Origin of the sequence: Streptomyces sp. NPDC021356, from assembly GCF_040641015.1 — a bacterium.
Lineage (GTDB): Bacteria > Actinomycetota > Actinomycetes > Streptomycetales > Streptomycetaceae > Streptomyces.
This window is the reverse complement of record NZ_JBFACU010000016.1, coordinates 63,277-116,551: the sequence shown is the minus strand read 5'-3', so window position 1 is coordinate 116,551 and position 53,275 is coordinate 63,277. Positions and strand designations below refer to the sequence as shown.

Genomic DNA, 53,275 nt, shown 5'->3' with positions numbered 1-53,275 from the left:
GCGCGGCGGCTGGCGGCCGACGGCCACGACCTCGTCCTGGTGGCGCGTGACACCGGACGCCTGACGGAGCAGGCGACCGAGCTGCACGACCGGCACGGCATCGAGGCCGAGGTGCTGACGGCCGACCTCGCGACCGACGAGGGCATCGAGACGGTCACCGCCCGGCTGGGCGACCGGAAGAACCCCGTCGACCTCCTGGTCAACAACGCCGGTTTCGGCAACAAGGGCCGCTACCTCGACGTGGACATGGCCGACGAGCTGAGGATGCTCAAGGTGCACGTCGAGGCCGTGTTGCGGCTGACCTCGGCGGCGACCGCGGCGATGCGCGAGCGCGGCCGGGGCGGCGTGGTGAACGTGGCCTCGGTGGCGGCGTTCGTGCCGCGCGGCACCTACGGGGCCTCGAAGGCGTGGGTCGTGCAGTTCACCCAGGGCGCGGCGCGGGACCTGGCGGGCAGCGGCGTACGGCTGATGGCGCTGTGCCCCGGTTTCGTCCGCACCGAGTTCCACCAGCGGGCCGGCATGGGCACGGACAACATCCCCGGCTGGATGTGGCTGGACGCGGACAAGCTGGTCGCGGCGGCCCTCGCGGACCTGGCCCGCGGCCGGACGGTGTCGATCCCGGACCCCCGCTACAAGGCGCTGATGGGCCTGGTCAAGGTCACGCCGCGGGGCCTGCTGGGCGGGGTCGCCTCGAAGACGGGACGCAAGTACGGGCCCCGGTGAGGCGGACCGGTGGGAAAATGGCGGTGACGGAACCGGGCCAGGGGGGCCGGAGGCGGCGCCATGACCTTCGTACAGCTCATCGAGTGCAGGACGAGCCGGCTGGACGAGATGAACCGGCTGCTGGACACCTGGGTCGAACAGGCCGGCGGGAAGCGGGCCGCGACCCACACGCTGGTCGGCAAGGACCGCTCGGACGGCGCGCACATCGTGGAGATGGTGGAGTTCCCGTCGTACGAGGAGGCGATGCGGAACCCGAACCTCCCCGAGACCGACGCGGTCTTCCGCGGCCTGGTCGCGCTCTGCGACGAGCTGCCCGTCTTCACCGATCTGGAGGTCGTACGGGACGAGCAGTTCGCCGCCTCGGCGGTGCGCCGTTTCTTCGACACGCTGACGGCCGCCGGTGAGCTGCCCCCGCTCAACGACCTGATCGACGAGGACTGCCACAGCCACGATCCGGTCAATGCGCAGGACACCATCGGTCTGGACGCGATCCGGCGCGAGTACCGGATGTGGCGGGACGCCTTCGACTTCGCCTTCACCGTCGAGGACGCGATCACGCAGGACGACCGCGCCTGCGCCCGCTGGTCGTGGGACGCCGTCCACCGCGGCGAGTTCCTGGGCATCGCCCCCACCGGGCGGCGGGTCACCATGACCGGCACGACCCTCTTCCGGTGCGGCCCGCACGGCAAGTTCACCGAGCTGTGGTGGCAGCGCGACCAGCTGGGCCTGATGCAGCAGCTGGGGGCGCTGGACGAGCTGGAGAACTGAGCGGGCCGGCCGACCTCGCCGGCGGCGGACACGCCGGTGCCCGGCACCCCTTCCGGGGTGCCGGGCACCGGCGGTTCAGCTCGGCGTGTCGCCTCAGTGGGCGTGGCCGTGGCCGTGGCCCGCGGCGGCCGGCTCTTCCTCTTCCTTCTTCTCGACGACCAGGGTCTCGGTCGTCAGGAGGAGGGAGGCGATGGAAGCCGCGTTCTCCAGGGCGGAGCGGGTGACCTTGACCGGGTCGATGACGCCGGCCTTGACCAGGTCGCCGTACTCGCCGGTGGCGGCGTTGTAGCCGCTGCCCTTGTCCAGCTCGGCGACCTTGGAGACGATGACGTAGCCCTCCAGGCCGGCGTTCTCCGCGATCCAGCGCAGCGGCTCGACGGCGGCGCGGCGGACGACGGAGACACCGGTGGCCTCGTCGCCGGTCTTGTCGAGGTTGCCCTCCAGGACCTTCACGGCGTGGACCAGAGCGGAGCCACCACCGGAGACGATGCCCTCCTCGACCGCGGCGCGGGTCGCGGAGATGGCGTCCTCCAGACGGTGCTTCTTCTCCTTCAGCTCCACCTCGGTGGCGGCGCCGACCTTGATCACGCACACGCCGCCGGCCAGCTTCGCGAGGCGCTCCTGGAGCTTCTCGCGGTCCCAGTCGGAGTCGGTGGACTCGATCTCGGCCTTGATCTGCGCGATGCGGCCCTGGACGTCCGACTTGTCGCCGGCGCCGTCGACGATCGTGGTGTCGTCCTTGGTGACGGTGACGCGGCGGGCGGAACCGAGGACGTCGAGACCGACCTGGTCGAGCTTGAGGCCGACCTCCTCGGAGATGACGGTGGCGCCGGTGAGGACGGCCATGTCCTGGAGCATCGCCTTGCGGCGGTCGCCGAAGCCGGGGGCCTTCACCGCGGTGGCGTTGAAGGTGCCGCGGATCTTGTTGACGACGAGGGTGGAGAGGGCCTCGCCCTCGACGTCCTCGGCGATGATCAGCAGCGGCTTCGAGGCGTTCGCCTGGATGATCTTCTCCAGCAGCGGCAGCAGGTCCGCGATGGAGGAGATCTTGCCCTGGTTGATCAGGATGTACGGGTCGTCGAGGACGGCCTCCATACGCTCCTGGTCGGTGACGAAGTACGGCGAGAGGTAGCCCTTGTCGAAGGCCATGCCCTCGGTGAAGTCCAGCTCCAGACCGAAGGTGTTGGACTCCTCGACGGTGATGACGCCGTCCTTGCCGACCTTGTCCATCGCCTCGGCGATCAGCTCGCCGACCTGCTGGTCCTGGGCGGACAGCGCGGCCACTGCGGCGATGTCGGACTTCTCGTCGATCGGGCGGGCCGAGGCGAGCAGGTCGTCGGAGACGGCCTTGACCGCGGCGTCGATGCCCTTCTTCAGCAGCGCCGGGGAGGCACCCGCGGCGACGTTCTTCAGTCCCTCGCGCACCAGCGCCTGGGCGAGCACGGTGGCGGTGGTGGTGCCGTCACCCGCGATGTCGTTGGTCTTGGTCGCCACCTCCTTGACCAGCTGGGCGCCGAGGTTCTCGTACGGGTCCTCGACCTCGACCTCCCGGGCGATGGTGACGCCGTCGTTGGTGATGGTCGGGGCGCCGAACTTCTTGTCGATGACGACGTTGCGGCCCTTGGGGCCGATCGTCACCTTGACCGTGTCGGCGAGCTTGTTGACGCCGCGCTCGAGGGCGCGACGGGCGTCCTCGTCGAACTTCAGGATCTTCGCCATGGCAGCGGGAGCCCTCTCGGAAATCTTGGGTGAAAAAGAAACTGCGCCCCGGGCGCCCGGCTTCTTATCGGTCGCGGGGGCCAGGGGCGCAGCTCACAGCAGAAACGCTGAGGTGACTTACTTCTCGATGATCGCGAGAACGTCGCGAGCCGAGAGGACGAGGTACTCCTCGTTGTTGTACTTCACCTCGGTGCCGCCGTACTTGCTGTAGAGCACGACGTCGCCGACCTTGACGTCGAGCGGAAGACGGTTGCCGTCCTCGAAGCGGCCCGGGCCCACGGCCAGGACGACGCCCTCCTGGGGCTTCTCCTTGGCGGTGTCCGGGATGACCAGGCCAGAGGCCGTGGTCTGCTCGGCGTCGAGCGGCTGGACCACGATGCGGTCCTCGAGCGGCTTGATGGCAACCTTGGTGCTGGCGGTCGTCACGATCCGACCTCCCCCTTCGGAGATCTCACGGGGTTAACTGTCTGAGGTGGCGACCAGGTCGATCCGTCGTCGCGGGTGCCGGACCTGCCCGTCGCGTTGTTGGCACTCTCCGGTGGGGAGTGCCAGAGCCGAGACTATGACCGCGATTAGCACTCGGTCAAGCGGAGTGCCAATTGCCGTGCGGCGCGTCGGGCCGGGGGACGTTCCCGCGGGGCGGTCGTGCAGGTGCCGTCCGCTTCTGGGAGCGGCCCTGGGGCTGCCGGCCCGGACCCCCGCTCTCGGCCTGGGCGGCCTCGTCCTCGGACGCCGGACAGGCCCACTCACCGCAGGTAGTCCTGCAGCCTTCCGACCGTCAGGCCCTCCGCCTCGATGCCGCGCAGCAGGGCTGTCGTGCGTTCGCGCAGCGTCGGGCCGTCGAGGTCGTCGTCGTCCGAGGTGACCAGGAGGATGTCGCCGGGGCGCAGGCTGCGGCGGCCATGGGTGAAGCGCAGGCGGGTCTCCGTCATCGAGGCGCGCCACAGCACGACGGTGGAGACACCGCAGTCGGCCGCGGCGCGCAGGGTCGTGGTGTCGTAGGAGCCGTAGGGCGGCCTGAAGAGGCGGGAGCGGACGCCGAAGCGGGCGTGGAGCTTGTCGCGCTGGCCGCAGATCTCGGCGCGCTGGCCGGCGTAGGGCAGGCCGCGCAGGGCCGGGTGTTCCAGGGTGTGGTTCTCCAGGGCCGCGCCGACCGACAGCAGGCGCGCGAAGTGCCCGTAGCCCGGCCCGACGACGCTGTCCGTGAGGAACATGCTGACCGGCAGCCGCAGTTCGCGCACCATGTCGACGAAGCGCGGATCGCGCTCGGCGCCGTCGTCGTACGTGAGGAAGACGACCCGGTCGGGGGTGTCGACGCGGTCGATCACCGCGGGCGTCGCGGCGGCCGCCGCACGGGGCGAGGGGCGGGCCGGCGGGCGCGGGGGCGCGGGCAGCGGGGCGGCCAGGCCCCAGCGGCGGTAGGGCCGGCGCGTGGGCGCGGCCTGGCCCGCCGGCCGTACCCGCTGCGCGGCCTTGCGGCCCAGCCGTTCGATCGGGTCCACGGACGAGGCGCAGCCGGCCAGGAGCAGCAGCACGGCCGCGAGCAGCGCCGCGGCCGTGCGCCGCGGCCACGGCCGCGGTCTCACAGGTAGTCCTCCAGCCGGGCCACCGCGTACCCCTTGGCGGTCGCGTAGTTCAGGAAACGGCGCATGTCGTCGGCCATGGTGCCGTTCCACTCCTCGCGTCCGCGGAAGTGGGTGAGCACGATGTCGCCGGGGCGCAGCCGCTTGTCGTCCTCGCGGAACTCCCAGTGGTCGACGTAGACCTCCTCGTTCCAGATCGGCGCGTACCTGATGCCGCAGGACTTGGCGGCGCGCAGGGTGTCCTGGTTGTAGTTGCCGTAGGGCGGGCGCAGGAGCCGGGGGCGCTCGCCGAACTGCTTCTGCATGATGTCCTGCATGTCGCAGATCTCGCGGCGCTGCTCGTCGTAGGACAGGCCGGGCAGGTAGGGGTGGTGCAGGGTGTGGTTGTTCAGGGTGTTGCCCAGGGACTGCGCCTTGCGGAAGTAGCCGTAGTCGTCCTTGACGAGGTAGTTGCTGAGGAAGGCCGTGTAGGGGACCTTCAGGTCGTTCATCATGCGCAGGAAGGCGGGGTCCTTCTCGGCGCCGTCGTCGATGGTGAGGAAGAGGACCTTGTCCTTGGTGGGGACGGTGGTGAAGACCGGGGGCAGGTTCCAGTCCTCCTGGTGGGCCACCTCGAAGCCGGCCCGGGCGTGGATCCTCGGCTTCACGGCCGGTGGCGGCGGGGGCAGGAGCGGGGCCTGGCTCAGGCCCCAGCGCCTGGCCGCGGCGGCGCGGGCGGCGGCGGAGACCTTGAGCCGGGTGGCGTAGGAGTCGAGGGCGCGGGCGGGAGGCGCCTGGAGGCGCTGCTGGCCCGGGGCGGGGCGCACCGGGGCGTCCGGCCGGGCGCAGCCGGAGGCGAGGGCGGCGACGGCGAGGGCACCGAGCCCGGCGCGCAGCACCGCCTTGCGTCCCGGACGGCCTGGGGCGCACAGAGGACCCAGGGGACTATTTTTGTCATTTTGTACTACTGTGCTCATGGCGCCGGATCCTCGCAGGCCCCCGCCCCGAACCCGCGGCGACACCGCGACCGGCGGCGCACCGTCCACCGACTGGCCGACAATGAGCCGGTGACCGACCCACTCGCCCCGCTGCACGCCTTCGCCCCGCTGCTCACCGCCGAGGGCCGCGCCCTCCTGGAGGAAGTGCGCGGCACCGCCCCCGCCGACGAACTCGCCGTCGCCACCCGGCTGCGCCGCGACCATCCCGCCGACCTCGTCTCGGCGGCGCTCGGACAGGCCCGGCTGCGGCAGCGGGCGGCGGCGAAGTTCGGTGCCGCGGACGCGGAGCGAATGTTCTTCACGCCCCACGGCGTGGAGCAGTCCACCCGGGCGAGCGTCGCCGCCCACCGCGCGGCCCGGCTGAAGGAGCTGGGCGTGACCTCCCTGGCCGACCTGTGCTGCGGCATCGGCGGTGACGCGATCGCGCTCGCCCGCGCGGGGATCCGCGTCCTCGCCGTCGACCGGGACCCGGTGACGGCCGCCGCGGCCCGCGCGAACGCGGCGGCGCTCGGGCTCGACGGCCTGATCGAGGTCCGCGAGGCGGACGTCACGGACGTCGACACCTCGTCGTACGACGCCGTTTTCGTCGATCCGGCACGGCGTGGGGGCAGACAAGGAGGTGCCTCGCGAAGCGAGCCGGTGAGGGGTGGTGGCCGGGCGACGGGTGGGCGGATCTTCGATCCGGAGGCCTACTCGCCGCCGCTCTCCTGGGCCGTGGAGGCCGCCCTCAAGGCCCCGCACGCCGCCCTGAAGGTCGCCCCCGGCATCCCGCACGAGGCCGTCCCGCCGCAGGCGGAGGCCGAGTGGATCTCCGACGGCGGGGACGTGAAGGAGGCGGTGCTGTGGTTCGGCACCGAGCCGGGCACGGTGCGGGCGACCCTGCTGCCCGGCCCGCACAGCCTGCGCGGGCGCGGCCTGCCCGACCCGCGGGTGCGGCCCGTGGGCCGCTACCTGTACGAGCCCGACGGCGCCGTCATCCGCTCCCACCTGGTCGCCGAGGTCGCCGAGGCCCTCGACGGCGGCCTCCTCGACGCGACCATCGCCTACGTCACCGCCGACGAGGCACGCCCCACCCCGTACGCCCGCGCCTACGAGATCACCGACCACCTGCCCTTCAACGTCAAGAAGCTGAAGGCGCTGCTGCGCGAGCGCGGGGTCGGCACGCTCACCGTGAAGAAGCGCGGCTCGGCCGTCGAACCGGAGGAGCTGCGCCGCAAGGTGCTGCCGAAGCCGCACGGGCGCGGCGCGGCCACGGTGTTCCTCACCCGCGTCGCGGGCGCCCCGGCGATGCTGCTGGGGCACCCTGTCCGGCCCGCCTAGTGCTGTGGCCGGAAAACTCGCGGCGTCCGGTGCTGAAGGCACCGCCCACGCCGTTCGGGCAGTGGGGGAGCATCGCAAGGCGGAGCATCACCCGCGTACTGGACGTACTCGGGTGATGCGACAACGCGGCTGGGGGTCCCCCTGCTCGAAGAGCTTGGGGGAGCCGTGCCGGACGTCGCGAGCCGGTGAACCCTTCCGGTCACAGCGCCGGCCGGACGCCTCCCTACCGCGGTGACGCCCGCGGCGCGTCGGCCGCCGGCTCCCTCGCCACCACGCGGTCGGGGTCGGACGGTACCGTCACCACCGGCATCGCCACCGTGCGCACCCGCCCACTCGGGCAGGCTCTCCGACACCTTCCGACGCCTGTCTTCGAAAGTTTCGAAGACCCCCGGCCCTCACGCCCCCGGCCGCGCCGTGCTGCTGCGCACCACCAGGCTCGTCGCCAGTTCGACCCGGGTGGCCGCCTGCGACTCCTCCTCCCGCCCGAGGTCCAGCACCAGCCGCGCCGCCGCCTCCGCCATCTCCGTCAGCGGCTGCCGTACGGTCGTCAGCGGCGGCCCCACCCAGCGGGCCACCGGCAGGTCGTCGAAGCCGACCACGCTCAGGTCCTCCGGGATGCGCAGCCCCAGTTCGCGCGCCGCCTCGTACAGACCGAGCGCCTGGAGGTCGTTGCCCGCGAAGACGGCGGTCGGCCGGTCCGGGCGGCGCAGCAGCTTCAGGCCGAGGCGGTAGCCGGCCTCGTGGTGGAAGTCGCCGGTGACGATCAGTGACGGGTCGACCGGCACCCCCGCCGTCTCCAGCGCGGCCCGGTAGCCGTCGACCCGGGCGCGGCTGCACATCATCCGCGACGGTCCGCTGATGGCGCCGATGCGGGTGTGGCCCAGCTCTACGAGGTGCCGGGTGGCGGCGAGGCCCCCCTGCCAGTTGGTCGCGCCGATCGAGGGCACGTCGGTGCCCGGGTCGCCGGCCGGGTCCATCACCACGAACGGGATCGAGCGGCTGGTCAGCAGCGCCCGCTGGGACTCGTCGAGGCCGGACAGGACGAGCACCACGCCGTGCGGGCGGCGGGCGGCGACCTGGTCCGCCCAGGTCCGACCGGGGGTGAGCCGGCCCGCGCTCTCGGAGAGCACGACGCTCAGGCCCGCCTCGCGCGCCACGTTCTCCACACCCCGGATGACCTCCATCGCCCAGGCGCTCTCCAGTTCGTGGAAGACCACGTCGATCAGCGGCGAGCGGGTGGCCTCGGCGCGCCTGCGCCGGTAGCCGTGGGCGCGCAGCAGTTCCTCGACCCTGCTGCGGGTGGCCGGGGCGACGTCCGCACGCCCGTTGAGGACCTTCGAAACAGTCGGAGCCGACACCCCGGCCTCGCGGGCGATCTCGGCGAGGGTGGCAGAGCGGGTTTCACGGGTCTTCGTCGGCTTCATGGTCGGGATCGTATCCCTGCGCGACCCCTTGACGAACCCCCCGGCACACCTTACGTTCCCGGAACATTCGAAGTCACATCCGAAACATTCGGGCTCAGTCGTCCGGCACCACGGGTGCCGTCGGCAGCGCGTCCGGCCCGAGCGATCTCTTCGTGAGAGGTGCCCGTCACATGGAGTCCTACAGCAGGCGCTGGTTCCTCGGCGCCGGCGCCACCACCCTGGTCTCGGCCGCCGGACTCACGGCCTGCGGCTCCGGCGGCGGCTCCGGCGGGTCGGGCGGCACCATCACGGCGATGGTGTACGGCGACGACGCCGTGAAGATCCAGGTCAAGTCGGCCGACCGGTTCAACGCGTCGGCCGCCGCCCGGAAGACCAAGGGCAAGGTCACGCTGCAGAAGGTGCCCGGCGCTGAGTATCCGGCCAAGCTGCGCACCGCCATGGGCTCACCCAACGCCCCCGACGTCTTCTACAACTGGGGCGGCGGATCGATCAAGGCGTACCAGGAGGCCGGTCAGCTGGTCGACCTCACCGCCACCATCAAGTCCGACCCGGTGCTGCGGGACGGCTTCCTGCCCTCCGTCCTCGCCTCCGGCTCCCTGGACGGCAAGATGTACGGCATCCCGATGCGCGGCATGCAGCCGGTGATCCTCTTCTACAACAAGTCGCTCTTCGCCGAGCACAAGCTGCGCCCGCCCACCAGCTGGGACCAGCTGCTCGACAACAACGCGAAGCTGAAGAAGGCCGGGATCACCCCCATCGCGCTGGGCGGCGCCGACATCTGGCCCGAACTGATGTGGCTGGAGTACCTGGTCGACCGCATCGGCGGCCCCGATGTCTTCGACAGGATCAGGAACGGCAGCGCCTCGAACTGGGGCGACCCCGCCGTCCTGAAGGCCGCCGGGACGGTCAAGCAGCTCATCGACGACGGCGCCTTCGGCGACGGCTTCAGCTCGGTGGCGTACACCAACGGCGGCGCCCCCGCGGTCTTCGCCAAGGGCAAGGCCGCGATGCACCTGATGGGCTCCTGGGAGTACTCCACGCAGCTCGGCAAGTTCCCGGACTTCGCCAAGAAGGACCTGGGCTGGTGCGCGTTCCCGAAGTTCGACGGCGGCGCCGGCGACATCCGCAACGTCGTCGGCAACCCCACCAACTACTGGTCGGTGAACGCCCGTACGTCCGACAAGGACGCGGCCGTCGCCTTCCTGCGCGACAGCGCCTCCGAGGCGTACACCAAGGACCTGATCGCCAACGGCGACGTGCCGACCACGACCATCGCGGAGAAGATGCTGGACTCCTCCCCCAACCCGCCCTTCGCGAAGTTCCAGTACCAGATGGTGCGCAGCGCCCCGGCGTTCACCCTCAGCTGGGACCAGGCGGTCGACCCGAACCTGTCGCAGCCGATGCTGACGGAGGTCAACAAGCTGTTCGTGGGCAAGTCCTCGCCGAGCCGGTTCGTCTCCGCCCTCCAGGGGCTGAAGTGAGCCCGTCGGCCGCCGCCCGGGCCCGGACCACGCCCGGAACCCGGGCCCCGCGCAGGCCCGGGGGCCGGACCCCGAGCGGGCCCGGAGAGCGGCCCCGCAGGCCGGGAAAGGGCACGCGGGCCGGCCGTCCGCACGCCGTCTGGGCGCTGCCCGCCGTCCTGTTCTTCACTCTCTTCGCCGTCGCGCCCATGGCGCTGGCCTTCTACCTGTCCTTCACCCGGTGGAACGGCCTCGGCGACCCCCGGCCGGTGGGCCTGGACAACTGGGACAAGCTGATCCACGACCCGCGGCTGAGCCAGTCCCTGACGGTCACCGTGCTGCTGACCGTCGTCAGCTGGGTCTTCCAGACCGCCGTCTCCCTGCTGCTCGGCGTGTGGGCGGCGGGCCGCCAGCGCAACCGCGCGATCCTGTCCGCCGTCTTCTTCGTGCCGTTCCTGCTCTCCTCGACGGCGATCTCGCTGCTTTTCTACGCGCTGCTGGATCCGAACTTCGGCATCGTCCACGGCGACACGCTCGGCTCCACCTCGGGCGCCTTCCTGGCGATCGTCTTCGTCGGCGGCTGGCAGTTCATCCCCTTCCACACCCTGATCTACCAGGGCGGGGCCCGGCAGATCCCCGACGTCCTCTACCAGGCGGCCGCGATGGACGGTGCGGGCCGCCACCGCCAGTTCTTCTCCATCACCCTGCCCCAGCTGCGCAACACGGTCACCACGTCCAGCGTGCTGATGATCGTCGGCTCGCTGACGTACTTCGAGACCGTCCTCATCCTCACCCAGGGCGGCCCGGGCACCGACACCGCGATCCTGCCGTACCTGATGTACCAGGCGGGCTTCAAGAACTACGACTTCGGCTACGCGAGCGCCGTCGCCTCCTTCCTCGTCGTGGCCGCCACCGCGCTCTCGCTGCTGCTGGTGCGGCTCTCCGGCTTCGGCGCCATGCGCAGCACCAGGGAAGGGATGTGACGCCATGTCGCACGACACGTTGCGGCGTCCGCACCCCGTGAACAGCGCCGACCGGCCCGCACCCCGGGCCCCCCGGCGCCGCCGCCGGCACTGGACCAGGCGCCCCGACCCGCTCGCCGGCATCGGATCGGCCCTGTGGCTGGTCGTGGTGGTCGTCCCGATCTACGCGATGATCTCGGCGTCGCTGACCCGCCAGGACCAGGCGCTCGGCAACAACGCGCTGAAGCCGCCCACCCACCCCACGCTGGCCAACTACAACACCGTCCTGCACAACGGCTTCGGCCACTTCCTGCTCAACACGTTGATCGTGGCCGCGGCGGTCGTGGTGATCGTCCTCGTCCTGAGCATCCCGCTGTCCTACGTGGCCGTACGCACCCGCGGCTTCTGGTCGGGCGCCGCCTTCCGGATGTTCCTGCTGGGCATCGCCATCCCCGCCCAGGCGGTGGTCATCCCGCTCTACCTGATGATCGCCAAGCTGAACCTCTACGACAGCCTGCTCGCGGTCGTCCTGCCGACCGCGGCCTTCGCCATGCCCGTGTGCGTGCTGATCCTCACCGGCACCCTGCGCGACATCTCCGAGGAGATGTACGAGGCGATGGCCCTGGACGGCGCCTCGACCACCCGCATGCTGTTCCAGCTGGTCATCCCCATGACCAAGGGCGGCATCGGCACGGTCGTCGTCTACGCCGCCCTCCAGGCCTGGAACGGCTTCCTCTTCCCACTGATCTTCACCCAGTCCGACGGCCCGCGCGTGCTGACCCTCGGCCTGTTCAACTACGTCAGCCAGTTCGGCGTGAACATCCCCGCCCTGCTCGCCTCGGTCGTCCTCTCCGGCATCCCGATCTTCGCCGTCTACCTGGTGGCGCGGCGCGCCCTCGTCGGGGGCCTGATGGGGGTGGGCGGCAAGTGACCTCACCCTCCACCGGCGCCTCCGACAGGAGTTCCATGACCCCCCGTTCCTGGCAGGACCCCGCCCTGCCCGCCGCCGCCCGCGTCGACGACCTCCTGTCCCGGATGACCCTGGAGGAGAAGACCGCCCAGCTGTACGGGGTGTGGGTGGGCGCCGCCACGGACGGCGACGGGGTCGCCCCGCTCCAGCAGCACATGAACACCGACCACGACTGGGACGAGCTGATCACCCGGGGCCTGGGCCAGCTCACCCGCTCCTTCGGCACCGCCCCCGTGGACCCCCGCTCCGGTGCCCGCGCCCTGACCCGCGCCCAGCGCCGCATCGTCCGAGCGGGCAGGTTCGGCATCCCGGCCGTCGCCCACGAGGAGTGCCTGGCCGGCTTCACCGCCTGGGGCGCGACGGCCTACCCGGTCCCCCTGGCCTGGGGCGCGAGCTTCGACGCGCCCCTGGTGGAGGCGATGGCCGAGCGCATCGGCCGGGACATGCGGTCCCTCGGCGTGCACCAGGGACTCGCGCCGGTCCTGGACGTGGTCCGCGACGCGCGCTGGGGCCGGGTCGAGGAGACCATCGGCGAGGACCCCTACCTGGTCGGCACGATCGGCACCGCCTACGTGCGCGGCCTCCAGTCGGCGGGCGTCGTCGCCACGCTGAAGCACTTCGCCGGCTACGCGTCCTCCTCCGGCGCCCGCAACCTCGCCCCGGTCCGCGCGGGCACCCGCGAGTTCGCCGACGTCACGCTGCCCCCCTTCGAGATGGCGCTGCGCGAGGGCGGCGCCCGCTCGGTGATGGCGGCCTACACGGAGACCGACGGCGTGCCCGCCTCGGCCGACCCCGCCCTGCTCACCGGGCTCCTGCGCGAACGGTGGGGGTTCACAGGCACCGTGGTCGCCGACTACTTCGGCATCGACTTCCTGCAGACCCTGCACCGGGTGGCCGCCGGCCCCGCCGAGTCCGCGCACCTGGCGCTCGCCGCCGGCGTCGACGTCGAACTGCCCACGGTGAAGTGCTACGGCGACGACCTGGTCGCCGCCGTGCGCGCGGGCGCCCTCCCCGAGGACCTGGTGGACCGCGCCGCCCGCCGGGTCCTGCTCCAGAAGTGCGAGCTGGGCCTCCTGGACGCGGACTGGGACCCCGGGGTGCCGGACGGGCCCGTCGACCTGGACTCGGCTGAGAACCGGGCCGTGGCCCGCCGCCTGGCCGAGGAGTCGGTGGTGCTCCTGGACGACCCCGGCGGGGTGCTGCCCCTCTCCCCCGGTACGCGGATCGCGGTCGTCGGCCCGCGCGCCGCCGACGCGCTGGCGATGCTGGGCTGCTACTCCTTCCCCTCCCACGTGGGCACCCAGCACCCCGAGGTGCCCCTGGGCATCGAGATCCCCACCGTCCTGGACGCGCTGCGCGCCGAACTGCCCGACGCCAAAGTGACGTTCGCCGAGGGCTGCGGCGTCTCGGGGCCGGACACCTCGGGCTTCGCGGAGGCGGTGGCGCGCGCGGCGGAGGCCGATGTGTGCGTGGCGGTGCTCGGCGACCGCTCCGGCCTGTTCGGCCGCGGCACCTCCGGTGAGGGCTGCGACGTGGCGGACCTCGCGCTGCCCGGCGTGCAGGGGGAACTGCTGGACGCGCTGGCCGCCACGGGCGTCCCCGTCGTCCTGGTCCTGCTCACCGGCCGCCCCTACGCGCTGGGCCGCTGGGACGGCAGACTCGGCGCGGTCGTCCAGGCGTTCTTCCCCGGCGAGGAAGGGGGTCCCGCGGTGGCGGGCGTGCTCTCGGGCCGGGTGAACCCCTCGGGCCGGCTCCCGGTGAGCGTGCCGCGCGGTCCCGGCGGCCAGCCCTGGACCTACCTCCAGCCGCCGCTGGGCCTGGCCGACGAGGTGAGCAGCCTGGACCCGACCCCGCTGTACCCGTTCGGGCACGGCCGCTCGTACACGACGTTCACCTGGGAGGACTTCAGCGGCGACCAGGCCGCCACGATCGGCACGGACGGCACGTACGACCTCTCGCTGACCGTCCGCAACACCGGCGGACGGGCCGGCGCAGAGGTGGTCCAGCTCTACCTGCACGACCCGGTGGCCGCCGTGACCCGCCCCGACGTCCGGCTGATCGGCTACCAGCGGCTGGAGCTGGACGCGGGCGGGTCGGCCCGGGTGACGTTCCGCTTCCACGCCGACCTGTCGGCGTTCACCGACCGCTCCGGCCGCCGGATCGTCGAACCGGGCGACCTGGAACTGCGGCTGGCCGCCTCCAGCACGGACGTCCGCCACACCGCCCGGCTGACCCTGACCGGCCCGGCGCGGGAGGTGGGCCCCGACCGGCGGCTGCGCACCGGGACACGGGTGGCGGAGGAAGGCTGAGCAGCGGTCTCCGGTCCGCCCGGCGGCGGGCGGGCCGGGTTCCGCTGCGCGCGCCGGACACGCACGAGACCCCGCCCCGGAGAACCGGGACGGGGTCTGATCGAGCGCCGGGCAGGCCTTGCACCTGCATCTCCCCGCAGGAAGCGGGACGTCTTTCCTTGGACCACCAACGCACTGCTCGCGGGCCGTTGTTCCGGCCGCTTGCTGTGTGATGATCATAGCCCATCCGCGGGGCCGCGCACCACTCGGCGCCGTGGGCCGCCCGCGCCCCCGCTATCCGGTCGCCGACGCGTCCGCCACCTGCTCGAACCGCCAGCGGTGCACGGTCCGGGTGACCAACGAACGGTCGGGTTCGGGCAGTTCGGGCAGCTCGGCGTCGTAGGCCGCGTCCCACCAGGTGACGACCAGCACCCGGTCCTGCGGGGCGCGGAACGTCTCGCGGCGCAGCGGCTCCTGAGGCAGCGTCTGCCGCCGTGCCCAGTCGAGGAGTTCACCGCCCCGGCCCGCGACCGCGCGGGCCTCCCACATCAACGCGACGGTCACGAGTACAGGTTCTCCTTGCTGACCTCGTGCACGTGGTCGTGGCCGTGCGCGTGCCCGTGACCGTGGGCCTGGCGGTGGGCCTCGCCCGGCACGTGCGGGTCCGTCACCGGCAGGGAGGAGTCCGCCGACAGCTCCCAGTCGGAGGCCGCCCGGTTGCGGGCGACCATCTCCGCGCCGAGGGCCGCCACCATGGCGCCGTTGTCCGTGCACAGCTTGGGGCGGGGCACGCGCAGCCGGACACCGGCCGCCTCGCAGCGTTCCTGGGCGAGCGCGCGCAGCCGGGTGTTGGCGGCCACGCCGCCGCCGATCATCAGGTGGTCCACGCCGGCGTCCTTGCAGGCGCGTACGGCCTTGCGGGTCAGGACGTCCACGACCGCCTCCTGGAAGGAGGCCGCCACGTCGCGCACCGGGACCTCCTCCCCCGCCGCCCGCCTGGCCTCGATCCAGCGGGCCACCGCCGTCTTCAGGCCGGAGAAGGAGAAGTCGTAGGCGGCGTCGCGCGGGCCGGTCAGGCCGCGCGGGAAGGCGATCGCCCGCGGGTCGCCCTCGCGCGCGTACCGGTCGATGACCGGGCCGCCGGGGAAGCCCAGGTTCAGCACCCGGGCGACCTTGTCGAAGGCCTCGCCGGCCGCGTCGTCGATCGTCGCGCCGAGCGGGCGCACGTCCGAGGTGATGTCCGTGGACAGCAGCAGCGAGGAATGGCCGCCGGAGACCAGCAGTGCCATCGTCGGCTCGGGCAGCGGGCCGTGCTCCAGCTGGTCGACGCAGATGTGCGAGGCGAGGTGGTTGACGCCGTAGAGCGGCTTGCCGAGCGCGTAGGCGTACGCCTTGGCCGCCGAGACGCCGACCAGCAGGGCGCCGGCCAGGCCGGGCCCGGCGGTGACCGCGATGCCGTCGAGGTCCTTCGCGCTCACCCCGGCTTCCTTCAGCGCGCGGTCGATGGTGGGCACCATCGCCTCCAGGTGCGCCCGGGAGGCGACCTCGGGGACGACGCCGCCGAAGCGGGCGTGCTCGTCGACGCTGGAGGCGACGGCGTCCGCCAGCAGGGTGGTGCCGCGGACGACGCCGACGCCGGTCTCGTCGCAGGAGGTCTCGATGCCGAGTACGAGAGGCTCGTCGCGTGAGTCAGCCATGGGTCTTCAGGTTCCTTGTACGCAGGCGGAGGGGTCGGACAGGCGCATCACCAGGGCGTCCACGTTCCCCGGCTGGTAGTAGCCCCGTCTGACGCCGATGGGGGCGAAGCCGAAGCGCTCGTAGAGCTTCTGCGCGCGCAGGTTGTCCACACGGCACTCCAGCATCACCTCGGTGCACTCGAAGGCGGTCGCGGCCCGCAGCAGCTCGGTCAGCAGCCGGGCACCGAGCCCGCTGCCCCACAGCTCGCGGGCGACCGCGATGGTCTGGACGTCGCCCTGGTCACCGGAGGCGACCAGACCGGCGTAGCCGACGATCCGTCCGTCGTCCTCGGCCACGACGTACCGCCGGGTCGCCGCCGGGCCGCGCGAGTGGGCCAGCTCGGACCAGAACATGCCCCGTGACCAGGCGTCCTCGGGGAAGAGGGCCTTCTCCAGCTCCAGCACCGGGTCGATGTCCCACCAGCGCATCTCGCGCAGCTGGGGCCCGCCCGCCTGGTTCGTCGTCGTCGGTCCGGTCACTTGGGGGTGACCACCTTGTAGTTCTTGGGCACCTGGGCGTCCGGCCGGCGCAGGTACAGCGGCCGGGGCGCGGGCAGTTCCACGCCGGCGGCCAGCCGCTCCGCCGCCAGCGAGGCGAGCGCGGCGGCCGACACGTGCTCGGGCTCGTGGGTGCGCGGGAACGTGTCGGGGTAGAGCAGGGCGCCCGCGCCGACCGCGGGCAGGCCCGCGACCTGGTCGGCGATGTCGGCGGGCCGGTCGACGGCCGGGTCGGTCAGGCGGGTGCGGGAGTCGGCGTACCGCGCCCAGTAGACCTCCTTGCGCCGGGCGTCGGTCGCCACGACGAAGGGACCGGGGACGTCGGCGGCGTAGGCGAGCCCGTCGAGCGTGCACACGCCGTGCACGGGGACGCCGAGCGCGAGCCCGAAGGTGTCAGCGGTCATCAGGCCGACGCGCAGCCCGGTGTAGGGGCCGGGGCCGATGCCGGCCACGATGCCCGTGACGGCGTCCAGCTTCAGCCCGGCCTCGGTGAGGACCCGGTCGACGGCGGGCAGCAGCAGCTCTCCGTGCCGGCGCGCGTCGACCTGGCTGGAGGAGGCGATGACGGCCGTGCCGTCGTGCAGGGCGACGGTGACGGCGGGGGTGGCGGTATCCAGAGCGAGCAAGAGCACGCGAACAGCCTACGGCGCCGGGTGCCCCTACCGGGCGCCGCGGGCGGCCCGGCGCCCCGGCACACGCCCCGCGGCCCGACACGGGCCCCGGCGTCGGCACGGCCGCCCCCGAACCGAACATTCCGGCTGCTACCGTCCCAAGACAGACATGTGATGGTGCAACCGAGACAAAGGTGGGCGACCGTGGCCAGGAGCAGCTCGGGATTCGTGGCCGGGCTCGCCGCGGCCGCCGTCGCCACCATCGCCTTCCTCGCCTACCGGGCGCATGCGGACGTCCCGCCCGGTCTCGGCGGCAGGCCGGGCGCGTCGGCGACCCCCGCCACCGGCGCGGCCAAGGCACCCCGGGACCGGCGCCACCCGGCCGCGCTGCCCGGCGACTCCGGCACGGGCGAGCGGGTCGTGTACTCGGTCGACGACGACCGGGTGTGGCTGGTCGGCGCGGGCGGCCGGGTCGAGAACACCTTCAAGGTCGCCCCGGGCACCGTCGATCCGGCGCCGGGCACCTACGCGGTCACCTCGCGCTCGAAGGCGGTCACCGGGACCGACGGCGTCCCCGTCGAGCACGTGGTGCGTTTCGCCGACGTGAAGGGGGTCGTCATCGGCTTCAGCGCGGCCGTGGACAGCGCGGAGCCGCAGACGGTACCGGACCCGACCCTGCAGACGGGCGGCATCCGGGAGTCCCGGCCGGACGGCGACACGATGTGGATGTTCGCGACGATCGGCCAGAAGGTCGTCGTCATCCGATAGGGCTACGCCGCCCGCCGGTGCTCCTCCGCCGAACGGGGGGCCGGCCGCGCGGGCACCTGCTCCGGGGCGCGCGGCGGGCGCGAGACGGCCTCCGCCGCCGCGCAGGAGGCCAGCAGGTCACGCATGCTCACACCGGCGACCGGGCACGGCCGTGGCTGGTTCTCGGTAGCCGGCATGGACGCCTCCTGAGGGCCGGGGGCGGGCGTGGTTAGGTAGACCTAACCACGAGCTGGGTACCATGTGACCACGCCCGGGAGGCCAGGCGCAAGGCTTGCCGACAGTCCGTCGGGACGAACGGGTGCGCGCGGGCGCGCACCGGCTACGCCGTGAGGACGCCCAGGTCGACGGCCGACCAGCGCGGGCCGATCCCGGTCACCGTCAGGCGCCGCACCTCGTCCGCGTCCACGCCCCCGTCCGTCTCCGCGTCCGCCTCCGTGGCGGGGGTCTCCGCGTGCGTGGCGGGCGCTCGGTCCGTGGAGGCGGCGCCGCCGACGGTCCGGTGGATGACGATCTGCAGCCGGTCGTCGGTCAGCTCCTCGACCTTGCCCTCGCCCCACTCCACGACGACCACGGAGTCTGGCAGCGAGACGTCGAGGTCCAGGTCCTCCATCTCGTCCAGCCCGCCGCCCAGGCGGTACGCGTCCACGTGGACGAGCGGCGGGCCGTCCCCGAGGGACGGGTGCACGCGCGCGATCACGAAGGTCGGGGAGGTGACCGCGCCGCGCACGCCGAGTCCCTCGCCGAGCCCGCGGGTCAGCGTGGTCTTGCCCGCCCCCAGTTCGCCGCTGAGCATCACGAGGTCGCCCGCGCGCAGCAGCTTGGCGAGACGGCGGCCCCACTCCCGTGTCTGCTCGGCGGAGGTGAGGGTGATCTCGACGGACACGGGGTCAGCCGGGCTGTGCGGTGCTGCTGGTGCTTCCATGTCCACCCACGGTAGCGCCTGCCGGGACCGCGCCCGCGCGCATCAGCAGGTCGGCGAGGCGGTCGGTGACGACCTCCGGGTGCTCCAGCATCACCAGATGCCCGGCGTCCGGGACCAGCACCAGCTCGGCTTCGGGCAGCAGGTCGGCGATGGCCTCGCTGTGCGCGCTGGGCGTGACCAGGTCCTGCACCCCGGCCAGGACCAGCACCGGCAGGTCCGTGAAGAGGGCCAGCGCCTCGGTCTTGTCGTGGTCGGTGAACGCCGGGTAGAACTCGGCGACCACGTCGATCGGGGTGCTCTCGATCATGCGCTCGGCGAACCGGGCGACCGCCGGGTCCACGTCCCGTCCGGCGAAGGAGTACCGCTTGATGATCCCCGCGAACAGGTCGGCGGTGGCCCGGCGCCCCCTCTCCACCAGCTCGGCGCGCTGCCCGAGCGCCTTGAGCACGCCCGGCAGCACCCGCCGCACCGCGTTGACCCCGGCGACCGGCAGCCCGAAGTTGACCTCGCCGAGCCGCCCCGAGGAGGTGCCGACGAAGGCGGTGGCGACGACCCGGTCCCGGATCAGCTCCGGGTACTGGGCGGCCAGGGCCATCACGGTCATGCCGCCCATGGAGTGCCCGACCAGCACGATCGGCCCCTCGGGCGCGGCGGCGTCGAGCACGGCCTTCAGGTCGCGGCCCAGCTGGTCGATGCTCAGCGGCACGTCGTCCCGGCCCTGGGCCACGCCCCGCCCGGAACGGCCGTGGCTGCGCTGGTCCCAGTGCACGGTCCGCACGACCCCGCGCAGCGCGGCGCGCTGGAAGTGCCAGGAGTCCTGGCTGAGGCAGTAGCCATGGCTGAAGACGACGGTGACGGGGGCGGGGTCCTTGCGCCCGAAGAGGCGGCGGCGGCGCGGGGAGAGGTCCGCGGAAGGGTCGGGGTCGAGGTCGTCGACCTCGTAGTACAGCTCGGTGCCGTCGTCGGCGTACGCGCGGCCCGGGGTACCGCGCAGGGTCCCGTACGGGCCGGCGGAGTCCAGGGCGAGGCGGGCCTTCCTGCGCATGCCCCGGCCGACGGTCATCCGCTCGATGGCGACGGTGGCGGCGGCGCCCGCCGCCACGACGCCTATCGCGGCGCCCGCGATGCCGGTCGCCTTGCGCCAGCCGCCGAACGCCCCCGAGGCGGCGGCGGCCGCACTGCTCTCGCTCACGTACCGCTCCTCTGTGTGACTGTGTGACTGTCCGGCCGTATGACTGTGCGGCCGGGTGCCGCGTGCCCCTGTCGTGCCCCTGTGCAGTGTGGCCCTGTGCTCTCCCGGGGGACACGGCGGGGCCGGTCCGCCTCGAACGGCGCCCTGGGGCGCGGCTCAGGCGTCCGCCGACCCGGCGCTCCCCCCGGCCTCGTCCGCCGCGCGGGCCGCGTCGGTCCCGCCGGTCTCGTCCGTCGCGTTCACATGGATGCGGGGAACGCGCGTCCCGATGCGGGTGACGATCTCGTACGCGATGGTGCCCGCGGCCTGCGCCCAGTCCTCGGCGGTGGGCTCGCCCCGGTCGCCCGGCCCGAACAGCACGGCCTCGGACCCGGTCCCGGGCTCGTCGCCGCCGAGGTCGACGACGAACTGGTCCATCGCGATCCGGCCCGCGACCGTACGCCACTTGCCGCCCACCAGCACCGGACCGGTGCCCGAGGCGTGGCGCGGGATGCCGTCGGCGTATCCGACGGGCACGAGGCCGAGGGTGGTCTCGCCCGGGGTGACGTAGTGGTGCCCGTAGCTGACGCCGTGGCCGCCCGGTACGTGCTTCACCAGGGCCAGCGAGGCGGACAGGGTCATCACCGGGCGCAGCCCGAAGTCGGCGGGGGTGCCCAGCTCCGGGCTGGGCGAGATGCCGTAGACGGCGATGCCCGTGCGGACCAGGTCGAAGTGGGCCTCGGGAAGGGTGAGCGTGGCGGGCGAGTTGGCGATGTGCCGCACCTCGGGGCGCACGCCCCGCGCCTCGGCGTACGCGACCATCTCGCGGAACCGGCCGAGCTGGACGGCGATCGAGGGGTGCCCCGGCTCGTCGGCGCAGGCGAAGTGGGACCACAGGCCGGTGATCCGTACCAGCCCCTCGGCCTCGGCGCGCAGCGCCTCGGCGACGAGTGCGGGCCAGTCGTGGGGCTGGCAGCCGTTGCGTCCGAGGCCGGTGTCGGCCTTCAGCTGCACCCGCGCGGGCCGCCCGGCGGCGCGCGCCGCCTCCCGCACCTCCGCCATGGCCCACAGCCCGCTCACGGACACGTCCACGTCGGCCTCGACGGCCTGCCGCCAGGGGCCGCCCGGCGTCCACAGCCAGCACAACACCCGGGCCTTTTCGGGCGACAGCCCGGCCGCGCGCAGCGCCAGCGCCTCCTCGGGCGTGGCGGTGCCGAGCCAGGTGGCCCCGGCGGCGAGCGCCGCGCGGGCGCAGGGGACCGCGCCGTGGCCGTACGCGTCGGACTTGACCACGGCCATCAGGGCCGCGCCGGGCGCCCTCTCGCGCAGGGCCCGCACGTTGGCCCGCAGAGCGGCCAGGTCGATCTCGGCGCGGGCGCGCAGCGGGGCCGTCCGCGGGTGTGCTGTCTTGTTCATGGCGCCCCCAGTCTCTCAGAGGCCGTCGGCGGGGAGGGGAAGTCCCACGGCACAGGCCCGCGCGGGCGGGTGCGCGGGCCGGTGCACGCCGTACTCGGCGCACCGCCCGCCGGTGCGGACCGGATACGCCGCCCCGACGATTCCGGGCATCCGCACCGCGCACACCGCACCTGGCTGCCGAAGCGCACACTGCCCTTGGCTGCCGAACGGCGCCCGCACCGCACCTGGGTGCCGAACGGGGGCGACGGCACGCCGGCCCCCGCGCCCCGCACGGCCCGCCGGGTCCGGACGCCGCAGGCCCGCAGGACGCGCTCAGACCCGCGGGGCCGCACCCCGGCCCCACGGGTCCCGCGGACGCCCCCCCGGTCCCGCAGGACGCCCCCAGACCGTGAAACGCACGCCAGTCCCGCAGGATGCGCGCAGACCGTGAGACGCACCCAGGCCCCCAGAACGCGCGCCCGTCCCCGTGGCCGCGATCAGTCCCGTACGTCCCGCCACGCCCGAGGGATCGCCTCCGCCACGTCGTGGGCGCCGGCCGGGGCGCCGGCCGAGGCGAAGCGGCCGGCCAGGCCGTGCAGGTAGGCGCCGGCGCTGCCCGCGTCCAGGGCGGTCAGCCCGGCCGCCAGCAGCGAGCCCGCCAGCCCGGAGAGCACATCGCCGCTGCCGGCCGTGGCGAGGTACGGGGTGCCGGTCGGGTTGACGCGGACGGGCCCGCCGTCCGGACCGGCGACGAGCGTGGTCGAGCCCTTCAGCAGGACGGTCGCCCGGTAGCGGGCGGCGAGTTCCCTCACGGCCGACAGCCGGGCCGCCTCGACCTCCTCGCGCGCCACCCCCAGCAGGGCGGCGGCCTCGCCCGCGTGCGGGGTCATCAGCGTGGGGGCGGTACGGGCCCGCACGGCCGCCCGCTCGGCGAGGCGCAGCCCGTCGGCGTCGACCAGCACGGGAACGTCCGCCTCCAGCACCTCCGCCACCGTCGCCGCGTCGTCACCGGCGCCCGGGCCCACCACCCACGCCTGCACCCGGCCCGCCTCGCGCGGCCCCCGGTCGGAGACGAGGGTCTCCGGGAAGCGGGCGATGACGGCCCGCCCGGCGGGGCCGACGTACCGTACGGCGCCCGCCCCGCCGCGCAGCGCGCCCGACACGGCGAGGACGGCCGCGCCGGGGTAGCGGGCCGAGCCGGCCGCGATGCCGACGACACCCCGGCGGTACTTGTCGCTCTCGGCGGCGGGCCGCGGCAGCAGCGCGGCCACGTCGGCGTGCTGCAGCGCCTGAAGTTCCGGAGTGGGGGGCAGTTCGGGGCGCAGACCGATGTCGACGAGACGGACCGTACCGGCGTACTCGCGGCCCGGGTCGACGAGCAGCCCCGGCTTGTGCGTGCCGAAGGTGACGGTCAGGTCGGCGCGGACGGCCGCCCCGCGCACCTCGCCGCTGTCCGCCTCGATGCCGCTGGGCAGGTCGACGGCGACGACGACGGCCCCGGAGCGGGCCGCGCGCTCGGCCGACGGCACGGCCTCGGGGCGCAGGCCGCCCTTGCCCCCGATGCCGACGATGCCGTCGACGACCAGGTCGGCCCGGTCGATCGCCGCACCGGCGGCGTCCGGACGGGTGACCGTGCCCCCCGCGCGGCGCAGGGCCGCGAGGCCGCCCGGGTGGGTGCGGTCCGGGGCCAGCGGGACCGCCGTGACACCGGCCCCGCGGCGGGCCAGCCGGGCCCCGGCGTACAGGGCGTCGCCCCCGTTGTCACCGCTGCCCACGAGGAGCACCACCCGGCGGCCGTAGACCCCTGCGAGCAGGTCCGCGCAGGCGGCCGCGAGCCCGGCGGCGGCGCGCTGCATGAGGGCGCCGTCCGGGAGCCGCGCCATGAGGGCTCGCTCGGCCGACCTGACCGTCTCGACGCTGTAGGCGATACGCATGCCGTCGAGTCTGCCCCGCATACGTCCGCTGCCGCACGGGAACCCGGTGGTCCCGGCGGGCCGCTCGGGCCACGCTGGAAGGCGGCGGCCGAACAGGACCGGGCAGACCGAGGGAGAAGGCGCGAGCGGATGGCGGACGAACCGGCGGGCTCCGACCCGCCGCGCCCCTGGACGGCGCCGGGCGACGACGCTCCCCGCCGCGTGCGGCTGCAGGCCCTTGAGCTGCTGCTCACCGAACAGCGGTTCCGGATCGGCCGGCACGTGAGCGCCTGCCGCGACGCCGGGCGTACACCGCGCCCCACCGGCCCGCGCCCGCTTCCCCCCTCCGCCGCCGTGGACGCCTCGGTGCTGCGGCTGCTCGACTCGCTCCCGGTCCCCGTCACGATCGTGCGCCCGGTGCCCGGCGGCCCGGCGGGCCCGGAGCCGGAGTTCCTCCACGTCGCCCAGAACCGGGCCGCCCGCGACTACGGCGACCGGCACCTGCCGCCCGGCTCCCTCCCGCCGTGGACCGGCCCGGTGCCGCTGTTCGAGCGCCTGCCCACCCTCGCGAGCACGGTCGTGCCCCGCCTGCTCGCCGAGGCGCACCGCACCGGACGCGCCCAGGGCCCCGAGCCCGCCGACTGGCCGCTGCCCGGGCCGGACGACCTCACCGTCCGGGTCAGCAGCGAGGTGCGGGTGACACCCGCGGGGGATCTGCTCCTGCTCAGCTGGGAGCGCGGTCACGAGTCCGTGATGGCGCAGGAGGCGCAACGCCTGGTGGGGGTCTCCTGGGCGGAGTGGAGCCTGGGCGACGGGAGCGTGGAGGCGTCCTCCGGGTTCGGCAACGCCCTCGGCCTCCCGGCGTCGCAGCCGCCGCCAGGCCTGCTGGAGCTGGGACGCATGATGGGGACGGAGAGCCTGGACGCGCTGTACCGGTCGGTCCACGACGTCCTGCTGGGCGCGCCGCTCGCGGAGTGCGACCTGCACCTCACCCGGCCGGACGACCGGATCCTGCGGTTCGTCGCCGAGCCGGTCCGCCCTCCCTCGGGGCCGGTGTGGGCGGTGCGCGCGGTGCTCCACGACGTCACCGCCGACCGGCGCAGCCGCGCCCTGGCCGAGCGGGCGACGCGGGAGGCCCGGGTCCAGCGGGAGCGGGCGGACGCCGTCGCCGAGGTGGCCGAGCGGCTGCGGGACGCCGTGCTGCCCGCCTTCCCCTCCGAACTGGCCCGGCACGGGGTCGAGGCCGCCGCCGCCTACCGTCCCGAGGCGGGCGCCGCGCGGGTGGGGGGCGACTGGTACAAGACCCGCGTCCTGCCCTCCGGGAAGCTGCTCGTCGCGCTCGGTGACGCCCGCGGGCACGGTCTCGACGCCGTCACGCTGATGGCGAAGCTGCGCTACGCGCTGGCCGGGCTGGCGTACACCGGCGAGTGGGTGGAGCGGCTGACCGGCTGGCTCAACACGGTCGCCTGCGACGACGGCGAGGAGTCCACCGCCACGGCGGTGATCGCCCGCTACCACCCCGACCGCGGCCTGCTGCGCTGGACGTGCGCGGGCCATCCGCCGCCGATCCTGCTCCGCGAGGGCGTGCCGGTCCTGCTCGACCCGCCCCCGGGCGGCCCCGGGATGCCGCTGGGCGTCCTGCCCGACGAGAGCTACACGGCGGCCGAGACCTGGCTTCGCGCCGGTGACGTGGTGCTGCTCTACTCGGACGGCCTGATCGAGCGCCGCGGCTCGGACCTGGACCGGGACTCGTCGCGGCTGCTGCGGGCCGTCGAGGACGCCGGCGCGGGCGGTGTACCGCCGGGCCGCGAGGCGCTCGACGCCTTCGTACGGGACCTGGTCGACCGGCTCACCGGCCCGCACACGGAGGACGACGCGACGGTGCTGGCGTTCCGCGTCGTGGACACGGGCACCGGCTGACGCGGCGGGGCCGCGCGGTGGTCACCCCTCCGCGATCACCACCGCGGAGGCCACCCCGGCGTCATGGCTCAGCGAGAGGTGCCAGGACCGTACGCCGAGTTCGGCCGCGCGGGCCGCCACCGTGCCCTTCACCCGCAGCCGGGGCCGCCCGCTGTCCTCGACGCAGACCTCCGCGTCCGTCCACAGCAGTCCGGCCGGGGCGCCGAGCGCCTTGGCGACCGCTTCCTTGGCGGCGAACCGGGCGGCGAGCGAGGCCATGCCCCGGCGCTCGCCGCTGGGCAGCAGCAGCTCACGTTCCACGAAGAGCCGCCGGACCAGCGCGGGCGTGCGCTCCAGCGACGCCGCGAACCGGTCGATCTCGGCCACGTCGATTCCGACCCCGATGATGCTCATGCAGGGACCCTACGGCGCCGCGCTCACCGCGCGGTCACTTGCCGCTGTCCTCGGCGAGGGTGTGCGCCACCAGGGCGTTGGCGTGGCCGTGCCCCAGTCCGTGCTCGGACTTGAGCCAGTTGACGAGTTCCATGTGCTTGGACAGGGGCGAGGAGCGGATGAGTTCCTTCCACTCGGCGATCGGCCGGCCGTACTTCTGCTCGATCGACGGGAAGTAGCTGGCGGGGTCCTTGACGGGTGCGGTCATGGCGGAACGTCCTTCCGGTACCTGGGCGTCGGCGTCCGTACGCTTACGACTATCGCCCATAGGACTGACACCGGCGCGAGAACTCATCGCCACGCTCCCGACCGGGGCCCTCCCGCCTCCGTACCGGCCCCGGGGGCTACTCCACCGTCACGGACTTGGCCAGGTTGCGGGGCTGGTCCACCTCGTTGCCCCGGGCGGTGGCCAGTTCGCAGGCGAAGACCTGCAACGGGACCGTGGCCACCAGCGGCTGGAGCAGTGTCGGGGTGACCGGGATGCGGATCAGGTGGTCCGCGTACGGGACGACCGCCTCGTCGCCCTCCTCCGCGATCACGATCGTCCGCGCGCCCCGCGCCCGGATCTCCTGGATGTTGGAGACGATCTTGTCGTGGAGCAGGGACCGGCCGCGCGGGGACGGGACGACCACGACGACGGGCAGGTCCTCGTCGATCAGCGCGATCGGCCCGTGCTTCAGCTCGCCGGCGGCGAAGCCCTCGGCGTGCATGTAGGCGAGTTCCTTGAGTTTGAGGGCGCCCTCCAGGGCGACCGGGTAGCCGACGTGCCGGCCGAGGAAGAGCACCGTGTTCTTGTCGGCGAGGGAGCGGGCGAGCTCCCGTACCGGCTCCATCGTGTCCAGGACGCGCTCCACCGCGCCGCCGATCCGGGACAGGTCGCGGATGACGGCGCGGATCTCGTCGCCCCACTTGGTGCCGCGCACCTGGCCGAGGTAGAGGGCGACGAGATAGCAGGCGACGAGCTGGGTGAGGAACGCCTTGGTGGAGGCGACGGCGACCTCGGGCCCGGCGTGGGTGTAGAGCACCGCGTCGGACTCGCGCGGGATGGTGGAGCCGTTGGTGTTGCAGATGGCGAGCACCTTGGCGCCCTGCTCGCGGGCATGGCGCAGCGCCATCAGGGTGTCCATGGTCTCGCCGGACTGGGAGATGGCGACGACGAGGGTCTGGGCGTCGAGGATGGGGTCGCGGTAGCGGAACTCGCTGGCGAGTTCGACCTCGCAGGGGATGCGGGTCCAGTGCTCGATGGCGTACTTGGCGATCATGCCCGCGTGGAAGGCCGTACCGCAGGCGATGATGACGACCTTGTCCATCTCGCGCAGTTCGGGGGCGCTGATCCGCACCTCGTCCAGGGTCAGGGAGCCGGCGGCGTCGATGCGTCCGAGGAGGGTGTCGGCGACGGCCTTGGGCTGCTCGGCGATCTCCTTGAGCATGAAGTAGTCGTAGCCGCCCTTCTCGGCGGCGGCGGCGTCCCAGTCGACGTTGTAGGAGCGGACCTCGGCGGCCTGCCCGTCGAAGCCGGTGACGGTGACGCCGTCCCGGCGCAGTTCGACGACCTGGTCCTGGCCGAGTTCGATCGCGGAGCGGGTGTGGGCGATGAACGCGGCGACGTCGGAGGCGAGGAAGGCCTCGCCCTCGCCGACACCCACGACGAGCGGGGAGTTGCGGCGGGCGCCGACGACGACGTCCGGCGCGTCGGCGTGCACGGCGACGAGGGTGAAGGCGCCCTCCAGGCGCCGGCACACCAGGCGCATGGCCTCGGCGAGGTCGGCGCAGGAGGAGAACTCCTCGGCGAGCAGGTGCGCGACGACCTCGGTGTCCGTCTCGGAGGACAGCTCGTGCCCGCGCTCCGCCAGCTCCGCCCGCAGCAGGGCGAAGTTCTCGATGATGCCGTTGTGCACCACGGCGACGCGTCCGGCGTTGTCGAGGTGCGGGTGGGCGTTCGCGTCCGTGGGTCCGCCGTGGGTGGCCCAGCGGGTGTGCCCGATGCCGGTGGAGCCGGTGGGCAGCGGCCGTTCGACCAGCTCCTTCTCCAGGTTGACCAGCTTTCCGGCCTTCCTGGCCGCCGCGAGGCCGCCGTCCGCGAGGACGGCGACACCCGCCGAGTCGTATCCCCGGTACTCCAGCCGCTTCAGCCCGGCCATCACGACATCGAGCGCCGACTGCGAACCCACATATCCCACGATTCCGCACATGGCTCCGCAGCCTACGGCCCGTCAGCCGGCGAAACCCGCCTCTCCGTGCCCGAAATCGGAAATTCCCGCCGGGGTACGAACCTCCCGCAGGGGCAGGTGGCACGCCGTCACTTCAGCTTGGCGAGCTGCGCGTCGAGGATGTCGGTGGGGAAGGGGAAGCCCTTGCCGGCCGCTGCCGCGCCGATGTTGAGCGCGGGGAAGCAGGCGAGGGTGGCGCCCTTGCGGACGACGACGCCCTTCACCGGGGCCTTGAGGTCCTTGTCGACCTGCGCCGTCGTGGTCACGGCCAGCGCCTCGTCGCCGCCCTGCGGCGCGGTGGTCTTCTCCACCTTGACGTTCTGGGTCTTCTCGCCGCCCACGGTAAAGCCGAAACCGCCGGCGCAGGCCCCCGCCGCCGCGCTCAGGTCCTTCATCGCCCGTTCGGCGCCGCCGCTGCCGTAGGAGGCCAGCGTCACCAAGACCTGCGGCGCGTCCAGACCCGCGAGGAACTTCTCCTCGTCGGTGGCGCCCGCGGCCGGCTTCTTCGCAGTGCCCTTCCACCCGCGCTTCACCACGGCCGAGGGCGTGCCGACGCAGGAACCGACCTGGAGGTCGGCGAGCGGGGCGCAGGCGGCCTTGTCCGCCTCCACCTTGCCCTGCGCGATGTCGTCCTTCGCCGCGACCTCGGTGACCTTCCCGCTCTTGACGTCCGCCTGCGTCAGCGCGGCCTTCTCCAGTTCGGCGGCGGTCAGCGGCCTGGCGGCGGCCGGCGGGGCCGAGGGCTTCTCGCCGGCCTGGGCGCCCGCGGCGCCGTCGGTGCCCTTGCCCCCGTCGTCGGAGGAACCGCCGCAGGCGGCCGCGAACAGGGCGAGGGCGGCGGCGGACGCGACGCGGGCCGTCCGGCGCACCACAGTGGATCTCACGAAAGGAAGCTCTTTCTCTCCCGGCCGCGGAGGACCGCCGCGGCACTTTGCGCGCACATCACGCACAGCGGCCCCACAAGTGATCATCCGTACCGCCGACCGGGACATCGACATGATGCGAGCATGTCGGCGTGACCCACCCCACCCCCCACCCCGTCCGAACTCCGTTAACAATGGACTGTGATCTCTCCGGTCCCCTCGATGCCCCGGAGCGCCCACCGGTCCAGGCCGGAGGCGACTCCCTATGTCGACCTCACCCGTGCCGAATGGAGCGCGCTGCGTGACAAGACGCCGCTACCGCTCACCGCGGAGGAGGTGGAACGGGTGCGCGGGCTCGGCGACGTCATCGACCTCGACGAGGTGCGGGACGTGTACCTGCCGCTGTCCCGGCTGCTCAACCTCTACGTCGGGGCGACCGACGGACTGCGCGGCGCGCTCAACACGTTCCTCGGGGAGCAGGGCTCCCAGTCCGGCACGCCCTTCGTCATAGGAGTGGCGGGGTCGGTCGCCGTCGGCAAGTCGACCGTGGCCCGGCTGCTGCAGGCGCTGCTGTCGCGCTGGCCCGAGCATCCGCGCGTGGAACGGGTGACCACGGACGGGTTCCTGCTGCCGACCCGGGAACTCCAGGCGCGCGGCCTGATGTCGCGCAAGGGGTTCCCCGAGTCGTACGACCGCCGGGCGCTCACCCGGTTCGTCGCCGACGTCAAGGCGGGGAAGGCGGAGGTCACGGCGCCCGTCTACTCGCACCTGATCTACGACATCGTGCCCGACGAGAAGCTCACCCTGCGCCGCCCCGACATCCTGATCGTGGAGGGCCTCAACGTCCTCCAGCCCGCGCTGCCCGGCCAGGACGGCCGCACCCGCGTCGGGCTCGCCGACTACTTCGACTTCAGCGTGTACGTCGACGCCCGCACCGAGGACATCGAGCGCTGGTACCTGAACAGGTTCCGCAAGCTGCGCGACACCGCCTTCCAGGACCCGTCCTCGTACTTCCGCAAGTACACGCAGGTCACCGAGGACGAGGCCCTCGACTACGCCCGCACCATGTGGCGGACCGTCAACAGGCCCAACCTGGTGGAGAACATCGCCCCCACCCGGGGCCGGGCCACGCTCGTCGTGCGCAAGGGGCCGGACCACAAGGTGCAGCGGCTGCGGCTGCGCAAGTTGTGAGATCCGCGGGGCGTCTACGCTGCCCCCCATGCTGCATCTGCGACTGATCACCCCCGCCGACCGCACCGAGGAGGTGGCGGGGCTGATCCAGAGGACGGTCGGCACCGCGCACCTCGTCGTGCTGCCCGGCGCGGCCCGCAACCCTCCCGGTGACGTGGTGATGTGCGACGTCGCCCGGGAGGCCGCCGACGAACTCCTCGGCGGGCTGCGGACGTTGGGCATCGACCGGTCCGGCTCGATCGCCGTCGAGAGCATCGACCTGTCGCTGTCCGCGCGGGCCGACAAGGCCGAGGAGGAGGCACCGGGCGAGGCCGCGGACGCGGTGCTGTGGGAGGAGCTGACCGAGGCCACCCACGAGGAGTCGACGCTGTCGATCACCTACCTCGCGTTCATCACGCTGGCCACGATGATCGCCGCCTGCGGTGTCGTGCTCGACAACGCCGTCCTGATCGTCGGGGCGATGGCGGTGGGACCGGAGTTCGGACCGCTGGCCGGCATCAGCACGGCCCTGGTGCGGCGCGCGCCGAGACTGGCGCTGCGCTCACTGGTCGCGCTGCTGGTGGGGTTCGCGCTGGCGATGGCCGTGACCGTGGGCTTCAGCCTCTTCATGGACGCCGTCGGCCTGTTCAGCAAGGGGAAGCTGGAGGGCCCGCGGCCCAGCACCGGCTTCGTGTACGCCCCCGACTGGTTCTCCTTCGTGGTGGCGGTCCTGGCCGGCATCGCGGGCACGCTCTCGCTGACCTCCGCCAAGTCCGGCGCACTGGTCGGCGTCGCCATCTCCGTGACCACCGTCCCGGCCGCCGCCAACGCGGCCGTCGCGTTCGCCTACGGCGACACCGCCCAGACCTGGGGCTCCAGCAAGCAGCTGCTGCTGAACCTGCTCGGCATCGTCGTCGCCGGGACCCTCACCCTGCTCTTCCAGAAGTGGCTCTGGTCGACGCAGCGGGCGCGGACGCGGAAGACCGCGCGATAGCCACGCTCCGCGCGGTACCGCGAGCGGGCCGGTGCGCCGCCCCGCGGTACCGCGATCCGGCGCTCAGCCCAGGGCCGACTTCACCGCGTCCGCCAGCCGCCCCGCCACCGAGCGAGCCTGCTCGATGTCCGCGGCCTCGACCATGACGCGCACCAGCGGCTCGGTGCCCGAGGGCCGCAGCAGCACCCGGCCGGTCTCCCCCAGCTCGCGCTCGGCCTCGGCGACCGCCGTGGCCAGGTCGGCGGAGGTCTTCACCCGGGACTTGTCGACGTCGGGGACGTTGACGAGGACCTGCGGCAGGCGCTCCATGACGGCGGTCAGGTCGCGCAGCGTACGGCCGCTCCCGGCGATCCGGGCCGCCAGCATCAGGCCGGTGAGCGTGCCGTCGCCGGTGGTGGCGTGGTCGAGGATGATGACGTGACCGGACTGCTCGCCGCCGAGGGCGAAGCCGCCGGACTTCATCTCCTCCAGGACGTAGCGGTCGCCGACGGCGGTCTGCACGAGGTGGATGCCCTCGCGCTCCATGGCCAGCTTGAAGCCCAGGTTGGACATCACGGTCGCGACGACGGTGTCGGAGCGCAGCGCGGAACGCTCCCGCATCGCCAGCGCGAGCACGGCCAGGATCTGGTCGCCGTCGACCTCCTCGCCGGTGTGGTCCACCGCCAGGCAGCGGTCGGCGTCGCCGTCGTGCGCGATGCCCAGGTGGGCGCCGTGCGAGACGACGGCGGCCTTCAGCTGGTCCAGGTGGGTGGAGCCGCAGCCGTCGTTGATGTTGAGGCCGTCGGGTTCGGCGCCGATGGTGACCACCTCGGCGCCGGCCCGGGCGAACGCCTCGGGCGAGACACGGGCGGCGGCGCCGTGCGCCTCGTCCAGGACGATCTTCAGCCCGTCGAGCCGGTTCGGGAGGACCCCGACGAGGTGGGCGACGTACTTGTCGAAGCCCTCGTCGTAGTCGCGGACCCGGCCGACGCCCGCGCCGGTCGGACGGTCCCAGGGCGCACCGGTGCGGTGCTCCTCGTAGACCCGCTCGATGCTGTCCTCCAACTCGTCGGCGAGTTTGTGGCCGCCGCGGGCGAAGAACTTGATGCCGTTGTCCGGCATGGCGTTGTGGCTGGCCGACAGCATCACGCCGAGGTCGGCGCCGAGCACGCCGGTCAGGTACGCCACGGCGGGCGTGGGCAGCACGCCGACGCGCAGCACGTCCACGCCGGCGCTGGCCAGGCCCGCGACGACGGCCGCCTCCAGGAACTCGCCGGACGCGCGCGGGTCCCGGCCGACCACGGCCTTCGGGCGGTGCCCCTCGAAGGTGCCCGACTCGGCCAGTACGTGCGCCGCGGCGACGGACAGGCCGAGCGCCATCTCGGCGGTCAGGTCCGCGTTGGCGACGCCACGCACGCCGTCCGTGCCGAAGAGTCGTCCCACTTGTCCTCCTGAGGAAGCGTCAGTTCGTGAAGCGTGCCGAGGTTCTCGGCGCGCGTTCACCGTTCACTGGGTTCGATGTTCTCGATGCGCCCACGGATCCCGGGGCCGGGTATCCGATCAGACCGGCATTTGAGCACGTGAACACCTGAGCGGTAGAGCACTAGAGCACCTTGTGCCGTTATACGCCCAAGGCCGGTGATAAACGAACGCCCCGGCGGCACAGTGGCGTGCCGCCGGGGCGTTCGGAGTAGGCCTGTCCGCAGGCAGCCGCAGATTAGCGCTTGCTGTACTGCGGAGCCTTGCGGGCCTTCTTGAGACCGGCCTTCTTGCGCTCGACCGCACGGTCGTCGCGCTTGAGGAAGCCGGCCTTCTTGAGCGGGCCGCGGTTGTTGTCGACGTCGGCCTCGTTCAGGGCGCGGGCGACACCGAGACGGAGGGCACCGGCCTGGCCGGAGACACCGCCACCGGCGATACGGGCGACGACGTCGTAACGGCCCTCGAGCTCCAGCACCTTGAAGGGCTCGTTGACTTCCTGCTGGTGCACCTTGTTCGGGAAGTAGTCCTCGAGGGTGCGACCGTTGATCTTCCACTTGCCGGTGCCCGGGACGATCCGGACGCGGGCGATGGCGTTCTTCCGGCGGCCCAGGCCGGCGGCCGGCTGCGGCTCGCCGAAGCGGGAAGCCATGGACTCCGAGGTGTACTCGCCCTCGACGGGCACCTCGGACTCGGTGGTGTAGCTCTCGATGTCGATCTCTTCGATCGGCTGCTCGGCAGTGGTCTCGGCCACGATTCTCCTCAGATTCTGTTCAGTCTTAGGGGGTGGCCGGACTTACTGCGCGACCTGGGTGATCTCGAACGGCACCGGCTGCTGGGCGCCGTGCGGGTGCTGGTCACCCTTGTAGACCTTCAGCTTCGAGAGCATCTGACGGCCCAGGGAGTTCTTGGGGAGCATGCCCTTGACGGCCTTCTCGACGGCCTTCTCGGGGTTGTTCGTGAGGAGGTCGTCGTAGCGGACGGAGCGCAGACCGCCCGGGTAGCCGGAGTGGCGGTACGCCATCTTCTGGGTCCGCTTGTTGCCGGAGAGGTGCACCTTGTCGGCGTTGATGATGATGACGAAGTCACCAGCGTCGACGTGCGGCGCGTAGATCGGCTTGTGCTTACCCCGCAGAAGGGTGGCGGCAGTGGTCGCCAGGCGACCCAGGACGACGTCCTGGGCGTCGATGACGTGCCACTGGCGCGTGATGTCGCCGGGCTTGGGGCTGTACGTACGCACGGTTCGTAGCCTTCGCTTCTTCAGTGAATGGTCCTGACAAGGTCACCGAAGACGATCACGACAGCCCTGACCGCACAGCGGTGACGCAAACCGCGTGCTGGTCGCTGGTCATCGGCCCGGTGGACCGGTGTAAGGGCCGGGTCCGTGAGAAGAGCCAAGCCAATACACAACGAACAAGCAGAGTACCCGCGCGGCACACCACGGGTCAAAACGGGGGCGCCGCGCCGGTCCCGCCAGTTCCACCCCAGTGTACGGCCGGGCCGGGCGGCGGGCGGGCCCGGTGGTGGCCGGGCCGGGGTGTGGGTGCGGGCGGCGCCGTTAGGATGCGGCCCATGAGTGATGGGCAGGGGGGCGGCTCGCAGTCCCAGTGGGATCCCTGGAAACCGAATTCACAGCAGCCGGGGAACGGTGGCGGCGACGACGGGACCCCGGACTGGGCGGCACTCGCCGAGGCCTCCGAGACGCGCAACAAGCGGCGCAGGCTGCTGTTCATCGGCGGGGGCGCGCTGGCCACCGTCGCGATCGGTGCGGCCGTCGCCGTCGCCGTGGTCTCGGCGAACAGCGACAACGGCGCCTCCGGCGACCACGCCTCCCAGCTGCCCGCCACCGCCACCCTGCCCAGCGGCTCGGCCGCCGCCCCCTCCTTCGCGTCCACCAGCGCCCCGCCGCCGCTGGACCCGAAGGACTTCATAGCCGACGTGAAGAAGGACACCGCCCCGCTCGGCGCGGACACCTTCTTCCCCGACGCCCGGCTCACCATGAACGGGGCCCCCTACGAGAAGGGCCCCACGGCCGACACCAGGAACTGCGCCTCCGCCGCCCAGGGCACCCTCGCCAAGGTCCTCACCGGCAACGGCTGCACCCGCCTGATGCGCGCGACCTACACCCGCGGCGGCATCGCCGTCACCGTCGGCGTCGCCGTCTTCGACACCGGGGCACAGGCCGACAAGGCCAAGGGCCAGGCCGACAAGAAGAGCATCGTCAAGCCGCTCACCGGCGGCGGCGTCAAGGCCTTCTGCGACGGCGCGGTCTGCCGCTCCACCACCAACTCCTACGGCCGCTACGCCTACTTCACCCTCACCGGCCTCCCCGGCGGCAAGGACGTCACCCCCAAGGACACCAAGGTGTTCCGCACCGGCGACGACCTCGCCGAGTACGCCTTCCGGCAGATCCGCCGGCGCGGCGAGGTCCAGGCCTCCGCCGCCGCCCACCAGTGACGAGGCGCACGGCCCGGCCCAGGGCCTGCCCTACCGGCGCTTCAGCCGCAGCCTGATCGGCACCACCGCCGACTCCAGCTGCGTACGCAACGTCATCTTCGAGACACCCTCGGTGCGCTCCTCGAAGCGGATCGGCACCTCCACCGCCCGGTGCCCGGCCCGCACCGCCCGGTACTTCAGCTCCACCTGGAAGCTGTAGCCCGCGCTGTCCAGCGTCGACAGGTCCACGTCCCGCAGGGTGGCCGCCGACCACAGGTTGAAGCCCGCGGTGATGTCCTTGATCTCCGTCCCCAGCACGGCCCGCGCATAGGCGTTCGCGAACCGGGACAGCAGCACCCGGTGGGCGCCCCACTGCTCGTCCAGCGAACCGCCCGCCACGTACCGGCTGCCCACCACCAGCCCGGCACCCGAGGCGCGCGCCTCGCCCAGCATGCGCGGCACCGCCTCCACCGGATGGCTCCCGTCGGCGTCCATCTGCACCACGTAGTCGGCGCCGTCCGCCAGCGCGGCCGTCATGCCCTCCGTGTACGCCCGGCCCAGACCGTCCTTGCGGGTGCGGTGCAGCACGCCCATCCGGCGGTGCCCCGACGCACCGTCCACGCCGTACTTCTCCGCCAGCTCGTCGGCGACCCGCCCCGTGCCGTCCGGGCTGTCGTCGTCGACGACGAGGAGCCGCAGCCCGGCCACCGGCAGCCCCAGCACCGCCTCGGCCATCCGCGGCAGGTTCCCCGCCTCGTTGTACGTCGGCATCACCACCGTGACCCGTACGTCCCCGCCGCCGCCCGCGCCCGCGCCGTGCTCCATCGGCTCCGTCATCTCTCCTCGCCCTCCCCGGCCGGCACGGGAGCGCCCAGCGCCCGAAAGCGCCAGCCCGCCGCCGTCCAGCGGGCCGCGTCCAGCACGCCCCGCCCGTCCACGATCCGCGGACGGTACACCAGTGCCGCCGCCCGGCGCGGATCGACCTCCCGGAACTGCGGCCACTCGGTCAGGTGCAGCACCAGCTCCGCCCCGCGCAGCGCCTCGTCCACCGACAGCGCGTACCCGAGCAGCGGGAACGCCTTGCGCGCGTTGTCCATGGCTGCGGGGTCGTAGACCGTCACGTCGGCACCGTCGAGATCCAGCCGCGCGGCCACGTTCAGCGCGGGCGAGTCGCGGATGTCGTCGGAGTCCGGCTTGAAGGCCGCGCCCAGCACCGCCACCCGCGCCCCGAGGACCGTGCCCCCGCACAGCTCCCGGGCCAGCGCGATCACCCGGTCCCGGCGCCGCATGTTGATCGCGTCGACCTGGCGCAGCAAGCCCAGGTCCACGCCCAGCTCGGCGGCCCGGTGCGCGAAGGCACGGAGGTCCTTGGGCAGGCAGCCGCCGCCGAAGCCGACCCCGGCCCGCAGGAACGCCCGCCCGATCCGGTCGTCGCACCCCAGCGCCTCGGACAGCTTCCGCACGTCGCCCCCGGCCGCCTCGCACACCTCGGCCATCGCGTTGATGAAGGAGATCTTCGTGGCCAGAAAGGAATTCGCGGCCGTCTTCACCAGTTCCGCGGTGGCGAAGTCGGTCACGACCAGCGGCGTTCCCGCCCCGAGGGGGGACGCGTACACCGTCCGCAGCAGCCGCTCCGCGCGCGCCGTGCGCACCCCGAACACCAGCCGGTCCGCCCGCAGCGTGTCCACGACGGCGAAGCCCTCCCGCAGGAACTCGGGGTTCCAGGCGACCTCGACCCTGCCGTGCCGGGCGGCCAGCCCCGCCGCCGTGCCGACGGGCACCGTCGACTTGCCCACCAGCAGCGCACCCTTGCGCGCGTGCCGCGCGATGGCGTCGAAGGCGCTCTCGACACACGTCAGGTCGGCCCCGTCGCCGTCCCTGCGCTGCGGGGTGCCCACACACACGAAGTGCACCTGCCCGAACGCGCCGGCCTCCTCGTACGAGGACGTGAACCGCAGCCGCCCGCCCGCCGTGTGCCGGGCGACCAACCCCGCCAGCCGCGGCTCGTGGAACGGCACCCGGCCCGCCTCCAGCGCGGCGACCTTGTCCGCGTCGACGTCGACCCCGACCACCTCGTGCCCCAGCTCCGCCATGCAGGCGGCGTGCGTGGCACCCAGGTAGCCGGTGCCGATGACGGTGAGCCGCATGGTTCCGCCCTCCTCGCCGTACGTGCGCCGCCGCTGCCGTACGGCGAGCGGGCCGTTCCCGCGAGTTCCCGCGCGGCACCGACCGTACCGTCACGCAGGGTGAGCGGGCCGGGATCAGCAGCAGCCGGTGGCCGGCAGCGACCGCTTGTTGCGCGCCTCGCGGCTGCGCGCGGCCAGCAGCTCGTCGGCCGGGTAGCCGACCTCCTCCAGGGTCAGCCCGTGCGGCCGTACGACGTGCACCGCGGAGTCCCGTACGCCCGCGGCCAGCACCTTCCCGGGCCAGTCCGGCGGACGGTGGCCGTCCCCGACGAAGAGCAGCGCCCCGATCAGGGAGCGCACCATGTTGTGGCAGAAGGCGTCGGCGCGGACGGTGGCCGTGACGATCCCGTCGTCGCCGCGCCGAAGGCTCAGCTCCTGGAGCGTGCGGATGGTCGTCGCGCCCTCGCGCTTCTTGCAGTAGGCGGCGAAGTCGTGCTCGCCGAGCAGCGGCCGGGCGGCCTCGTTCATCGCCTCGACGTCCAGCGGCCAGTCGTGCCACAGCACGTGCCCCCGCAGCAGCGGATCGACGCCGCCGGGGTTGTCGGTGACCCGGTAGGCGTACCGGCGCCAGACGGCGGCGAACCGGGCGTTGAAGCCGCTCGGCGCGGGCCTCAGCGCCCACACCCGTACGTCCTTGGGCAGCCGCCCGGCGAGCCGCTTGAGCAGCTTCTCGTGGTGCTCGCGCCAGACCTCCTCCGGCAGGTCCACGTGGGCCACCTGGCCGCGCGCGTGCACCCCGGCGTCGGTCCGTCCGGCGACGGTCAGCTCGTAGGTCCGACGGGACCGCGTGACCGTGCGCAGCGCGTCCTCGATCTCGCCCTGCACGGTCCGCTTCCCGCCGGCCTGCTTGGCCCAGCCGTGGAAGTCGCTGCCGTCGTAGGACAGGTCGAGGCGGACACGGACCTGGCCGGGCTCTGGTTCGTCACTCACACGGGAATCCTCTCAGGGCACCCGCCGGTGCCAAAAAGACGGAAGCGGGCCCGCCCCCCGTGAGGGGCGGGCCCGCTTCAGGCGTCAGCCGGAGCCTCAGGCGTCCTTGGACTCCTCGGCCGCAGCCTCGGTGGCCTCGGTCTGCTCGACCTTGGCCTCCTCGGCCTCCTTGACCGCGCGCTTGGTGGCGGCCTCGGCCTCGCCGGTGGCCTGCTGCTGCACCGTCAGCGCCTCGACCAGCTCGATGACGGCCATGGGCGCGTTGTCGCCACGGCGGTTGCCGATCTTGGTGATGCGGGTGTAACCACCGGGACGGTTCTCGTACCGCGGGCCGATCTCGGTGAAGAGCGTGTGGACGACGCTCTTGTCCGTGATGACCTGGAGCACCTGACGGCGGTTGTGAAGGTCGCCCTTCTTCGCCTTGGTGACCAGACGCTCGGCGTACGGACGCAGGCGGCGGGCCTTCGCCTCGGTGGTGGTGATACGGCCGTGCTCGAAGAGGCTCTTCGCGAGGTTCGCGAGGAGCAGCTTCTCGTGCGCGGCGCTGCCGCCCAGACGGGCACCCTTGGTGGGCCTCGGCATGATGTTTCTCCTAGGTGTCTGCCCCGGCCGTATCAGGTACCGGGGTCAGTATCCGAGCAGGCGGTCGCCTGTCGGAGACCCTGCGCCCCCAAGGGGCGCAGGGAACTGCGCGACCAGCCGCAGCGGGCCCGCAGCCGCAGAACCGGCCTCCTCGCGGAGCGCTCAGTACTGCTCGGTCTCGACGAACCCGGCGTCCGCGTCGTCGTCCGCGCCGAAGGCGTCCGCGGCGGCGGTCGGGTCGAATCCGGGCGGGCTGTCCTTGAGGGCCAGGCCCATACCGGCCAGCTTCGCCTTGACCTCGTCGATCGACTTCGCACCGAAGTTGCGGATGTCGAGCAGATCGGCCTCGGAGCGGGCGACCAGCTCACCCACGGAGTGGATGCCCTCGCGCTTGAGGCAGTTGTACGAACGGACGGTGAGCTCCAGCTCCTCGATCGGCAGCGCCAGGTCGGCGGCCAGGGCGGCGTCCGTCGGGGACGGGCCCATGTCGATGCCCTCGGCGTCGATGTTCAGCTCACGGGCCAGACCGAACAGCTCGACCAGGGTCTTGCCGGCCGACGCCATGGCATCACGCGGACGCATGGCCTGCTTGGTCTCGACGTCGACGATCAGCTTGTCGAAGTCGGTGCGCTGCTCGACACGGGTCGCCTCGACCTTGTACGTGACCTTGAGCACCGGCGAGTAGATGGAGTCGACCGGGATACGGCCGATCTCCTGGCCCACCTGCTTGTTCTGCACGGCGGAGACGTAGCCGCGACCGCGCTCGACGGTCAGCTCCATCTCCAGCTTGCCCTTGCCGTTGAGCGTGGCGAGGACGAGGTCGGGGTTGTGGACCTCGACACCGGCCGGGGGCGCGATGTCGGCGGCGGTGACCAGACCCGGGCCCTGCTTGCGCAGGTACATCACGACCGGCTCGTCGTGCTCCGAGGAGACGACCAGCTGCTTGATGTTGAGGATCAGGTCGGTGACGTCCTCCTTGACGCCCGGCACGGTGGTGAACTCGTGCAGGACGCCGTCGATGCGGATGCTGGTGACAGCAGCGCCGGGGATCGACGACAGGAGGGTGCGGCGGAGGGAGTTGCCGAGGGTGTAGCCGAAGCCCGGCTCCAGCGGCTCGATCACGAACCGGGAGCGGAACTCGTCGACGACCTCTTCGGTCAACGAGGGTCGCTGAGCGATCAGCATCTGTGGATCAGATCCTTCTTTCGTGGACGCCCGCTATTTGACGTCCGACGGGACCGCACCCGACGGGGTGCGGTACTGCAAGGGTACGGGCGGCACGACCCGAAAGAGCCGTACCGCCCGACAAGCCTTGTGAAGCGAGGTCAGACCCGACGACGCGGGTCACCTCCGCTCGCGCGGAGCAGACAACCGCGATCGACAGGGTCAGACGCGACGACGCTTCGGCGGGCGGCAGCCGTACTGCGAGATTGTGGGGGGCGACCCCCACACCCCCAGCCGGAGGCCGGACCGCCTGAGCACCTACGTCAGACGCGACGACGCTTCGGCGGGCGGCAGCCGTTGTGCGGGGTCGGGGTGACGTCCTGGATGGAGCCGACCTCGAGACCGGTCGCCTGGAGCGAACGGATGGCGGTCTCACGACCGGAACCCGGGCCCTTCACGAACACGTCGACCTTGCGCATGCCGTGCTCCTGGGCGCGGCGGGCAGCCGACTCGGCGGCCATCTGCGCGGCGAACGGCGTGGACTTCCGGGAGCCCTTGAAGCCGACGTGGCCGGCGGAGGCCCAGGAGATCACGTTGCCGGACGGGTCCGTGATCGAGACGATCGTGTTGTTGAACGTGCTCTTGATGTGCGCGTGGCCGTGAGCGACGTTCTTCTTTTCCTTGCGGCGCACCTTCTTGGCAGCGCCCTGACGTCCCTTGGGGGGCATGTCTTCTCCTACGGGAGGTGGTCGGTCCTACAGCGAAGACCGCTGGACGGCGAGTCCGCTGCGGACTACTTCTTGCCCGGCTTCTTCTTGCCGGCGATGGCGCGACGCGGGCCCTTGCGGGTACGGGCGTTCGTGCTGGTGCGCTGACCGCGGACGGGCAGACCGCGGCGGTGCCGCAGACCCTGGTAGCAGCCGATCTCGACCTTGCGGCGGATGTCGGCCTGGATCTCGCGACGGAGGTCACCCTCGGTCTTGATGTTGTTGTCGACGTACTCGCGGATCGCGACGAGCTGCTCCTCGGAGAGGTCGCGAACGCGGGTGTTCGGGTCGATGCCGGTGGCAACCAGCGTCTGCTGGGAGAGGGTCCGGCCGATGCCGAACACGTAGGTCAGGGCGACCTCCACGCGCTTTTCGCGCGGGATGTCAACACCGGAAACGCGTGCCATTCAATGGCTCCAGTTGATCTTCGGAGGTCTTCCGCAGGACCGGTTCCCAGCCGCCGTACGAGGTACGAACTGGGTCCCCGGCCTCCGAACCGGGGGTGTCGAGCGGACGGACTCGCCGCTCGGGACCTGCGTATGAACATATTCAGCTCGCGTCGCGCGAATCTCTGCGAATCAGGTGCAGAGGGTGCGGTCGGTCGTGCGTCAGCCCTGGCGCTGCTTGTGGCGCGGGTTCTCGCAGATGACCATGACCCGGCCGTGACGGCGGATCACCCTGCACTTGTCGCAGATCTTCTTGACGCTCGGCTTGACCTTCATGGGATGTGAGGTTCTCCGGGTCAGTTGCCGGCGGACCCGCGGCCTGGCGGCCACGGGACGTGGGCAAGATCTACTTGTACCGGTAGACGATCCGGCCACGCGTCAGGTCGTACGGAGACAGCTCCACCACGACCCGGTCGTCAGGGAGGATGCGGATGTAGTGCATGCGCATCTTGCCGCTGATGTGTGCCAGGACCTGGTGGCCGTTCTGGAGCTCGACCTTGAACATGGCGTTCGGCAGAGACTCGACGACAGTGCCCTCGATCTCGATGGCACCTTGCTTCTTGGCCACGCTTCGCCCTTCGAATCGACTACCTTGATCGACTCTCTCTGCTTCCCTTGCGGGCGCATGCGGACATGCGGGTGCACGAGAGCCGACGAGTCAGTCTACGTCAGCGCACCCGGAAACACGAATCGGAAAAGTCTGCCCCGCCCCGGAGATCATTACGCCGCAAGCCCCGGGGTTGCTCAAGCCCGCTCGGGCGAGGGGGTCCGGTGGCCGACGTGCCGTGCCGCCGTCAGGCCAGCGGGTCCGGTGCCGCCGTGATCCCGTACTCCGCCGGCTTCGCCTTGCCGCCGTCGGGAGCCGTCAGGACCAGCGGACCCTGCTCGGTGAGGGCGACCGAGTGCTCCCAGTGCGAGGACCACGTGCCGACCCACTTCTGACGCCCCCCTCGCGGGATCGGCGCCGGGGCGCCTCACAGGCTTCGAGTGGCTGCGCCGGCCTCCGACCGGCGGCCCTCGCCGCGGCCGGTGATCAGCCTAGCGGGTCCGGTGCCGCCGTGATCCCGTACTCCGCCAGCTTCGCCTTGCCGCCGTCGGGAGCCGTCAGGACCAGCGGACCCTGCTCGGTGAGGGCGACCGAGTGCTCCCAGTGCGAGGACCACGTGCCGTCCGTCGTGATGACGGTCCACTCGTCCTCCAGCACCCGGGTCTTCGGGGTGCCGAGGGAGACCATGGGCTCGATGGCCAGGCACAGGCCGGGGACCAGCTTGAGGCCCTTGCCGCGGCGGCGGTCGACGTAGTTCAGCAGGTGCGGGTCCATGTGCATCTCGGTGCCGATGCCGTGGCCGCCGTAGTCCTCGATGATGCCGTAGCGGCCGCCGCCCGGCTTGGGCTGGCGGCGGATGTAGGTCTCGACGGCACGGGAGATGTCCACGAGGCGGTTGCCCTGCTTCATCGCCGCGATGCCCGCCCACATCGACTCCTCGGTCACCCGGGACAGCTCGACCAGCTCCGGGGCGTGCCCGGAACCGACGAACGCCGTGTAGGCCGCGTCGCCGTGCCAGCCGTCGACGATCGCGCCGCAGTCGATGGAGATGACGTCGCCGTCCTTGAGGACGACCTCGTCGGAGGGGATGCCGTGGACCACGACCTCGTTGACCGAGGTGCAGATCGTGGCCGGGAAGCCGCCGTAGCCGAGGAAGTTCGGCTTGGCGTTGTGCTCGGCGAGCACCTTGCGGGCCACCTGGTCCAGGTCCTTGGTGCTCGCGCCCGGCACGGCCGCCTCCCGGGTGGCCGCGTGGATCGCGGCGACGACCAGCCCCGCCGCACGCATTGTGGCGATCTGCTCGGGGGTCTTGATCTGCACCATGGGGACGGGGCCTTTCTGGGACCGGGGGCCGATTACTTCAACCATACGGGCGCCGGTGCGCCCACAGCGCAGCCGCGGCCCCTGCCAGGAGGGACCGCGGCTGCGACCGGCGTGGAGACTACTGGGTGACGTCCTCACGCTTCAGCGCCTCCAGGGCGCGACGCGTGATCTCGTCGACCGGGCCGAGCGACGAGATCGTCACGACCAGGCCCTGCTTGCGGTAGTAGTCGATGATCGGCTCGGTCTGCGTGTGGTAGACCTCCAGCCGCTTGCGGACGGTGTCCTCGTGGTCGTCGTCCCGCTGGTACAGCTCGCCGCCGCAGACGTCGCAGACGCCTTCCCGCTTCGGCTTGCTGTACGACACGTGGAAGACGTGGCTGGAGTCGTTGCGGCAGATGCGCCGGCCGGCGATCCGCTTGACGACCTCGTCCTCGGGGACCTCCAGGTCGAGCACCGCGTCGAGCTTGATGCTCTCGGCCTCAAGGGTCTCGTCCAGCGCCTGGGCCTGCGACACGTTGCGCGGGAAGCCGTCCAGCAGGAAGCCGTTCCCGGCGTCCGGCTGCTCCATGCGGTCCTTGGCCATGGCGATGGTGACCTCGTCGGGGACGAGGTTGCCGGCGTCCATGAAGGACTTCGCGAGCTTGCCCAGCTCCGTCTGCCTGCTGATGTTGGCGCGGAACAGGTCGCCCGTGGAGATGTGCGGGATCGACAGCTTCTCGGCCAGGCGCGTGGCCTGCGTACCCTTGCCTGCGCCAGGCGGCCCGACGAGGACGATTCGCATCAGCGGAGGAACCCTTCGTAATTGCGCTGCTGGAGCTGGCTCTCGATCTGCTTCACCGTCTCCAGACCGACACCCACGATGATCAGGATGCTGGTACCGCCGAACGGGAAGTTCTGGCTTGCCCCGAAGCCGACCAACGCCACTGTCGGTACGAGAGCGATCAGCCCCAGGTACAGCGAACCCGGCCAGGTGATCCGGTTGAGCACGTACGAAAGGTACTCAGCGGTCGGCCGGCCAGCCCGGATGCCCGGGATGAAGCCACCATACTTCTTCATGTTGTCAGCGACTTCTTCGGGGTTGAAGGAGATCGCCACGTAGAAGAACGCGAAGAACACGATGAGCAAGAAGTACGCGGTGATGTAGAGCGGGTGGTCGCCCTTGGTCAGGTTCTGCTGGACCCAGGTCTTCCAGCCCGAGTTGCCGCCGGAGAACTGGGCCACCAGCGCCGGGATGTAGAGCAGCGACGAGGCGAAGATGACGGGGATCACACCCGCCTGGTTCACCTTGAGCGGGATGTACGTCGACGTACCGCCGTAGGAACGGCGGCCGATCATGCGCTTCGCGTACTGCACCGGGATGCGGCGCTGGGCCTGCTCGACGAAGACGACCAGGCCGACCATGATCAGGCCGACCAGCAGCACGGTGCCGAACTCGATCCAGCCGCCGGCCAGCTTGCCCGACTTCTTGATGGACCACAGCGCGGACGGGAACGTCGCGGCGATCGAGATGAACATCAGGATCGACATGCCGTTGCCGATGCCGCGGTCGGTGACCAGCTCGCCGAGCCACATCACGAGCACCGTACCGGCGGTCATGCAGACCACCATGACGACGGTGTTGAAGATCGCCTGGTCGGGGACGATGTTCGAGGCCGCCGTGCACCCGGAGAACAGGGCGCCGCTGCGGGCGGTGGCCACCAGGCCGGTGCCCTGCAGGATGGCGAGCGCCACCGTCAGGTAACGGGTGTACTGGGTGATCTTCGCCGTGCCGGACTGGCCCTCCTTCTTGAGGGCCTCCAGACGCGGGATGACCACGGTCAGCAGCTGCAGGATGATGCTCGCCGTGATGTACGGCAGGATCCCGAGGGCGAAGATCGTGATCTGCAGCAGCGCGCCGCCGCTGAACATGTTGACCAGTCCGAAGAGGCCCTGGCTGCCGGAGGCCTCGGTCACGCACGTCTGTACGGCCTTGTAGTTGACACCCGGGATCGGGATGTGGGTACCGACGCGGTACACCACGATGATGCCGAGTGTGAAGAGCAGCTTCTTGCGCAGGTCGGGCGTCCTGAACGCCCGGGCGAAGCCGGTGAGCACGGTGCCTCCTGCGACCCCCGCGCACGTGCGTCAGGGTGACGGTTGTGAGGTTCCAACTGAGAACGACGAATGGACAACGGACGACTGCCGCCCCGAGTGCCCATGATGCGGCATCCGGTGGAAGCGGACAGTGCAGGCCACCTTACCGGCGACACCGCCCCCCTAGGAACGACCAACCGGGGATACCCCATTTGTGGGTATCCCCGGTCGGGACGTTCAGGTCATCGAGACGTCCGAGAGTTTCAGACCAGCTCGGTGACGCTACCGCCGGCGGCGGTGATCTTCTCCTTGGCGGAGCCGGAGACGGCGTCGACCGTCACCTGCAGCGCCACGGAGACCTCGCCCTGGCCGAGGACCTTGACGAGGCTGTTCTTGCGAACGGCACCCTTGGCCACCAGGTCCTCGACCGTGACCTCGCCACCCTGCGGGTAGAGCGCGGCCAGCTTGTCGAGGTTGACGACCTGGTACTCCGTCTTGAACGGGTTCTTGAAGCCCTTCAGCTTCGGGAGGCGCATGTGCAGCGGCATCTGGCCGCCCTCGAAGCGCTCCGGAACCTGGTAGCGGGCCTTGGTGCCCTTGGTACCACGACCGGCCGTCTTACCCTTCGACGCCTCACCACGACCCACACGGGTCTTGGCGGTCTTGGCGCCCGGGGCGGGACGGAGGTTGTGGATCTTGAGCGGGTTCTGCTCCGCCATGATCAGTCGACCTCCTCGACCGTCACGAGGTGGCGGACGGTGTGCACCATGCCGCGGAACTCGGGGCGGTCCTCCTTGACGACCACGTCACCCAGGCGCTTGAGGCCCAGGGAACGCAGGGTGTCACGGTGGTTCTGCTTGCTGCCGATGTAGGACTTCGTCTGCGTGATCTTGAGCTGCGCCATGATTACGCACCCGCCCCGGCACGCGCACGCAGGAGAGCCGCCGGAGCGACGTCCTCCAGGGGCAGACCGCGGCGGGCCGCGACCTCCTCCGGACGCTGCAGGCCCTTGAGGGCCGCCACGGTGGCGTGCACGATGTTGATCGCGTTGTCGGAGCCGAGCGACTTCGACAGGATGTCGTGGATACCGGCGCACTCGAGCACGGCACGCACCGGACCACCGGCGATAACACCGGTACCCGGGGACGCGGGCTTGAGCAGCACGACGCCGGCAGCCTTCTCACCCTGGATCGGGTGCGGGATGGTGCCCTGGATGCGGGGGACCTTGAAGAAGTGCTTCTTGGCCTCCTCAACACCCTTGGCGATGGCGGCCGGCACCTCCTTGGCCTTGCCGTATCCGACACCCACGGTGCCGTCACCGTCGCCCACCACGACCAGCGCGGTGAAGCTGAAGCGACGACCACCCTTCACAACCTTGGCGACGCGGTTGATCGCGACGACGCGCTCAACGTACGCGGTCTTCTCGGCGGCAGCTGCGCCGCCGTCACGGCCCTTCCGGTCCCGCCGCTCGCCGCCACCGGCACCGCCACCGCGGCGCTGGGGTCCAGCCATTGGAATTACCTCTCTCTGTTTCCGCTAGCTCGGAACCGGCTCAGAACTTCAGGCCGGCTTCGCGGGCGGCGTCCGCCAGGGCGGCGATGCGCCCGGCGTACTGGTTGCCACCACGGTCGAACACGACAGCCTCGACACCGGCGGCCTTGGCACGCTCGGCGACCAGGGCGCCGACCTGCTTGGCCTGCGCGGACTTGTCGCCCTCGCCGCCGCGGATCGACGTGTCCAGCGTGGACGCCGATGCCACGGTGTGGCCCTTGAGGTCGTCGATCACCTGCGCCACGATGTGGCGGTTGGAGCGGGTCACGACCAGACGGGGACGCTCCGCCGTACCGGAAAGGTTCTTGCGGATCCGGATGTGACGGCGCTTGATCGCGGCGCGCTTGTAGGCGTCGCCCTTGAGGATCTTCTGCCCGTATGCCATGGCTTACTTACCCGCCTTTCCGACCTTGCGGCGGATGACTTCGCCCTCGTACTTGACGCCCTTGGCCTTGTACGGGTCGGGCTTGCGCAGCTTGCGGATGTTGGCCGCAACCTCGCCGACCTTCTGCTTGTCGATGCCCTCGACCGAGAAGCGGGTGGGGGCCTCCACCTTGAAGGTGATGCCCTCGGGTGCCTCGACGGTGATCGGGTGGCTGTAGCCGAGCGCGAACTCGAGGTTCGAACCCTTGGCCGTCACGCGGTAACCGACACCGCTGATCTCGAGCTTCTTCACGTAACCCTGGGTCACGCCGGTGATCATGTTCGCCACCAGCGTGCGGGACAGGCCGTGCAGGGCCTTGCTCTGACGCTCGTCGTTGGGGCGGGTGACGTTCAGGACGCCGTCCTCACCCTTGGCGATCTCGATCGGCGCCACGACGGTGTGGGTCAGCGAGCCCTTGGGGCCCTTGACCGAGACCGTCTGGCCGTCGATGGTGACGTCCACGCCGGCGGGAACCGTGATGGGGAGCTTGCCAATACGCGACATAGCTTTTTCCTCCGTTCCCTTCCGCTACCAGACGTAGGCGAGGACTTCCCCGCCTACGCCCTTCTTGCCGGCCTGCTTGTCGGTGAGGAGCCCGTGCGACGTGGAGATGATCGCCACGCCGAGGCCGCCGAGCACCTTCGGCAGGTTGGTGGACTTCGCGTAGACCCGGAGACCGGGCTTCGAGATCCGCTTGATGCCCGCGATGGAGCGCTCACGGTTCGGGCCGTACTTCAGCTCGAGGACGAGGTTCTTGCCGACCTCGGCGTCCTCGGTCTTCCAGCCGGTGATGAAGCCCTCCTGCTGGAGGATCTCCGCGATGTGCGACTTGATCTTCGATGCCGGCATCGTCACGGAGTCGTGGTATGCCGAGTTCGCGTTCCGCAGACGCGTAAGCATGTCTGCGATCGGATCAGTCATGGTCATGAATTGGCCTTCGGCCTCTCTCGCCGGGGTTTCCTGGTGCGCCATCCCTCTCCCCGATCCGAGACGGGACGGGTGCGGCGCGGTGGACCTACGGCGTAGTAAGTCGTTTAGGGCGCGGCAGGCGCCCAACCCCACAAGCCTAAGCCATGGGGGGTGGGCATCCTGCCGACCCCAGTTGCTTACCGAGAGTCCTGATTCAACCCAAGTGGGTTGTTACCAGGAACTCTTGGTCACGCCCGGCAGCTCGCCACGGTGAGCCATCTCACGAAGGCACACGCGGCACAGGCCGAACTTGCGGTACACGGAGTGCGGGCGACCGCAGCGCTGGCAGCGGGTGTAGCCACGCACACCGAACTTGGGCTTGCGAGCAGCCTTCGCGATGAGAGCCTTCTTCGCCATCTCGCTCACGCCTCCTTGAACGGGAAGCCGAGGTGACGGAGAAGGGCGCGGCCCTCTTCGTCGTTGGTCGCCGTGGTGACCACGGTGATGTCCATACCCCGGACACGGTCGATCTTGTCCTGGTCGATCTCGTGGAACATGACCTGCTCCGTGAGACCGAAGGTGTAGTTGCCACGGCCGTCGAACTGCTTGGGGGACAGACCACGGAAGTCGCGGATGCGCGGCAGCGCGAGCGACAGGGTGCGGTCCAGGAACTCCCACATGCGGTCGCCACGGAGCGTGACGTGGGCACCGATCGGCTGTCCCTCACGCAGCTTGAACTGCGCGATGGACTTGCGGGCCTTGGTGACCGCGGGCTTCTGGCCGGTGATCGTGGTGAGGTCGCGGATGGCGCCCTCGATCAGCTTGGAGTCGCGGGCGGCGTCGCCCACACCCATGTTGACCACGATCTTGACGAGGCCCGGGATCTGCATGACGTTCTCGTACTTGAACTCGTCACGCAGCTTGGGGGCGATCTCGCCGCGGTACTTCTGCTTCAGACGCGGGGCAGTGGTGGTAGCCATCAGATGTCCTCACCCGTCCGCTTGGCAACGCGGATCTTGTTGCCCTCGTCGTCGAAGCGGTAACCGACGCGCGTGACGACCTTGTTGCCGTCCTTCTCCACGACCAGCTGGACGTTGGAGACGTGGATCGGGGCCTCGGTGGTCACGATGCCGCCGGCCTGGGAACCGCTGGCGGTCGGGCCGGCCTTGGTGTGCTTCTTGACCCGGTTGACACCCTCGACCAGGACGCGGTCCTCGCGGGGGTAGGCCGCGATGACCTTGCCCTGCTTGCCCTTGTCCTTACCGGTGATGACCTGGACCAGGTCGCCCTTCTTGATCTTCATGCTCACAGCACCTCCGGCGCGAGGGAGATGATCTTCATGAACTTCTTCTCGCGCAGCTCACGGCCCACGGGGCCGAAGATACGGGTGCCGCGAGGGTCGCCGTCGTTCTTCAGAATGACGGCGGCGTTCTCGTCGAAGCGGATGTACGAGCCGTCCGGACGGCGGCGCTCCTTGACGGTGCGAACGATGACCGCCTTGACGACGTCACCCTTCTTCACGTTGCCACCGGGGATCGCGTCCTTGACGGTGGCGACGATGACGTCACCGATGCCCGCGTAGCGGCGACCGGAGCCACCGAGCACACGGATGCAAAGGATTTCCTTCGCACCAGTGTTGTCGGCGACACGCAGCCGCGACTCCTGCTGGATCACGTCTATCTCCTGTTTGTCTGCCGGTTCCCCGGGGACCGCTCAGCGAGCGGTCCCCGGAGCCTGGCGGAACTGTCCTGCGAGGGGTGCCCCGCAGGAACCTACTTCTGGAATTCCCTTGCGGGAATTACCTACTTGGCCTTCTCGAGGATCTCGACGACGCGCCAGCGCTTCGTCGCGGACAGCGGCCGGGTCTCCATCAGGAGGACGCGGTCGCCGACACCCGCGGCGTTCTGCTCGTCGTGCGCCTTGAGCTTGTTCGTACGGCGGATGACCTTGCCGTACAGCGCGTGCTTGACGCGGTCCTCGACGGCGACGACGACGGTCTTGTCCATCTTGTCGCTGACGACGAGACCCTCACGGGTCTTGCGGAAGCCGCGCGCCTCGGAGTTCTGCTCAGTCACGTTGTTCTCGCTCATGCGTTCTCCACCGTTTCGATGCCCAGCTCACGCTCGCGCATCAGGGTGTAGATCCGCGCGATGTCCTTGCGGACCGCCTTCAGACGGCCGTGGTTTTCGAGCTGGCCCGTCGCCGCCTGGAAACGGAGGTTGAACAGCTCTTCCTTGGCCTCGCGGAGCTTGCCCAGAAGCTCCTCGTTGCCCAGCTCGCGCAGCTCGGACGCCTTGGTACCGGCCGACATCACGCTTCACCTGCCTCGCGCTTGACGATCCGGCACTTCATCGGCAGCTTGTGGGCCGCACGAGTCAGCGCCTCACGGGCGATCTTCTCGTTGGGGTACGACAGCTCGAACATCACCCGACCGGGGTGAACGTTCGCGATCCACCACTCCGGAGAACCCTTACCGGAACCCATGCGGGTCTCGGCGGGCTTCTTCGTGAGCGGACGGTCCGGGTAGATGTTGATCCAGACCTTGCCGCCACGCTTGATGTGGCGGGTCATCGCGATACGGGCCGCCTCGATCTGGCGGTTGGTCACGTACGCCGGCGTGAGGGCCTGGATGCCGTACTCGCCGAACGCGACCGTCGTACCGCCCTTGGCCTGACCACGGCGCTTCGGGTGGTGCTGCTTGCGGTGCTTGACCCTACGGGGGATCAGCATGTCGGTCAGGCCTCCGTTCCGGTGCTCTCAGCCGGAGCGGCAGCGGCCGGGGCCTCGGCCTTGGGGGCCTCGGCGGCCGGAGCCTGCTGCTGCTGCGGCTTGCGACCGCGCCGCTCGCCACCGCGGCCACCACGGGCCGGGCGGTCGGCACCACCGCGGGCCGGGCGGTTACCCGCACGGGCCGCAGCGTTCTCGGCGCGGACCTCGGCGATGTTCTTCACGTCGCCCTTGTAGATCCAGACCTTCACACCGATGCGGCCGAAGGTCGTCTTGGCCTCGAAGAAGCCGTAGTCCACGTTCGCGCGGAGCGTGTGCAGGGGCACACGGCCCTCGCGGTAGAACTCCGAGCGGGACATCTCGGCGCCACCGAGGCGGCCACCGCACTGGATCTTGATGCCCTTGGCGCCGGCCTTCATCGTGCCCTGCATGCTCTTGCGCATGGCACGGCGGAAGGAGACGCGGGAGGACAGCTGCTCGGCGACGGCCTGGGCCACCAGCTGAGCGTCCGTCTCCGGGCTCTTGACCTCGAGGATGTTCAGCTGGACCTGCTTGCCGGTGAGCTTCTCGAGGTCACCGCGGATGCGGTCGGCCTCGGCGCCACGGCGGCCGATGACGATGCCCGGACGAGCGGTGTGGATGTCCACACGCACACGGTCACGGGTGCGCTCGATCTCGACCTTGGAGATGCCGGCGCGCTCCATGCCGGACGTCATCATCCGGCGGATGGCGACGTCTTCCTTGACGTAGTCCTTGTACAGCTTGTCGGCGTACCAACGCGACTTGAAGTCGGTGGTGACACCGAGCCGGAACCCGTGCGGGTTTACCTTCTGGCCCATTACCGGGTTCCTTCCTTGCTGCTGACGACCACGGTGATGTGGCTGGTCCGCTTGCGGATCCGGTAGGCGCGGCCCTGGGCGCGCGGACGGAACCGCTTCAGGGTCGGGCCCTCGTCGACGTAGGCCTCGGAGATGTAGAGGCTGTCGGCGTCGGTGTGGTCGTAGTTGTGCGCGGCGTTGGCGATGGCGCTGTCCAGCACCTTGCCGACCGGCACGCTCGCGGCCTGCGGGGCGAAACGCAGGACCGCCTGAGCCTCCGTGGCGTCCATGCCACGGATGAGGTCCACCACGCGGCGGGCCTTCATGGGCGTGACGCGGATGTACCGCGCCTGGGCCCTGGCTTCCATGGTTGTCCCTTCAGTGTTTGTCATGGTCTTTCACACCCCGCTGACTAGCGGCGCTTCGACTTCCGGTCGTCCTTGACGTGACCCCGGAAGGTGCGCGTCGGCGAGAACTCGCCGAGCTTGTGGCCGACCATGGACTCGGTGACAAACACCGGGATGTGGGTCTTGCCGTTGTGCACCGCGATCGTGTGGCCCAGCATCGCCGGGACGATCATCGAGCGGCGGGACCAGGTCTTGATGACGTTCTTGGTGCCGGCTTCGTTCTGTACGTCCACCTTCTTGATCAGGTGGTCGTCGACGAAAGGCCCCTTCTTCAAGCTACGAGGCATCTCAACCCGTCCTTAGCGCTTCTTGTTCGTCTTGCGGCGGCGGACGATGTACTTGTTGCTCGCCTTCTTGGGAGAACGAGTACGACCTTCCTTCTGACCCCAGGGGCTGACCGGGTGGCGGCCACCCGAGGTCTTGCCCTCACCACCACCGTGGGGGTGGTCAACCGGGTTCATCGCCACACCGCGAACGGTCGGGCGGACGCCCAGCCAGCGCTTGCGGCCGGCCTTGCCCCAGTTGATGTTGCTCTGCTCGGCGTTGCCGACCTCGCCGACCGTGGCGCGGCAGCGCTGGTCGACCAGGCGGATCTCACCGGACGGCATACGAAGGTGGGCCATCGTGCCCTCCTTCGCGAGCAGCTGCACGGAGGCACCAGCGGAGCGGGCGAACTTGGCACCGCCACCGGGACGGAGCTCGATCGCGTGGATCGTGGTACCGACCGGGATGTTGCGGAGGGCCAGGTTGTTGCCCGGCTTGATGTCGGCCCCGGGACCGTTCTCGACGCGGTCGCCCTGCTGCAGGTTGCGCGGCGCGAGGATGTAGCGCTTCTCACCGTCGGCGTAGTGCAGCAGCGCGATGCGCGCGGTGCGGTTGGGGTCGTACTCGATGTGCGCGACCTTCGCCGGCACGCCGTCCTTGTCGTGACGACGGAAGTCGATCACGCGGTAGGCGCGCTTGTGTCCGCCACCCTGGTGGCGAACGGTCACACGACCGGAATTGTTACGGCCGCCCTTGCTGTGCAGGGGGCGGACCAGCGACTTCTCCGGCGTGGACCGCGTGACCTCGACGAAGTCGGCGACGCTGGCGCCACGACGGCCAGGAGTCGTCGGCTTGTACTTGCGGATACCCATTTCTCAGTCCTCGTCCGATATCGGACGATCCGGACCGCCGTCAGGCGGTCGGACCGCCGAAGATGTCGATACGGTCGCCCTCGGCGAGGGTCACGATCGCTCGCTTGGTGGCGGCACGCTGGCCGAAACCGGTGCGGGTCCGCTTGCGCTTGCCCTGGCGGTTGATCGTGTTGACCCCGGTGACCTTGACCTCGAAGACCGCCTGGACGGCCTCCTTGATCTGCGTCTTGTTGGCACGCGGGTCGACGATGAACGTGTACTTGTTCTCGTCGAGGAGCGCGTAGCTCTTCTCGGAGACGACCGGCTTGACCAGGACGTCACGGGGGTCCGTGTACGACTTGCTCAGCGGGGTCTCGACGGTGTTCTTGCCCTCGGCGGCGTGGCGGCGCGCCTTGGCGACGCGCGCGGCCTTGGCGGCCTTGGCGGCCTTCGAGGCGATGGAGGGGTGACGCGTAGCCATCAGGCCTCGCTCCCTTCGGTGTCGTTGGCCTTGTTCGGGCCGGCGACGAAGGACTCGAAAGCGGCCTTGGTGAAGACCACGTCGTCCGAGACGAGAACGTCGTACGTGTTCAGCTGGCCCGGCTCCAGGATGTGGAC

Annotated in this window: 64 protein-coding genes and 1 pseudogene (2 of these 65 running past the window's edge); 12 read left to right on the top strand and 53 right to left on the bottom strand. The window is 71.4% G+C overall.

Annotated elements, in window-relative coordinates; translation table 11 throughout:
- Together AB0G56_RS22790 and AB0G56_RS22785 are read left to right on the top strand one after the other, a co-directional pair.
- On the top strand, nucleotides 1-723 hold the 3' portion of the coding sequence (locus AB0G56_RS22790) for an SDR family oxidoreductase (RefSeq protein WP_360972089.1). Its footprint begins 51 nt before the window's first position; only the last 723 of its 774 coding nucleotides appear in the window; its start codon lies beyond the left edge, outside the window; it ends in the stop codon at nucleotides 721-723.
- Nucleotides 724-783: 60 nt separating this feature from the next.
- On the top strand, nucleotides 784-1,491 hold the full coding sequence (locus AB0G56_RS22785; protein WP_360972087.1) for an ester cyclase: 708 nt from the start codon (nucleotides 784-786) through the stop codon (nucleotides 1,489-1,491).
- Between the two features lie 93 nt (nucleotides 1,492-1,584).
- Here the strand turns inward: AB0G56_RS22785 and groL are convergent, their stop codons facing one another.
- The 4 genes from groL to AB0G56_RS22765 all read right to left on the bottom strand — a co-directional run bounded on the left by groL (nucleotide 1,585) and on the right by AB0G56_RS22765 (nucleotide 5,749).
- The gene (gene groL / locus AB0G56_RS22780; protein WP_360972085.1) at nucleotides 1,585-3,210 is read right to left on the bottom strand and encodes a chaperonin GroEL; all 1,626 of its coding nucleotides are present in this window, start codon (nucleotides 3,208-3,210) and stop codon (nucleotides 1,585-1,587) included.
- A gap of 117 nt (nucleotides 3,211-3,327) precedes the next feature.
- Nucleotides 3,328-3,636: a co-chaperone GroES gene (groES, locus tag AB0G56_RS22775; RefSeq protein ID WP_100569792.1), complete on the bottom strand. Its 309-nt coding sequence runs from the start codon at nucleotides 3,634-3,636 to the stop codon at nucleotides 3,328-3,330.
- A gap of 320 nt (nucleotides 3,637-3,956) precedes the next feature.
- Entirely contained in the window at nucleotides 3,957-4,796 is an 840-nt protein-coding gene (locus tag AB0G56_RS22770; RefSeq protein WP_360972083.1) for a polysaccharide deacetylase family protein, read from the bottom strand.
- Complete coding sequence (locus tag AB0G56_RS22765; protein ID WP_360972081.1) at nucleotides 4,793-5,749, bottom strand: polysaccharide deacetylase family protein; 957 nt, start codon at nucleotides 5,747-5,749, stop codon at nucleotides 4,793-4,795. The genes AB0G56_RS22770 and AB0G56_RS22765 overlap by 4 nt, the downstream gene beginning before the upstream one ends.
- Nucleotides 5,750-5,839: 90 nt before the next feature.
- Here AB0G56_RS22765 and AB0G56_RS22760 point away from each other — a divergent pair, with 90 nt between their 5' ends.
- Complete coding sequence (locus AB0G56_RS22760) at nucleotides 5,840-7,090, top strand: class I SAM-dependent methyltransferase (RefSeq protein ID WP_360972079.1); 1,251 nt, start codon at nucleotides 5,840-5,842, stop codon at nucleotides 7,088-7,090.
- 395 nt (nucleotides 7,091-7,485) lie between these two features.
- Here the strand turns inward: AB0G56_RS22760 and AB0G56_RS22755 are convergent, their stop codons facing one another.
- On the bottom strand, nucleotides 7,486-8,514 hold the full coding sequence (locus AB0G56_RS22755; protein WP_360972077.1) for a LacI family DNA-binding transcriptional regulator: 1,029 nt from the start codon (nucleotides 8,512-8,514) through the stop codon (nucleotides 7,486-7,488).
- 170 nt (nucleotides 8,515-8,684) lie between these two features.
- Here AB0G56_RS22755 and AB0G56_RS22750 point away from each other — a divergent pair, with 170 nt between their 5' ends.
- The 4 genes from AB0G56_RS22750 (at nucleotide 8,685) to AB0G56_RS22735 (ending at nucleotide 14,215) form a co-directional block, all read left to right on the top strand.
- Nucleotides 8,685-9,995, top strand: a complete 1,311-nt coding sequence (locus AB0G56_RS22750; RefSeq protein ID WP_360972075.1) for an extracellular solute-binding protein — start codon at nucleotides 8,685-8,687, stop codon at nucleotides 9,993-9,995.
- A gap of 146 nt (nucleotides 9,996-10,141) precedes the next feature.
- The gene (locus tag AB0G56_RS22745) at nucleotides 10,142-10,957 is read left to right on the top strand and encodes a sugar ABC transporter permease (RefSeq protein ID WP_360972251.1); all 816 of its coding nucleotides are present in this window, start codon (nucleotides 10,142-10,144) and stop codon (nucleotides 10,955-10,957) included.
- 4 nt (nucleotides 10,958-10,961) lie between these two features.
- Nucleotides 10,962-11,867 carry a carbohydrate ABC transporter permease gene (locus AB0G56_RS22740; protein WP_360972073.1) on the top strand — a complete coding sequence of 302 codons (906 nt, stop codon included), beginning with the start codon at nucleotides 10,962-10,964 and terminating at the stop codon, nucleotides 11,865-11,867.
- Between the two features lie 35 nt (nucleotides 11,868-11,902).
- On the top strand, nucleotides 11,903-14,215 hold the full coding sequence (locus AB0G56_RS22735; protein ID WP_360972071.1) for a glycoside hydrolase family 3 N-terminal domain-containing protein: 2,313 nt from the start codon (nucleotides 11,903-11,905) through the stop codon (nucleotides 14,213-14,215).
- A 273-nt stretch (nucleotides 14,216-14,488) separates the two neighbouring features.
- On the opposite strand, the gene AB0G56_RS22730 is transcribed toward AB0G56_RS22735, so the two are convergent.
- The 4 genes from AB0G56_RS22730 to tsaB are packed head-to-tail and all read right to left on the bottom strand — an operon-like array spanning nucleotide 14,489 to nucleotide 17,060.
- The gene (locus AB0G56_RS22730) at nucleotides 14,489-14,758 is read right to left on the bottom strand and encodes a hypothetical protein (RefSeq protein ID WP_360972069.1); all 270 of its coding nucleotides are present in this window, start codon (nucleotides 14,756-14,758) and stop codon (nucleotides 14,489-14,491) included.
- A complete protein-coding gene (gene tsaD, locus AB0G56_RS22725) occupies nucleotides 14,755-15,891 on the bottom strand; it encodes a tRNA (adenosine(37)-N6)-threonylcarbamoyltransferase complex transferase subunit TsaD (RefSeq protein WP_360972067.1) in 1,137 nt (378 codons plus the stop codon). Before tsaD ends, AB0G56_RS22730 begins: the two co-directional genes overlap by 4 nt.
- 6 nt (nucleotides 15,892-15,897) lie before the next feature.
- Entirely contained in the window at nucleotides 15,898-16,359 is a 462-nt protein-coding gene (gene rimI, locus AB0G56_RS22720) for a ribosomal protein S18-alanine N-acetyltransferase (protein ID WP_360972249.1), read from the bottom strand.
- A gap of 47 nt (nucleotides 16,360-16,406) precedes the next feature.
- On the bottom strand, nucleotides 16,407-17,060 hold the full coding sequence (gene tsaB / locus AB0G56_RS22715) for a tRNA (adenosine(37)-N6)-threonylcarbamoyltransferase complex dimerization subunit type 1 TsaB (protein WP_360972065.1): 654 nt from the start codon (nucleotides 17,058-17,060) through the stop codon (nucleotides 16,407-16,409).
- 183 nt (nucleotides 17,061-17,243) lie between these two features.
- Between tsaB and AB0G56_RS22710 the strand changes: the two genes are divergently transcribed.
- A complete protein-coding gene (locus AB0G56_RS22710) occupies nucleotides 17,244-17,807 on the top strand; it encodes a hypothetical protein (RefSeq protein WP_360972063.1) in 564 nt (187 codons plus the stop codon).
- A 2-nt stretch (nucleotides 17,808-17,809) separates the two neighbouring features.
- On the opposite strand, the gene AB0G56_RS22705 is transcribed toward AB0G56_RS22710, so the two are convergent.
- The 5 genes from AB0G56_RS22705 to AB0G56_RS22685 form a co-directional block, all read right to left on the bottom strand.
- A complete protein-coding gene (locus tag AB0G56_RS22705; protein WP_360972061.1) occupies nucleotides 17,810-17,983 on the bottom strand; it encodes a hypothetical protein in 174 nt (57 codons plus the stop codon).
- Between the two features lie 143 nt (nucleotides 17,984-18,126).
- Nucleotides 18,127-18,729, bottom strand: a complete 603-nt coding sequence (gene tsaE, locus AB0G56_RS22700; RefSeq protein ID WP_360972059.1) for a tRNA (adenosine(37)-N6)-threonylcarbamoyltransferase complex ATPase subunit type 1 TsaE — start codon at nucleotides 18,727-18,729, stop codon at nucleotides 18,127-18,129.
- Nucleotides 18,695-19,921: an alpha/beta hydrolase gene (locus AB0G56_RS22695; RefSeq protein ID WP_360972057.1), complete on the bottom strand. Its 1,227-nt coding sequence runs from the start codon at nucleotides 19,919-19,921 to the stop codon at nucleotides 18,695-18,697. The genes tsaE and AB0G56_RS22695 overlap by 35 nt, the downstream gene beginning before the upstream one ends.
- 156 nt (nucleotides 19,922-20,077) lie before the next feature.
- Nucleotides 20,078-21,316, bottom strand: coding sequence for an alanine racemase (alr, locus tag AB0G56_RS22690; RefSeq protein ID WP_360972055.1), 1,239 nt, complete (start codon nucleotides 21,314-21,316; stop codon nucleotides 20,078-20,080).
- 476 nt (nucleotides 21,317-21,792) lie between these two features.
- Nucleotides 21,793-23,229, bottom strand: a complete 1,437-nt coding sequence (locus tag AB0G56_RS22685; RefSeq protein WP_360972053.1) for an NAD(P)H-hydrate dehydratase — start codon at nucleotides 23,227-23,229, stop codon at nucleotides 21,793-21,795.
- Between the two features lie 129 nt (nucleotides 23,230-23,358).
- On the opposite strand from AB0G56_RS22685, the gene AB0G56_RS22680 reads away from it, so the two are divergent.
- Nucleotides 23,359-25,128 carry a PP2C family protein-serine/threonine phosphatase gene (locus tag AB0G56_RS22680; protein ID WP_360972051.1) on the top strand — a complete coding sequence of 590 codons (1,770 nt, stop codon included), beginning with the start codon at nucleotides 23,359-23,361 and terminating at the stop codon, nucleotides 25,126-25,128.
- Between the two features lie 21 nt (nucleotides 25,129-25,149).
- On the opposite strand, the gene AB0G56_RS22675 is transcribed toward AB0G56_RS22680, so the two are convergent.
- From AB0G56_RS22675 to AB0G56_RS22660, 4 genes are all read right to left on the bottom strand, one after another.
- Complete coding sequence (locus AB0G56_RS22675) at nucleotides 25,150-25,521, bottom strand: holo-ACP synthase (RefSeq protein ID WP_360972049.1); 372 nt, start codon at nucleotides 25,519-25,521, stop codon at nucleotides 25,150-25,152.
- 34 nt (nucleotides 25,522-25,555) lie between these two features.
- Nucleotides 25,556-25,768: a DUF4287 domain-containing protein gene (locus tag AB0G56_RS22670; protein WP_360972047.1), complete on the bottom strand. Its 213-nt coding sequence runs from the start codon at nucleotides 25,766-25,768 to the stop codon at nucleotides 25,556-25,558.
- A 136-nt stretch (nucleotides 25,769-25,904) separates the two neighbouring features.
- On the bottom strand, nucleotides 25,905-27,752 hold the full coding sequence (gene glmS, locus AB0G56_RS22665; RefSeq protein ID WP_360972045.1) for a glutamine--fructose-6-phosphate transaminase (isomerizing): 1,848 nt from the start codon (nucleotides 27,750-27,752) through the stop codon (nucleotides 25,905-25,907).
- Between the two features lie 107 nt (nucleotides 27,753-27,859).
- Nucleotides 27,860-28,654 carry a hypothetical protein gene (locus AB0G56_RS22660; protein ID WP_360972043.1) on the bottom strand — a complete coding sequence of 265 codons (795 nt, stop codon included), beginning with the start codon at nucleotides 28,652-28,654 and terminating at the stop codon, nucleotides 27,860-27,862.
- A gap of 201 nt (nucleotides 28,655-28,855) precedes the next feature.
- On the opposite strand from AB0G56_RS22660, the gene coaA reads away from it, so the two are divergent.
- Both coaA and AB0G56_RS22650 read left to right on the top strand, forming a co-directional pair.
- Complete coding sequence (coaA, locus tag AB0G56_RS22655) at nucleotides 28,856-29,824, top strand: type I pantothenate kinase (protein WP_360972041.1); 969 nt, start codon at nucleotides 28,856-28,858, stop codon at nucleotides 29,822-29,824.
- Nucleotides 29,825-29,852: 28 nt separating this feature from the next.
- Nucleotides 29,853-30,797 (top strand): DUF389 domain-containing protein, encoded by a 945-nt coding sequence (locus AB0G56_RS22650; protein ID WP_360972039.1) that lies wholly within the window; start codon nucleotides 29,853-29,855, stop codon nucleotides 30,795-30,797.
- 63 nt (nucleotides 30,798-30,860) lie between these two features.
- Here AB0G56_RS22650 and glmM read toward each other — a convergent pair whose 3' ends face one another.
- The 3 genes from glmM to rplM all read right to left on the bottom strand — a co-directional run bounded on the left by glmM (nucleotide 30,861) and on the right by rplM (nucleotide 33,492).
- Complete coding sequence (gene glmM, locus AB0G56_RS22645; RefSeq protein ID WP_360972037.1) at nucleotides 30,861-32,219, bottom strand: phosphoglucosamine mutase; 1,359 nt, start codon at nucleotides 32,217-32,219, stop codon at nucleotides 30,861-30,863.
- Between the two features lie 274 nt (nucleotides 32,220-32,493).
- Complete coding sequence (gene rpsI, locus AB0G56_RS22640) at nucleotides 32,494-33,006, bottom strand: 30S ribosomal protein S9 (RefSeq protein WP_360972035.1); 513 nt, start codon at nucleotides 33,004-33,006, stop codon at nucleotides 32,494-32,496.
- Between the two features lie 42 nt (nucleotides 33,007-33,048).
- Entirely contained in the window at nucleotides 33,049-33,492 is a 444-nt protein-coding gene (gene rplM / locus AB0G56_RS22635) for a 50S ribosomal protein L13 (RefSeq protein WP_360972033.1), read from the bottom strand.
- A 332-nt stretch (nucleotides 33,493-33,824) separates the two neighbouring features.
- On the opposite strand from rplM, the gene AB0G56_RS22630 reads away from it, so the two are divergent.
- Nucleotides 33,825-34,709, top strand: coding sequence for a hypothetical protein (locus tag AB0G56_RS22630; RefSeq protein WP_360972031.1), 885 nt, complete (start codon nucleotides 33,825-33,827; stop codon nucleotides 34,707-34,709).
- A gap of 30 nt (nucleotides 34,710-34,739) precedes the next feature.
- On the opposite strand, the gene AB0G56_RS22625 is transcribed toward AB0G56_RS22630, so the two are convergent.
- From AB0G56_RS22625 to rplD, 32 genes and pseudogenes are all read right to left on the bottom strand, one after another.
- Entirely contained in the window at nucleotides 34,740-35,525 is a 786-nt protein-coding gene (locus AB0G56_RS22625) for a polyprenol monophosphomannose synthase (protein WP_360972029.1), read from the bottom strand.
- Nucleotides 35,522-36,835: a UDP-glucose/GDP-mannose dehydrogenase family protein gene (locus AB0G56_RS22620; protein WP_360972027.1), complete on the bottom strand. Its 1,314-nt coding sequence runs from the start codon at nucleotides 36,833-36,835 to the stop codon at nucleotides 35,522-35,524. Before AB0G56_RS22620 ends, AB0G56_RS22625 begins: the two co-directional genes overlap by 4 nt.
- Nucleotides 36,836-36,949: 114 nt before the next feature.
- The gene (gene truA, locus AB0G56_RS22615; RefSeq protein WP_360972025.1) at nucleotides 36,950-37,804 is read right to left on the bottom strand and encodes a tRNA pseudouridine(38-40) synthase TruA; all 855 of its coding nucleotides are present in this window, start codon (nucleotides 37,802-37,804) and stop codon (nucleotides 36,950-36,952) included.
- 96 nt (nucleotides 37,805-37,900) lie between these two features.
- Nucleotides 37,901-38,386: a 50S ribosomal protein L17 gene (gene rplQ, locus AB0G56_RS22610; RefSeq protein ID WP_360972023.1), complete on the bottom strand. Its 486-nt coding sequence runs from the start codon at nucleotides 38,384-38,386 to the stop codon at nucleotides 37,901-37,903.
- A gap of 162 nt (nucleotides 38,387-38,548) precedes the next feature.
- Nucleotides 38,549-39,571 (bottom strand): DNA-directed RNA polymerase subunit alpha, encoded by a 1,023-nt coding sequence (locus AB0G56_RS22605; protein WP_003966937.1) that lies wholly within the window; start codon nucleotides 39,569-39,571, stop codon nucleotides 38,549-38,551.
- Between the two features lie 302 nt (nucleotides 39,572-39,873).
- A complete protein-coding gene (gene rpsK, locus AB0G56_RS22600) occupies nucleotides 39,874-40,278 on the bottom strand; it encodes a 30S ribosomal protein S11 (RefSeq protein ID WP_003956432.1) in 405 nt (134 codons plus the stop codon).
- Between the two features lie 65 nt (nucleotides 40,279-40,343).
- A complete protein-coding gene (gene rpsM, locus AB0G56_RS22595) occupies nucleotides 40,344-40,724 on the bottom strand; it encodes a 30S ribosomal protein S13 (protein WP_360972021.1) in 381 nt (126 codons plus the stop codon).
- A gap of 201 nt (nucleotides 40,725-40,925) precedes the next feature.
- Nucleotides 40,926-41,039, bottom strand: coding sequence for a 50S ribosomal protein L36 (rpmJ, locus tag AB0G56_RS22590; protein ID WP_003998809.1), 114 nt, complete (start codon nucleotides 41,037-41,039; stop codon nucleotides 40,926-40,928).
- Between the two features lie 70 nt (nucleotides 41,040-41,109).
- A complete protein-coding gene (gene infA, locus AB0G56_RS22585) occupies nucleotides 41,110-41,331 on the bottom strand; it encodes a translation initiation factor IF-1 (RefSeq protein WP_003948620.1) in 222 nt (73 codons plus the stop codon).
- 226 nt (nucleotides 41,332-41,557) lie between these two features.
- Nucleotides 41,558-41,692 (bottom strand): annotated as a pseudogene (locus tag AB0G56_RS22580) (type I methionyl aminopeptidase); the annotation flags it as partial.
- Nucleotides 41,693-41,796: 104 nt separating this feature from the next.
- Nucleotides 41,797-42,633, bottom strand: a complete 837-nt coding sequence (map, locus tag AB0G56_RS22575) for a type I methionyl aminopeptidase (protein WP_360972019.1) — start codon at nucleotides 42,631-42,633, stop codon at nucleotides 41,797-41,799.
- A 118-nt stretch (nucleotides 42,634-42,751) separates the two neighbouring features.
- Entirely contained in the window at nucleotides 42,752-43,414 is a 663-nt protein-coding gene (locus AB0G56_RS22570; RefSeq protein ID WP_360972017.1) for an adenylate kinase, read from the bottom strand.
- Nucleotides 43,414-44,727: a preprotein translocase subunit SecY gene (gene secY / locus AB0G56_RS22565; RefSeq protein WP_360972015.1), complete on the bottom strand. Its 1,314-nt coding sequence runs from the start codon at nucleotides 44,725-44,727 to the stop codon at nucleotides 43,414-43,416. Before secY ends, AB0G56_RS22570 begins: the two co-directional genes overlap by 1 nt.
- Nucleotides 44,728-44,969: 242 nt before the next feature.
- Nucleotides 44,970-45,425 (bottom strand): 50S ribosomal protein L15, encoded by a 456-nt coding sequence (rplO, locus tag AB0G56_RS22560; RefSeq protein WP_030174562.1) that lies wholly within the window; start codon nucleotides 45,423-45,425, stop codon nucleotides 44,970-44,972.
- A gap of 2 nt (nucleotides 45,426-45,427) precedes the next feature.
- Entirely contained in the window at nucleotides 45,428-45,610 is a 183-nt protein-coding gene (gene rpmD, locus AB0G56_RS22555; protein ID WP_009190145.1) for a 50S ribosomal protein L30, read from the bottom strand.
- Between the two features lie 2 nt (nucleotides 45,611-45,612).
- Nucleotides 45,613-46,218 carry a 30S ribosomal protein S5 gene (rpsE, locus tag AB0G56_RS22550; protein WP_007494753.1) on the bottom strand — a complete coding sequence of 202 codons (606 nt, stop codon included), beginning with the start codon at nucleotides 46,216-46,218 and terminating at the stop codon, nucleotides 45,613-45,615.
- Nucleotides 46,219-46,258: 40 nt separating this feature from the next.
- Nucleotides 46,259-46,642 carry a 50S ribosomal protein L18 gene (gene rplR / locus AB0G56_RS22545; protein WP_360972012.1) on the bottom strand — a complete coding sequence of 128 codons (384 nt, stop codon included), beginning with the start codon at nucleotides 46,640-46,642 and terminating at the stop codon, nucleotides 46,259-46,261.
- Nucleotides 46,643-46,645: 3 nt separating this feature from the next.
- Entirely contained in the window at nucleotides 46,646-47,185 is a 540-nt protein-coding gene (gene rplF, locus AB0G56_RS22540) for a 50S ribosomal protein L6 (RefSeq protein WP_030930490.1), read from the bottom strand.
- Nucleotides 47,186-47,209: 24 nt separating this feature from the next.
- Nucleotides 47,210-47,608: a 30S ribosomal protein S8 gene (gene rpsH / locus AB0G56_RS22535; protein WP_026252022.1), complete on the bottom strand. Its 399-nt coding sequence runs from the start codon at nucleotides 47,606-47,608 to the stop codon at nucleotides 47,210-47,212.
- Nucleotides 47,609-47,821: 213 nt separating this feature from the next.
- Nucleotides 47,822-48,007 carry a type Z 30S ribosomal protein S14 gene (locus AB0G56_RS22530; RefSeq protein WP_003948630.1) on the bottom strand — a complete coding sequence of 62 codons (186 nt, stop codon included), beginning with the start codon at nucleotides 48,005-48,007 and terminating at the stop codon, nucleotides 47,822-47,824.
- A 5-nt stretch (nucleotides 48,008-48,012) separates the two neighbouring features.
- Nucleotides 48,013-48,570 (bottom strand): 50S ribosomal protein L5, encoded by a 558-nt coding sequence (gene rplE, locus AB0G56_RS22525; RefSeq protein WP_018564813.1) that lies wholly within the window; start codon nucleotides 48,568-48,570, stop codon nucleotides 48,013-48,015.
- Nucleotides 48,570-48,893, bottom strand: a complete 324-nt coding sequence (gene rplX / locus AB0G56_RS22520; protein ID WP_310764877.1) for a 50S ribosomal protein L24 — start codon at nucleotides 48,891-48,893, stop codon at nucleotides 48,570-48,572. The genes rplE and rplX overlap by 1 nt, the downstream gene beginning before the upstream one ends.
- Before the next feature lie 2 nt (nucleotides 48,894-48,895).
- Nucleotides 48,896-49,264, bottom strand: coding sequence for a 50S ribosomal protein L14 (gene rplN / locus AB0G56_RS22515; protein ID WP_003998823.1), 369 nt, complete (start codon nucleotides 49,262-49,264; stop codon nucleotides 48,896-48,898).
- Nucleotides 49,265-49,392: 128 nt separating this feature from the next.
- Complete coding sequence (gene rpsQ, locus AB0G56_RS22510) at nucleotides 49,393-49,680, bottom strand: 30S ribosomal protein S17 (protein WP_037858420.1); 288 nt, start codon at nucleotides 49,678-49,680, stop codon at nucleotides 49,393-49,395.
- Nucleotides 49,677-49,901: a 50S ribosomal protein L29 gene (rpmC, locus tag AB0G56_RS22505; RefSeq protein ID WP_018564811.1), complete on the bottom strand. Its 225-nt coding sequence runs from the start codon at nucleotides 49,899-49,901 to the stop codon at nucleotides 49,677-49,679. Before rpmC ends, rpsQ begins: the two co-directional genes overlap by 4 nt.
- Complete coding sequence (gene rplP / locus AB0G56_RS22500) at nucleotides 49,901-50,320, bottom strand: 50S ribosomal protein L16 (protein ID WP_004927269.1); 420 nt, start codon at nucleotides 50,318-50,320, stop codon at nucleotides 49,901-49,903. The genes rpmC and rplP overlap by 1 nt, the downstream gene beginning before the upstream one ends.
- 5 nt (nucleotides 50,321-50,325) lie before the next feature.
- Nucleotides 50,326-51,156, bottom strand: coding sequence for a 30S ribosomal protein S3 (rpsC, locus tag AB0G56_RS22495; RefSeq protein ID WP_018564809.1), 831 nt, complete (start codon nucleotides 51,154-51,156; stop codon nucleotides 50,326-50,328).
- Complete coding sequence (rplV, locus tag AB0G56_RS22490; RefSeq protein WP_019329637.1) at nucleotides 51,156-51,503, bottom strand: 50S ribosomal protein L22; 348 nt, start codon at nucleotides 51,501-51,503, stop codon at nucleotides 51,156-51,158. Before rplV ends, rpsC begins: the two co-directional genes overlap by 1 nt.
- Before the next feature lie 44 nt (nucleotides 51,504-51,547).
- Nucleotides 51,548-51,829 (bottom strand): 30S ribosomal protein S19, encoded by a 282-nt coding sequence (gene rpsS / locus AB0G56_RS22485; RefSeq protein WP_003948639.1) that lies wholly within the window; start codon nucleotides 51,827-51,829, stop codon nucleotides 51,548-51,550.
- A 12-nt stretch (nucleotides 51,830-51,841) separates the two neighbouring features.
- Nucleotides 51,842-52,678 (bottom strand): 50S ribosomal protein L2, encoded by an 837-nt coding sequence (rplB, locus tag AB0G56_RS22480; RefSeq protein WP_018564806.1) that lies wholly within the window; start codon nucleotides 52,676-52,678, stop codon nucleotides 51,842-51,844.
- A 40-nt stretch (nucleotides 52,679-52,718) separates the two neighbouring features.
- On the bottom strand, nucleotides 52,719-53,138 hold the full coding sequence (rplW, locus tag AB0G56_RS22475) for a 50S ribosomal protein L23 (RefSeq protein ID WP_086726225.1): 420 nt from the start codon (nucleotides 53,136-53,138) through the stop codon (nucleotides 52,719-52,721).
- Nucleotides 53,138-53,275, bottom strand: partial view of a 50S ribosomal protein L4 gene (gene rplD, locus AB0G56_RS22470; RefSeq protein WP_360972007.1) — the end only. The gene runs 522 nt beyond the window's last position; the window shows 138 of its 660 coding nt (coding positions 523-660); the start codon falls outside the window, past its right edge; its stop codon occupies nucleotides 53,138-53,140. The genes rplW and rplD overlap by 1 nt, the downstream gene beginning before the upstream one ends.

Coding starts and splice junctions, on each gene's coding strand:
- AB0G56_RS22785 (WP_360972087.1), top strand. CDS start 784: ATGACCTTCGTACAGCTCATCGAGTGCAGGACGAGCCGGCTGGACGAG.
- groL (WP_360972085.1), bottom strand. CDS start 3,210: ATGGCGAAGATCCTGAAGTTCGACGAGGACGCCCGTCGCGCCCTCGAG.
- AB0G56_RS22765 (WP_360972081.1), bottom strand. CDS start 5,749: ATGAGCACAGTAGTACAAAATGACAAAAATAGTCCCCTGGGTCCTCTG.
- AB0G56_RS22755 (WP_360972077.1), bottom strand. CDS start 8,514: ATGAAGCCGACGAAGACCCGTGAAACCCGCTCTGCCACCCTCGCCGAG.
- AB0G56_RS22750 (WP_360972075.1), top strand. CDS start 8,685: ATGGAGTCCTACAGCAGGCGCTGGTTCCTCGGCGCCGGCGCCACCACC.
- AB0G56_RS22740 (WP_360972073.1), top strand. CDS start 10,962: ATGTCGCACGACACGTTGCGGCGTCCGCACCCCGTGAACAGCGCCGAC.
- AB0G56_RS22735 (WP_360972071.1), top strand. CDS start 11,903: ATGACCCCCCGTTCCTGGCAGGACCCCGCCCTGCCCGCCGCCGCCCGC.
- tsaD (WP_360972067.1), bottom strand. CDS start 15,891: ATGGCTGACTCACGCGACGAGCCTCTCGTACTCGGCATCGAGACCTCC.
- rimI (WP_360972249.1), bottom strand. CDS start 16,359: ATGCGCTGGTGGGACATCGACCCGGTGCTGGAGCTGGAGAAGGCCCTC.
- AB0G56_RS22705 (WP_360972061.1), bottom strand. CDS start 17,983: ATGCCGGCTACCGAGAACCAGCCACGGCCGTGCCCGGTCGCCGGTGTG.
- tsaE (WP_360972059.1), bottom strand. CDS start 18,729: ATGGAAGCACCAGCAGCACCGCACAGCCCGGCTGACCCCGTGTCCGTC.
- alr (WP_360972055.1), bottom strand. CDS start 21,316: ATGAACAAGACAGCACACCCGCGGACGGCCCCGCTGCGCGCCCGCGCC.
- AB0G56_RS22685 (WP_360972053.1), bottom strand. CDS start 23,229: ATGCGTATCGCCTACAGCGTCGAGACGGTCAGGTCGGCCGAGCGAGCC.
- AB0G56_RS22680 (WP_360972051.1), top strand. CDS start 23,359: ATGGCGGACGAACCGGCGGGCTCCGACCCGCCGCGCCCCTGGACGGCG.
- AB0G56_RS22675 (WP_360972049.1), bottom strand. CDS start 25,521: ATGAGCATCATCGGGGTCGGAATCGACGTGGCCGAGATCGACCGGTTC.
- AB0G56_RS22670 (WP_360972047.1), bottom strand. CDS start 25,768: ATGACCGCACCCGTCAAGGACCCCGCCAGCTACTTCCCGTCGATCGAG.
- glmS (WP_360972045.1), bottom strand. CDS start 27,752: ATGTGCGGAATCGTGGGATATGTGGGTTCGCAGTCGGCGCTCGATGTC.
- coaA (WP_360972041.1), top strand. CDS start 28,856: ATGCCCCGGAGCGCCCACCGGTCCAGGCCGGAGGCGACTCCCTATGTC.
- AB0G56_RS22650 (WP_360972039.1), top strand. CDS start 29,853: ATGCTGCATCTGCGACTGATCACCCCCGCCGACCGCACCGAGGAGGTG.
- AB0G56_RS22630 (WP_360972031.1), top strand. CDS start 33,825: ATGAGTGATGGGCAGGGGGGCGGCTCGCAGTCCCAGTGGGATCCCTGG.
- AB0G56_RS22625 (WP_360972029.1), bottom strand. CDS start 35,525: ATGACGGAGCCGATGGAGCACGGCGCGGGCGCGGGCGGCGGCGGGGAC.
- AB0G56_RS22620 (WP_360972027.1), bottom strand. CDS start 36,835: ATGCGGCTCACCGTCATCGGCACCGGCTACCTGGGTGCCACGCACGCC.
- rplQ (WP_360972023.1), bottom strand. CDS start 38,386: ATGCCGAGGCCCACCAAGGGTGCCCGTCTGGGCGGCAGCGCCGCGCAC.
- AB0G56_RS22605 (WP_003966937.1), bottom strand. CDS start 39,571: ATGCTGATCGCTCAGCGACCCTCGTTGACCGAAGAGGTCGTCGACGAG.
- rpsK (WP_003956432.1), bottom strand. CDS start 40,278: ATGCCCCCCAAGGGACGTCAGGGCGCTGCCAAGAAGGTGCGCCGCAAG.
- rpsM (WP_360972021.1), bottom strand. CDS start 40,724: ATGGCACGCGTTTCCGGTGTTGACATCCCGCGCGAAAAGCGCGTGGAG.
- rpmJ (WP_003998809.1), bottom strand. CDS start 41,039: ATGAAGGTCAAGCCGAGCGTCAAGAAGATCTGCGACAAGTGCAGGGTG.
- map (WP_360972019.1), bottom strand. CDS start 42,633: ATGGTGCAGATCAAGACCCCCGAGCAGATCGCCACAATGCGTGCGGCG.
- AB0G56_RS22570 (WP_360972017.1), bottom strand. CDS start 43,414: ATGCGAATCGTCCTCGTCGGGCCGCCTGGCGCAGGCAAGGGTACGCAG.
- rplO (WP_030174562.1), bottom strand. CDS start 45,425: ATGGCGGAGCAGAACCCGCTCAAGATCCACAACCTCCGTCCCGCCCCG.
- rpmD (WP_009190145.1), bottom strand. CDS start 45,610: ATGGCGCAGCTCAAGATCACGCAGACGAAGTCCTACATCGGCAGCAAG.
- rpsE (WP_007494753.1), bottom strand. CDS start 46,218: ATGGCTGGACCCCAGCGCCGCGGTGGCGGTGCCGGTGGCGGCGAGCGG.
- rplR (WP_360972012.1), bottom strand. CDS start 46,642: ATGGCATACGGGCAGAAGATCCTCAAGGGCGACGCCTACAAGCGCGCC.
- rplF (WP_030930490.1), bottom strand. CDS start 47,185: ATGTCGCGTATTGGCAAGCTCCCCATCACGGTTCCCGCCGGCGTGGAC.
- rpsH (WP_026252022.1), bottom strand. CDS start 47,608: ATGACCATGACTGATCCGATCGCAGACATGCTTACGCGTCTGCGGAAC.
- AB0G56_RS22530 (WP_003948630.1), bottom strand. CDS start 48,007: ATGGCGAAGAAGGCTCTCATCGCGAAGGCTGCTCGCAAGCCCAAGTTC.
- rplE (WP_018564813.1), bottom strand. CDS start 48,570: ATGGCTACCACCACTGCCCCGCGTCTGAAGCAGAAGTACCGCGGCGAG.
- rplX (WP_310764877.1), bottom strand. CDS start 48,893: ATGAAGATCAAGAAGGGCGACCTGGTCCAGGTCATCACCGGTAAGGAC.
- rpsQ (WP_037858420.1), bottom strand. CDS start 49,680: ATGAGCGAGAACAACGTGACTGAGCAGAACTCCGAGGCGCGCGGCTTC.
- rpmC (WP_018564811.1), bottom strand. CDS start 49,901: ATGTCGGCCGGTACCAAGGCGTCCGAGCTGCGCGAGCTGGGCAACGAG.
- rplP (WP_004927269.1), bottom strand. CDS start 50,320: ATGCTGATCCCCCGTAGGGTCAAGCACCGCAAGCAGCACCACCCGAAG.
- rpsC (WP_018564809.1), bottom strand. CDS start 51,156: ATGGGCCAGAAGGTAAACCCGCACGGGTTCCGGCTCGGTGTCACCACC.
- rplV (WP_019329637.1), bottom strand. CDS start 51,503: ATGGAAGCCAGGGCCCAGGCGCGGTACATCCGCGTCACGCCCATGAAG.
- rpsS (WP_003948639.1), bottom strand. CDS start 51,829: ATGCCTCGTAGCTTGAAGAAGGGGCCTTTCGTCGACGACCACCTGATC.
- rplB (WP_018564806.1), bottom strand. CDS start 52,678: ATGGGTATCCGCAAGTACAAGCCGACGACTCCTGGCCGTCGTGGCGCC.
- rplW (WP_086726225.1), bottom strand. CDS start 53,138: ATGGCTACGCGTCACCCCTCCATCGCCTCGAAGGCCGCCAAGGCCGCC.